Source organism: Actinoallomurus bryophytorum (assembly GCF_006716425.1).
Taxonomy (GTDB): domain Bacteria; phylum Actinomycetota; class Actinomycetes; order Streptosporangiales; family Streptosporangiaceae; genus Actinoallomurus; species Actinoallomurus bryophytorum.
Genome location: NZ_VFOZ01000001.1, coordinates 7,638,646 through 7,695,148, shown reverse-complemented (window position 1 = coordinate 7,695,148; position 56,503 = coordinate 7,638,646). Strand labels below are relative to the sequence as shown.

Annotated in this window: 53 protein-coding genes (2 of these 53 running past the window's edge); 23 read left to right on the top strand and 30 right to left on the bottom strand. The window is 70.5% G+C overall.

The features are described from left to right. Window positions 1-3,434: the 5' portion of a methionine synthase gene (gene metH / locus FB559_RS35640; protein ID WP_141961312.1), read on the bottom strand. 58 nt of this gene lie to the left of the window's left edge; the window shows 3,434 of its 3,492 coding nt (coding positions 1-3,434); it begins with the start codon at window positions 3,432-3,434; the stop codon falls past the left edge of the window. A 162-nt stretch (window positions 3,435-3,596) separates the two neighbouring features. Here metH and FB559_RS35635 point away from each other — a divergent pair, with 162 nt between their 5' ends. Next, window positions 3,597-4,055, top strand: coding sequence for a universal stress protein (locus FB559_RS35635; protein ID WP_141961311.1), 459 nt, complete (start codon window positions 3,597-3,599; stop codon window positions 4,053-4,055). A gap of 102 nt (window positions 4,056-4,157) precedes the next feature. Beyond that, window positions 4,158-5,009: a PAC2 family protein gene (locus FB559_RS35630; protein WP_141961310.1), complete on the top strand. Its 852-nt coding sequence runs from the start codon at window positions 4,158-4,160 to the stop codon at window positions 5,007-5,009. 79 nt (window positions 5,010-5,088) lie between these two features. Here FB559_RS35630 and FB559_RS35625 read toward each other — a convergent pair whose 3' ends face one another. The 9 genes from FB559_RS35625 to FB559_RS35585 all read right to left on the bottom strand — a co-directional run bounded on the left by FB559_RS35625 (window position 5,089) and on the right by FB559_RS35585 (window position 16,853). Beyond that, window positions 5,089-5,505: an NmrA family NAD(P)-binding protein gene (locus FB559_RS35625; protein WP_185792553.1), complete on the bottom strand. Its 417-nt coding sequence runs from the start codon at window positions 5,503-5,505 to the stop codon at window positions 5,089-5,091. A gap of 97 nt (window positions 5,506-5,602) precedes the next feature. Next, entirely contained in the window at window positions 5,603-7,507 is a 1,905-nt protein-coding gene (locus tag FB559_RS35620; RefSeq protein ID WP_141961309.1) for a glycogen debranching N-terminal domain-containing protein, read from the bottom strand. 62 nt (window positions 7,508-7,569) lie between these two features. Further along, window positions 7,570-10,158: a hypothetical protein gene (locus tag FB559_RS35615; RefSeq protein WP_221640335.1), complete on the bottom strand. Its 2,589-nt coding sequence runs from the start codon at window positions 10,156-10,158 to the stop codon at window positions 7,570-7,572. A 39-nt stretch (window positions 10,159-10,197) separates the two neighbouring features. Further along, window positions 10,198-11,826 (bottom strand): glycoside hydrolase family 13 protein, encoded by a 1,629-nt coding sequence (locus FB559_RS35610; protein ID WP_141961308.1) that lies wholly within the window; start codon window positions 11,824-11,826, stop codon window positions 10,198-10,200. A 44-nt stretch (window positions 11,827-11,870) separates the two neighbouring features. Further along, the gene (locus FB559_RS35605; protein ID WP_141961307.1) at window positions 11,871-12,734 is read right to left on the bottom strand and encodes a carbohydrate ABC transporter permease; all 864 of its coding nucleotides are present in this window, start codon (window positions 12,732-12,734) and stop codon (window positions 11,871-11,873) included. Further along, the gene (locus FB559_RS35600; protein WP_141961306.1) at window positions 12,731-13,738 is read right to left on the bottom strand and encodes a carbohydrate ABC transporter permease; all 1,008 of its coding nucleotides are present in this window, start codon (window positions 13,736-13,738) and stop codon (window positions 12,731-12,733) included. Before FB559_RS35600 ends, FB559_RS35605 begins: the two co-directional genes overlap by 4 nt. A 59-nt stretch (window positions 13,739-13,797) precedes the next feature. Continuing rightward, window positions 13,798-15,078, bottom strand: a complete 1,281-nt coding sequence (locus FB559_RS35595) for an ABC transporter substrate-binding protein (protein ID WP_221640334.1) — start codon at window positions 15,076-15,078, stop codon at window positions 13,798-13,800. 28 nt (window positions 15,079-15,106) lie between these two features. Beyond that, window positions 15,107-16,111 (bottom strand): LacI family DNA-binding transcriptional regulator, encoded by a 1,005-nt coding sequence (locus FB559_RS35590; RefSeq protein WP_141961304.1) that lies wholly within the window; start codon window positions 16,109-16,111, stop codon window positions 15,107-15,109. A gap of 322 nt (window positions 16,112-16,433) precedes the next feature. Next, window positions 16,434-16,853, bottom strand: coding sequence for an ester cyclase (locus tag FB559_RS35585; RefSeq protein ID WP_141961303.1), 420 nt, complete (start codon window positions 16,851-16,853; stop codon window positions 16,434-16,436). A 78-nt stretch (window positions 16,854-16,931) separates the two neighbouring features. On the opposite strand from FB559_RS35585, the gene FB559_RS35580 reads away from it, so the two are divergent. Then, window positions 16,932-17,585 (top strand): TetR/AcrR family transcriptional regulator C-terminal domain-containing protein, encoded by a 654-nt coding sequence (locus FB559_RS35580; protein ID WP_141961302.1) that lies wholly within the window; start codon window positions 16,932-16,934, stop codon window positions 17,583-17,585. A gap of 4 nt (window positions 17,586-17,589) precedes the next feature. Here the strand turns inward: FB559_RS35580 and FB559_RS46940 are convergent, their stop codons facing one another. The 4 genes from FB559_RS46940 to mshC all read right to left on the bottom strand — a co-directional run bounded on the left by FB559_RS46940 (window position 17,590) and on the right by mshC (window position 21,730). Beyond that, window positions 17,590-17,685 carry a DUF397 domain-containing protein gene (locus FB559_RS46940; RefSeq protein WP_141961301.1) on the bottom strand — a complete coding sequence of 32 codons (96 nt, stop codon included), beginning with the start codon at window positions 17,683-17,685 and terminating at the stop codon, window positions 17,590-17,592. After that, complete coding sequence (locus FB559_RS35570; RefSeq protein WP_141961300.1) at window positions 17,682-18,491, bottom strand: helix-turn-helix domain-containing protein; 810 nt, start codon at window positions 18,489-18,491, stop codon at window positions 17,682-17,684. Before FB559_RS35570 ends, FB559_RS46940 begins: the two co-directional genes overlap by 4 nt. Window positions 18,492-18,734: 243 nt before the next feature. Continuing rightward, the gene (locus tag FB559_RS35565; RefSeq protein WP_141961299.1) at window positions 18,735-20,372 is read right to left on the bottom strand and encodes a glycoside hydrolase family 13 protein; all 1,638 of its coding nucleotides are present in this window, start codon (window positions 20,370-20,372) and stop codon (window positions 18,735-18,737) included. A 104-nt stretch (window positions 20,373-20,476) separates the two neighbouring features. Continuing rightward, entirely contained in the window at window positions 20,477-21,730 is a 1,254-nt protein-coding gene (mshC, locus tag FB559_RS35560; protein ID WP_141961298.1) for a cysteine--1-D-myo-inosityl 2-amino-2-deoxy-alpha-D-glucopyranoside ligase, read from the bottom strand. 206 nt (window positions 21,731-21,936) lie between these two features. On the opposite strand from mshC, the gene FB559_RS35555 reads away from it, so the two are divergent. Continuing rightward, on the top strand, window positions 21,937-22,875 hold the full coding sequence (locus tag FB559_RS35555; RefSeq protein ID WP_185792552.1) for an alpha/beta hydrolase: 939 nt from the start codon (window positions 21,937-21,939) through the stop codon (window positions 22,873-22,875). A 38-nt stretch (window positions 22,876-22,913) separates the two neighbouring features. Continuing rightward, window positions 22,914-23,798, top strand: a complete 885-nt coding sequence (locus FB559_RS35550; protein ID WP_141961296.1) for a bifunctional helix-turn-helix transcriptional regulator/GNAT family N-acetyltransferase — start codon at window positions 22,914-22,916, stop codon at window positions 23,796-23,798. A gap of 150 nt (window positions 23,799-23,948) precedes the next feature. Here FB559_RS35550 and FB559_RS35545 read toward each other — a convergent pair whose 3' ends face one another. The 5 genes from FB559_RS35545 to FB559_RS35525 are packed head-to-tail and all read right to left on the bottom strand — an operon-like array spanning window position 23,949 to window position 27,229. After that, entirely contained in the window at window positions 23,949-24,431 is a 483-nt protein-coding gene (locus FB559_RS35545) for a macro domain-containing protein (protein ID WP_141961295.1), read from the bottom strand. A 55-nt stretch (window positions 24,432-24,486) separates the two neighbouring features. Then, window positions 24,487-25,212, bottom strand: coding sequence for an NRDE family protein (locus FB559_RS35540; protein ID WP_141961294.1), 726 nt, complete (start codon window positions 25,210-25,212; stop codon window positions 24,487-24,489). 3 nt (window positions 25,213-25,215) lie between these two features. Beyond that, entirely contained in the window at window positions 25,216-25,980 is a 765-nt protein-coding gene (locus tag FB559_RS35535) for an SCO1664 family protein (RefSeq protein WP_141961293.1), read from the bottom strand. Between the two features lie 27 nt (window positions 25,981-26,007). After that, window positions 26,008-26,556: a DUF3090 domain-containing protein gene (locus FB559_RS35530; RefSeq protein WP_141961292.1), complete on the bottom strand. Its 549-nt coding sequence runs from the start codon at window positions 26,554-26,556 to the stop codon at window positions 26,008-26,010. Window positions 26,557-26,566: 10 nt separating this feature from the next. Beyond that, window positions 26,567-27,229 (bottom strand): histidine phosphatase family protein, encoded by a 663-nt coding sequence (locus tag FB559_RS35525; protein WP_141961291.1) that lies wholly within the window; start codon window positions 27,227-27,229, stop codon window positions 26,567-26,569. Between the two features lie 100 nt (window positions 27,230-27,329). Here FB559_RS35525 and corA point away from each other — a divergent pair, with 100 nt between their 5' ends. Continuing rightward, window positions 27,330-28,301, top strand: coding sequence for a magnesium/cobalt transporter CorA (gene corA, locus FB559_RS35520; RefSeq protein WP_141961290.1), 972 nt, complete (start codon window positions 27,330-27,332; stop codon window positions 28,299-28,301). 13 nt (window positions 28,302-28,314) lie between these two features. Here corA and FB559_RS35515 read toward each other — a convergent pair whose 3' ends face one another. Continuing rightward, the gene (locus tag FB559_RS35515; RefSeq protein ID WP_141961289.1) at window positions 28,315-29,133 is read right to left on the bottom strand and encodes an undecaprenyl-diphosphate phosphatase; all 819 of its coding nucleotides are present in this window, start codon (window positions 29,131-29,133) and stop codon (window positions 28,315-28,317) included. 128 nt (window positions 29,134-29,261) lie between these two features. On the opposite strand from FB559_RS35515, the gene FB559_RS35510 reads away from it, so the two are divergent. Together FB559_RS35510 and FB559_RS35505 are read left to right on the top strand one after the other, a co-directional pair. Beyond that, on the top strand, window positions 29,262-30,206 hold the full coding sequence (locus FB559_RS35510; protein ID WP_141961288.1) for an aldo/keto reductase: 945 nt from the start codon (window positions 29,262-29,264) through the stop codon (window positions 30,204-30,206). Window positions 30,207-30,275: 69 nt separating this feature from the next. Next, entirely contained in the window at window positions 30,276-31,880 is a 1,605-nt protein-coding gene (locus FB559_RS35505) for an ATP-dependent DNA helicase (RefSeq protein WP_141961287.1), read from the top strand. Window positions 31,881-31,951: 71 nt separating this feature from the next. Here the strand turns inward: FB559_RS35505 and FB559_RS35500 are convergent, their stop codons facing one another. The 3 genes from FB559_RS35500 to FB559_RS35490 form a co-directional block, all read right to left on the bottom strand. Continuing rightward, entirely contained in the window at window positions 31,952-33,622 is a 1,671-nt protein-coding gene (locus FB559_RS35500; protein WP_185792551.1) for a DUF6119 family protein, read from the bottom strand. Between the two features lie 333 nt (window positions 33,623-33,955). Beyond that, on the bottom strand, window positions 33,956-35,377 hold the full coding sequence (locus tag FB559_RS35495) for a hypothetical protein (protein ID WP_141961285.1): 1,422 nt from the start codon (window positions 35,375-35,377) through the stop codon (window positions 33,956-33,958). After that, window positions 35,374-37,107 (bottom strand): NAD(P)/FAD-dependent oxidoreductase, encoded by a 1,734-nt coding sequence (locus FB559_RS35490; RefSeq protein ID WP_141961284.1) that lies wholly within the window; start codon window positions 37,105-37,107, stop codon window positions 35,374-35,376. The genes FB559_RS35495 and FB559_RS35490 overlap by 4 nt, the downstream gene beginning before the upstream one ends. 152 nt (window positions 37,108-37,259) lie before the next feature. Between FB559_RS35490 and FB559_RS35485 the strand changes: the two genes are divergently transcribed. Further along, window positions 37,260-37,481 carry a hypothetical protein gene (locus FB559_RS35485; RefSeq protein ID WP_141961283.1) on the top strand — a complete coding sequence of 74 codons (222 nt, stop codon included), beginning with the start codon at window positions 37,260-37,262 and terminating at the stop codon, window positions 37,479-37,481. 270 nt (window positions 37,482-37,751) lie between these two features. Here the strand turns inward: FB559_RS35485 and FB559_RS35480 are convergent, their stop codons facing one another. Beyond that, window positions 37,752-38,012, bottom strand: coding sequence for a hypothetical protein (locus FB559_RS35480; RefSeq protein ID WP_141961282.1), 261 nt, complete (start codon window positions 38,010-38,012; stop codon window positions 37,752-37,754). A gap of 170 nt (window positions 38,013-38,182) precedes the next feature. On the opposite strand from FB559_RS35480, the gene FB559_RS35475 reads away from it, so the two are divergent. From FB559_RS35475 to FB559_RS35440, 8 genes are all read left to right on the top strand, one after another. Then, window positions 38,183-38,782, top strand: a complete 600-nt coding sequence (locus tag FB559_RS35475) for a TetR/AcrR family transcriptional regulator (RefSeq protein WP_185792550.1) — start codon at window positions 38,183-38,185, stop codon at window positions 38,780-38,782. Continuing rightward, on the top strand, window positions 38,782-39,453 hold the full coding sequence (locus FB559_RS35470; RefSeq protein ID WP_185792549.1) for a VC0807 family protein: 672 nt from the start codon (window positions 38,782-38,784) through the stop codon (window positions 39,451-39,453). The genes FB559_RS35475 and FB559_RS35470 overlap by 1 nt, the downstream gene beginning before the upstream one ends. Next, window positions 39,446-40,810 carry an FAD-dependent oxidoreductase gene (locus tag FB559_RS35465; RefSeq protein ID WP_141961280.1) on the top strand — a complete coding sequence of 455 codons (1,365 nt, stop codon included), beginning with the start codon at window positions 39,446-39,448 and terminating at the stop codon, window positions 40,808-40,810. The genes FB559_RS35470 and FB559_RS35465 overlap by 8 nt, the downstream gene beginning before the upstream one ends. A 113-nt stretch (window positions 40,811-40,923) precedes the next feature. Continuing rightward, window positions 40,924-41,610: a response regulator transcription factor gene (locus FB559_RS35460; protein WP_141961279.1), complete on the top strand. Its 687-nt coding sequence runs from the start codon at window positions 40,924-40,926 to the stop codon at window positions 41,608-41,610. Window positions 41,611-41,657: 47 nt separating this feature from the next. Next, the gene (locus FB559_RS35455) at window positions 41,658-42,647 is read left to right on the top strand and encodes a HAMP domain-containing sensor histidine kinase (protein WP_141961278.1); all 990 of its coding nucleotides are present in this window, start codon (window positions 41,658-41,660) and stop codon (window positions 42,645-42,647) included. An 89-nt stretch (window positions 42,648-42,736) separates the two neighbouring features. Next, a complete protein-coding gene (locus FB559_RS35450; protein WP_185792548.1) occupies window positions 42,737-44,215 on the top strand; it encodes a DUF4153 domain-containing protein in 1,479 nt (492 codons plus the stop codon). 185 nt (window positions 44,216-44,400) lie between these two features. Continuing rightward, complete coding sequence (locus FB559_RS35445; protein ID WP_141961276.1) at window positions 44,401-45,489, top strand: hypothetical protein; 1,089 nt, start codon at window positions 44,401-44,403, stop codon at window positions 45,487-45,489. Window positions 45,490-45,785: 296 nt separating this feature from the next. Continuing rightward, complete coding sequence (locus FB559_RS35440) at window positions 45,786-46,370, top strand: hypothetical protein (RefSeq protein WP_141961275.1); 585 nt, start codon at window positions 45,786-45,788, stop codon at window positions 46,368-46,370. A gap of 87 nt (window positions 46,371-46,457) precedes the next feature. On the opposite strand, the gene fabI is transcribed toward FB559_RS35440, so the two are convergent. Further along, window positions 46,458-47,219, bottom strand: a complete 762-nt coding sequence (gene fabI / locus FB559_RS35435; protein WP_141961274.1) for an enoyl-ACP reductase FabI — start codon at window positions 47,217-47,219, stop codon at window positions 46,458-46,460. After that, window positions 47,220-47,924, bottom strand: coding sequence for a 3-oxoacyl-[acyl-carrier-protein] reductase (gene fabG / locus FB559_RS35430; RefSeq protein ID WP_141961273.1), 705 nt, complete (start codon window positions 47,922-47,924; stop codon window positions 47,220-47,222). It abuts the gene before it with no gap. A 115-nt stretch (window positions 47,925-48,039) separates the two neighbouring features. Here fabG and FB559_RS35425 point away from each other — a divergent pair, with 115 nt between their 5' ends. From FB559_RS35425 to FB559_RS35415, 3 genes are all read left to right on the top strand, one after another. Further along, a complete protein-coding gene (locus FB559_RS35425) occupies window positions 48,040-49,539 on the top strand; it encodes a TldD/PmbA family protein (RefSeq protein WP_141961272.1) in 1,500 nt (499 codons plus the stop codon). Continuing rightward, complete coding sequence (locus tag FB559_RS35420) at window positions 49,536-50,927, top strand: metallopeptidase TldD-related protein (protein ID WP_141961271.1); 1,392 nt, start codon at window positions 49,536-49,538, stop codon at window positions 50,925-50,927. The genes FB559_RS35425 and FB559_RS35420 overlap by 4 nt, the downstream gene beginning before the upstream one ends. Before the next feature lie 149 nt (window positions 50,928-51,076). After that, window positions 51,077-51,469, top strand: a complete 393-nt coding sequence (locus tag FB559_RS35415; protein ID WP_141961270.1) for a VOC family protein — start codon at window positions 51,077-51,079, stop codon at window positions 51,467-51,469. Window positions 51,470-51,717: 248 nt separating this feature from the next. Here FB559_RS35415 and FB559_RS35410 read toward each other — a convergent pair whose 3' ends face one another. Beyond that, window positions 51,718-52,278, bottom strand: coding sequence for a TetR/AcrR family transcriptional regulator (locus FB559_RS35410; protein ID WP_141961269.1), 561 nt, complete (start codon window positions 52,276-52,278; stop codon window positions 51,718-51,720). 111 nt (window positions 52,279-52,389) lie between these two features. Here FB559_RS35410 and FB559_RS35405 point away from each other — a divergent pair, with 111 nt between their 5' ends. Continuing rightward, on the top strand, window positions 52,390-53,121 hold the full coding sequence (locus FB559_RS35405) for an MBL fold metallo-hydrolase (protein WP_141961268.1): 732 nt from the start codon (window positions 52,390-52,392) through the stop codon (window positions 53,119-53,121). A 12-nt stretch (window positions 53,122-53,133) separates the two neighbouring features. Here FB559_RS35405 and FB559_RS35400 read toward each other — a convergent pair whose 3' ends face one another. Continuing rightward, the gene (locus tag FB559_RS35400) at window positions 53,134-53,346 is read right to left on the bottom strand and encodes a dodecin (RefSeq protein WP_141961267.1); all 213 of its coding nucleotides are present in this window, start codon (window positions 53,344-53,346) and stop codon (window positions 53,134-53,136) included. 98 nt (window positions 53,347-53,444) lie between these two features. On the opposite strand from FB559_RS35400, the gene FB559_RS35395 reads away from it, so the two are divergent. Both FB559_RS35395 and FB559_RS35390 read left to right on the top strand, forming a co-directional pair. Next, on the top strand, window positions 53,445-54,506 hold the full coding sequence (locus FB559_RS35395) for an alpha-hydroxy-acid oxidizing protein (protein ID WP_141961266.1): 1,062 nt from the start codon (window positions 53,445-53,447) through the stop codon (window positions 54,504-54,506). After that, a complete protein-coding gene (locus tag FB559_RS35390; protein ID WP_246122346.1) occupies window positions 54,503-54,850 on the top strand; it encodes a DUF3099 domain-containing protein in 348 nt (115 codons plus the stop codon). The genes FB559_RS35395 and FB559_RS35390 overlap by 4 nt, the downstream gene beginning before the upstream one ends. Window positions 54,851-55,089: 239 nt before the next feature. Here FB559_RS35390 and FB559_RS35385 read toward each other — a convergent pair whose 3' ends face one another. Together FB559_RS35385 and FB559_RS35380 are read right to left on the bottom strand one after the other, a co-directional pair. Continuing rightward, window positions 55,090-55,917 carry an ABC transporter permease gene (locus tag FB559_RS35385; protein WP_141961265.1) on the bottom strand — a complete coding sequence of 276 codons (828 nt, stop codon included), beginning with the start codon at window positions 55,915-55,917 and terminating at the stop codon, window positions 55,090-55,092. Then, window positions 55,914-56,503 carry the 3' portion of an ABC transporter ATP-binding protein gene (locus FB559_RS35380; protein ID WP_141961264.1) on the bottom strand. 397 nt of this gene lie beyond the right edge of the window, so the window shows 590 of its 987 coding nt (coding positions 398-987); the start codon falls outside the window, past its right edge; its stop codon occupies window positions 55,914-55,916. The genes FB559_RS35385 and FB559_RS35380 overlap by 4 nt, the downstream gene beginning before the upstream one ends.

Genomic DNA, 56,503 nt, shown 5'->3' with positions numbered 1-56,503 from the left:
TCGGGAACGAGCTGGAACTCCTCCGAGAGGCGGACGCCGATCCGCTCGGGCTTCAGCAGCTCGACGATCTTGGCGCGGTCCTCCAGGTCGGGGCATGCCCCGTAGCCCAGGGAGAACCTCGCGCCGCGGTAGCCGAGCTTGAAGAACTCCTCGACGTCGTCGGGGTCCTGCCCGCCGAAGCCCAGCTCCGAGCGCACGCGCGTGTGCCAGTGCTCGGCCAGTGCCTCGGCGAGCTGCACGGACAGCCCGTGCAGCTCCAGGTAGTCGCGGTAGGCGTTCCTCTCGAACAGCTCCTGCGTGCTCCCGCCGATCCTGGAGCCGACCGTGACGAGCTGGAAACCGACCACGTCGGTCTCGCCGGACTCGCGGGGGCGGAAGAAGTCGGACAGGCACAGGTGCCGGTCGCGCCGCTGCCGGGGGAAGGTGAACCGGGTCCGCTCGGACCCGTCGTCGTGCAGGACGACCAGGGCGTCACCCTCGCTGACGCACGGGAAGTAGCCGTAGACGACACCCGCCTCGACCAGGCCGCCGGTCTGGATCCGGTCGAGCCACATCCGCAGGCGCGGGCGTCCCTCGGTCTCGACCAGCTCCTCGTACGACGGGCCCTCGCCGCTCCGTGCCGCCTTGAGGCCCCACTGGCCCATGAAGGTGGCGCGTTCGTCCAGGAAGGCGGTGTAGTCGGCCATCGGGATGCCCTTGACGACCCGGTCACCCCAGAACGGCGGGTCGGGCAGCTTGTTGCCGGTCGCCACGTCGGACCTGGCCGGCATCTGCTCGGGCTCGGTGACCTTGAGCCTCGCCCCGGTCCTGACCCGGCGCTCGCGCAGCGGCGGGAGCTCGGCGCCCGCCACACCCCGCTTGACCGCCATGAGGGCGTCCATGAGCCGCAGCCCCTCGAACGCGTCCCTGGCGTAGCGCACCTCGCCGCCGAACAGCCCGGCCAGGTCCTGCTCGACGTACGCGCGGGTCAGCGCGGCGCCGCCGAGCAGCACGGGCCAGCGCCCGGCCAGCCCGCGGGAGTTCAGCTCCTCGAGGTTCTCCTTCATGATCACCGTGGACTTGACCAGCAGCCCGGACATGCCGATGACGTCGGCCCGGTGCTCCTTGGCGGCATCCAGGATGGAGGACATCGGCTGCTTGATGCCGAGGTTGAAGACCTCGTAGCCGTTGTTGGACAGGATGATGTCGACGAGGTTCTTGCCGATGTCGTGGACGTCGCCCTTCACGGTCGCGAGCACGATGCGGCCCTTGCCGCCGTCGTCGGTCTTGTCCATGTGCGGCTCGAGATGGGCCACCGCGGTCTTCATCACCTCGGCCGACTGGAGCACGAACGGCAGCTGCATCTGGCCGGAGCCGAACAGCTCGCCGACGGTCTTCATGCCGTCCAGCAGGACGTCGTTGACGATCTCCAGCGCGGGCCGCTGGGACAGCGCCTCGTCCAGGTCGGCCCGCAGGCCGTTCAGCTCGCCGTCGACGATGCGGCGCTTCAGCCGCTCCCACAGCGGCAGGCCGGCCAGCTCCTCGGCGCGTGCGGCGCGCAGCGACGCGACGTCGACACCCTCGAACAGGTCCAGGAACTCCTGCAGCGGGTCGTAGCCGTCGCGCCTCCGGTCGTAGACGAGGTCGAGCGCGACCTGGCGCTGCTCGTCCGGGATCCGCGCCATCGGGAGGATCTTGGAGGCGTGCACGATGGCCGAGTCGAGCCCCGCGTTGGCGCATTCGTTCAGGAAGACCGAGTTGAGCACGATGCGGGCCGCGGGATTCAGCCCGAACGACACGTTCGACAGGCCCAGCGTCGTCTGGACGTCGGGGAAGCGGCGCTTCAGCCCGCGGATCGCGTCGATCGTCTCGACGGCGTCGCGCCGCGACTCCTCCTGCCCCGTGCCGATGGTGAAGGTGAGGCAGTCGACGATGATGTCCTCGACGCGCATGCCCCAGGTGCCGGTCAGGTCCTCGATCAGCCGGGTCGCGACGCGTACCTTCCAGTCCGCGGTACGCGCCTGACCCTCCTCGTCGATGGTCAGCGCGATCACGGCGGCGCCGTGCTCCTTGACGACCGGCATCAGACGTGCGGTGCGCGACTCCGGGCCGTCGCCGTCCTCGTAGTTGACGGAGTTGATGACGGCGCGTCCGCCGAGCATCTCCAGGCCCGCCTGGATGACCGGGGGCTCGGTGGAGTCCAGCACGATCGGCAGCGTCGCCGCGGTCGCGAAGCGGAACGCCAGCTCCTTCATGTCCGCGACGCCGTCGCGGCCGACGTAGTCGACGCACAGGTCCAGCATGTGGGCGCCGTCACGCGCCTGGTCACGGGCGATCTTGACGCAGTCGTCCCAGCGCTCCTCCAGCATGGCCTCGCGGAAGGCCCTGGAGCCGTTGGCGTTGGTGCGCTCCCCGATCGCCAGGTAGGAGGTGTCCTGCCGGAACGGCACATGCTGGTAGAGGGAGGCGGCGCCGGCCTCGGGGCGCGGCCTGCGGCGGGCGACCTCGCGGCCCGGGCCCTGCGGCGCCGGGCCGACGCGCTCGACCAGCCGGCGGATGTGCTCGGGCGTCGAGCCGCAGCACCCGCCGACCAGCGACAGGCCGAACTCCCGTGTGAAGGTGTCATGGGCGTCGGCCAGCTCGCCCGGGGTCAGCGGGTAGCGCGCGCCGTCGGCGGTGAGCTCGGGCAGTCCGGCGTTGGGCATGCAGGACAGCAGCATGGTCGCGTGCCGGGCGAGGTAGCGCAGGTGCTCGCTCATCTCGGCCGGGCCGGTCGCGCAGTTGAGCCCGATCACGTCCAGCTCGAGCGGCTCCAGCGCGGTCAGCGCCGCGCCGATCTCCGAGCCGAGCAGCATGGCGCCGTTCTGCTCGATCGTGACCTGGCCGATGAGGACGGTGCCGGTGCCCGCGGCGGCGATCGCGCGCTTGGCGCCGATGATGGCGGCCTTGGCCTGCAGCAGGTCCTGGCAGGTCTCGACGATCAGGCCGTGGGCGCCGCCCGCGATCAGGCCGGCGGCGTTGCGCTCGTAGGCGTCACGCAGGTCGGCGAAGGGCACGTGGCCCAGGGTCGGCAGCTTGGTGCCCGGCCCCATCGACCCCAGGACCCAGCGGGGACGCTCGGGCGTGGTCAGCCCGGCGGCGACCTCGGCGGCGATCCGCGCCCCGGCCTCCGACAGCTCCTCGATGCGCTCGGTGATGCCGTATTCGCCAAGATTTGCGAGGTTCGCGCCGAACGTGTTGGTCTCGACGCAGTCCGAACCCACCGCGAAATATTCCTCGTGCACCCCGCGCACGATGTCCGGCCGGGTCACGTTGAGGACCTCGTTGCAGCCCTCGTGTCCCTCGAAGTCCTCCAGCGACGGCGAGGCCGCCTGGAGCATCGTCCCCATGCCCCCATCAGCCACGATGACACGATCACGAAGAGCCTGACGCAATGTCTCAGGAGTCGCGCTCATGGTTGTCCAGCCTATCCGCGCCCCCATCGGGCCCGGATTTCGATGATCGTCATCGACCGGTGACCGAAGTCACCGCCCACACGCGTTCCGTAACCGTTACCGTCCTGTTCCGTTGCTACTACTGACATGTTCTCCAACAACGGCCGCCTCTAAGGAGCATCCGTGGCTTCGTACCGCAAGGTCCTCGTCGGCACCGACGGTTCCGACTCCTCGTTCCGCGCCGTCGACCGGGCGGGGCGGGTCGCCGCCGATTCCGGGGCGAAACTCATCCTGGTCTGCGCCTACGAGCCGATGCCGGACCGCGAGCGTGCCCGCGCGGGCGACCAGCTCGGCGACCTGGCCTACAAGGTCGAGGGCTCGACCCCCGCCGACGACGTGCTGAGGGCCGCACGCGAGCGCGCCTTCGCCGGCGGTGCCAAGGATGTCGATGAGGTCGCCGTGGCCGGTGATGCGGTGGACACGCTGCTCGAACTGGCCCGTGACCGCGAGGTGGACCTCGTCGTCGTCGGCAACCGGGGGCTGAACACCCTCGCCGGACGGCTGCTGGGCTCGGTCCCGGCCAACCTCTCCCATCGGGCGCGCTGCGACGTACTCATCGTTCACACCACCGAGGGCAAATAGCCGTCCGCCCGCCAGGAGCCCGATCACCGGTGGGCGCCGGGCGGCTTACAGGACATAGGCTTGAGATGTCGTGTAACGGACGCACCGATGAGGAGGCAGCGCGTGGTCGAGCTCGACGATGTGCCCGAGCTCGTCGAGCCGGTGGTGATCGCCGCCTTCGAGGGGTGGAACGACGCCGGTGAGGCGGCGAGCGGCGTGATCCAGCATCTGGAGGAGAGTTGGGGCGCCACCCCACTGGCCGCGCTCGACCCCGATGACTACTACGACTTCCAGGTGACGCGCCCCACGGTCGAGATGGTCGACGGCCAGACGCGGCGCATCAGCTGGCCGACGACCCGGATGTCCCTGGCCAAGATGCCCGGCTCCGACCGCGACGTCGTCCTCGTCCACGGCATCGAGCCGAACATGCGCTGGCGCTCGTTCTGCCAGGACATCGTGGGCATCATGCTGGAGCTCGGCGTGGAGACGGCCGTGCTCCTCGGCGCGCTGCTGGCGGACGCGCCGCACACCCGGCCGGTACCCGTGACGGCCGCCTCCTCCGACGACGGCCTGACCACGCGGCTCCAGCTCGAACCGGCCCGCTACGAGGGACCGACGGGCGTGCTCGGCGTGCTGCAGGACGCGTTCGCGACGGCCGGGCTGGAGACCGTGTCCCTGTGGGCCGCGGTCCCCCACTACGTCGCCCAGCCCCCCTCCCCCAAGGCCACGCTGGCGCTGCTGCGCTGGGTCGAGGACCTGCTGGACGTCTCGGTCCCCATGGGCGACCTGCCCGAGCAGGCACGCGCCTGGGAGCGCGGGGTCAACGAGCTCGCCGAGCAGGACACCGAGGTCGCCGAGTACGTACGGGCCCTGGAGGAGCAGAAGGACGCCACGGAGCTGCCGGAGGCCAGCGGCGACGCGATCGCGCGGGAGTTCGAGCGTTATCTACGGCGCCGCGGCGGCGATCCCGACTAGGACGACCGGCCCTGGGACCAGCTCGCCGACCTCATCCGGGCACCGAGGTCACTGGCCGCGCCCCGCCACGACGCGGTTGTCACCGCACTGTGGCCGGGAGCGTCCAGCCGCTGGGGCGTAGCCACGCGGGCAGGTCCCACGCACCCTGCTCGATCGCCTTCACCGCCTCGATGTCGGCCTGGTAGGCGGGCGTCTCGGCGAACCAGCGGAACATCGCCTGCGTGTCCGGGTCGTCCCCGAGCACCTGCACGGGCAGAGCCTCGTACCGTGCCGGAAGACCGGCGTGCTCGCCGAACGCGGCGGCGATCCGGCTGCCGGTGCGCTCGTCGCCGGCGATCTCGATGGCACCGCCGGGTGCCTCCGCGGCCCCGAGAAGGAACGAGGCGCTGATCTGCCCGATGTCCCGCACGGCGATCAGTTCGTCGGCGCGCTCTACGCCGACGTCGCCGAACGCATGCCCGACATCACCAGCGCACTGCCTTCCGACGAGCGACACCGGCTCGCCGGCTCCATCGCCCGGATCACCGCCTCCGCCCACCTGACGGTGGCCGGCGAGGCACGGCCGGCCGCCGGCAGTGCCGGTGGCTCCGCCGTCATGGAAGGTCGATCGTGAAGGCCGACGGCGCCTCGCCGACGCGTACGCCGGTGATCCGCATCTCGCCGAAGCCCGGCAGGGGCGCGACCGTCGTACGCCCGGCGGGCACGTCCGGGTCGAGGCCGAGCAGGACGGTGACCAGCGCCGGGGACACGGCCGCGCTCCACGCCTGCGGACGGCAGGCCGCCGGATAGGGCACGGGCACTCCCCCGGCGTCCTGGCCGCCGAACAGCTCGGGCAGCCGGTATCCGAACGCGGCCCCGGCGGCGATCAGTCCGCGCGCGAGTGTCGCGGCGTGTTCGGTGTGGCCCGAACGGCTCAGGCCGAGCATCGCGATCACGGTGTCGTGCGGCCAGACCGAGCCGAGGTGGTACGAGACCGGGTCATACCCGGCGGCCCGGTCGGTCAGCGTCCGCAGCCCCCAGCCGGAGTGCAGCTCCATCAGCCGATCCGCGACGCGGTCCTCCTCCTCCGGAGTGAGCAGGCCGGTGCCCAGCAGGTGCCCGGCGTTCGAGGCGAGGCCGTCGACGGGCCTGCCCATCCCGTCGATCGCGATCGCCGGGTAGCCGTCGTCCAGCCAGAACCGTTCACGGAAGCGGGCCGCCAGCCCCTCCGCCCACCGCCGGTGGCCGTCCCCGCCGGTGCCGTACACGTCGAGCAGGTCCGCGCCGAGCGTGGCCGCCTGGTAGGCGTACGCCTGCACCTCCGCCAGCGCGATCGGCGAGGCGGCGAGCGTGCCGTCCTCGTGCTGGACGCCGTCCACCGAATCCTTCCACCCCTGGTTCGCCAGCCGGTCGGCCGAGCCGCGGTACGACACGAACTCCCCGAACGACCGGAGCCAGCCCAGGGCCTTCTCGGCGGCGGGCAGGAGGGCACGGACCTCGGTGGCGGGCATCCCCCAGCGCCACGCCTCGGCCAGGGTGATGACGAACAGCGCGGTGGCGTCGACCGACCCGTAGTAGACCGGCGGCAGCGATCCGGGGGCGTGGGCGGGCCGCAGCTCGTGCGGGATCTTGCCGGGCTCCTCCTCGGTGACCGGGTCGTGGCCGGCGCCCTGGTGACGGGCCAGCGCACGCAGGGTGCCGGCCGCGAGCTCGTGGCCGAGCGGAAGGGCGAGCCGCGCGGTCCACAGGGCGTCGCGGCCGAACAGCGTGAGGTACCAGGGGCTGCCGGCCCCGCAGTAGAGGTCTCCCTCGTCGGCGAGGAGCAGGGCGCCGAGGTCGGCGATCCCCTGGGTCACCAGCGCGCCGATCCGGTCGTCGGCCGAGCGTACGGTCAGGGGCGCCCGTGCCCAGGGCGGCGGACCGTCCGGCGGCGCTGGGCGGAAGCCGGGGCCGGGTGGCGGCGTGGCACGTACGGCGAGGGTCGTGGTGACGTGCTCGCCCGGCGCCAGGGTGAGCTCCACGTCCACGGGGCCGTCCAGGCGCACCTCATAGCCGCCGGGACCGGCGACCACGCCGCCGCGCAGTACGGTCTCCAGCGGTGGCGGATCGCCCGCCTTCACGGCGCTGATCGGGGCGAAGTCGGCCGCCGCCGTGATCGCGAGCCTCGCCGTGACGGGGCTCGCGCCGTCGTTGCGGACGGTGATCCGCTCGGTCCCGCCGTCGTGGCGCACGGTACGCAGGCGTTCGACCGTCAGGGTGCCACGAGTGGCGGTGAACCGTGCGCTGTCCGCGCCGCGCAGGACCGCCTCCCGCGGCTCGGGTTCGGCGCCGTCGAGGGTCACCAGGAGACGCGACAGCACGCGGCGGTCGGAGACGTACAGGCCGTCGGCGCCCCCGGTGAGCTGTGCGCCGGGCGGGGACAGCCACGTCGCGGGCGCGGCGACGCAGCTCAGGTGCTCGTGGAGTGAGGGCTGATGCCTGGGCGTCTCGCCGGGAGGTCCGGGGGGTCCTTCGGGCACGTGTCTCCTCCGTCTTCGGGCGGTGCGGCCCGGTCGCCCCGCCGGGCGACCGGGCCGGACGGTCAACGCAGGGTGATGACCAGATCGGACCGGCCGCCGCGCGAACCCGCGTCGGCCACGACCTCGCTGCCGCGCGCGGTCCGCCGTACCTGGTAGGCGGCACGCTTCCCGTCCAGGGCCACCGACGCGACCTCGGCGCCGGCGGGCAGCACCTGGCCGATGAGCAGGCGCGTACCCGGCACCCGTGAGGTGACCCGCGTACGCAGCGACTTCGCCGACGCCGCGGCGGAGACGTCCACCGCTCCCCGGCCGAGCCGGATGTCGCGGCCCGCCACACTGGGCTGGCCGGGCGGCACCTGCGGGACGACCTCCAGCCGCCCGCGCCCCAGGTCCGGGGCCACGCCGAGCTGCTGGCTGACGACCGGCCACAGGTTTCCGTACGCGCCCCAGGCCTGCAGGACCATGGAGCGCTCGGTCTCCTTGCGGTCGATGTTCGGCGGGTCGAAGTCCGGGCTCGGCACGATCTCCGGCATCGCCCCGGGCATCTCGTACAGCGACGGGTCGAGCTGCTGACGTGCGTTGTCGTCGGTGTAGCGCCTCTGCTGCGCCAGCCGCCCGAAGTTGCCCTCGGCGACCGCCATGATGCCGGTGTTGATGGTGAAGGCCTCACGGTCGCTCTGCACGCTCGACACGGCGCTGTCGCACGCCGGGCCCTTGTTGCCGCCCTCGGCCGAGGTCGGCCCGGTGCCCGTGTGGAACAGCCCGTTCTCGCCCGTGTAGCAGGGCTTCTCGCGCTGGTCCAGGACCTCCTTGGCGTGGGCGTCGGTGGCGAGCGGGCGGGCGAGCCTGCCCTCGCGTACGAGCTCGGCGTCCAGCGGCGTCAGGCCGATCCAGTGCCGCTGGAAGATCTTCGTGTTGTCGTTGGCGGGGTTGTCCGGGTCGTCCAGGGAGTCGGCGAACTGGTGCGTGTCGCCGCCGTTCCACCATGCCTGGTCGAACGCCCTGGTCATCGCGTCGCCGTGCGACGTGGCCCACGTGGCGGTGGCCGCGTCGCCCTTGGCCCGCGCGAGGTCGGCCAGGTCGTACAGGCCGCGCACGGTGTAGACGGTGTTGTCGAGCTTCTCCACGCCCATGCCGGGCCGTTCGACGTTGCCGAGCCCCTCCGGCCAGCCGTCGCCGTCGGCGTCCAGCTTGTCGACGACGTAGTGCATGTTGCGCACGGAGAAGCCGTAGACGTCGTTCAGGAAGGAACGGTCGCCGGTCCAGCGCCACACGAGCGCGGCCGCGCTGGGGTACTTGGCGGTCTCGTCGGTGTTGCCCTTCTCGTCGTTCGCGCCGAAGTAGACCGAGCCGTCCGAGACGACCTCGTGCACCACCTTGCCGCTCCGGTCGTTGACCACGTCGCTGACGTCGCGGAGCGTACGGAGGTGGTCCTCGATCGCGCCGAACTGTCCCGCCGCGACGGTCGCGAACGCGGTGAACTCCCCGTCCGTGCCGAAGATCCACGGATAGTCCGGCCAGCCCGCGCCGATCCACCGGGCCTTGGCGAGGGTGCCCTTGACCGGCGGGTACTGCTTGCCCTCCTCGGTCGCCCGCAGGTGCAGGTCATCGGCCTGCTGTACGGAGTCGGCGAGGTTCTGCTTGCTCCATTCGACGCTCTGCTGCAGCAACCGGTCGCCGGGCAGGTCGACCACCGTGCTGGCGGCGACGGCCCGGCGGGCGGCCGTCTTGCGGGCGAGCAGCCCGGCCGGGTCGCGCAGCGCCGTGCTCAGCGCGGAGTGCGCCTCGGCCGTGCCGTGGTCGGACCCGGCGACGGCGAGCCAGACCGTGGTGCCGTGCCCGGCCGGCAGCTTCACGTCATAGGACAGCCGTCCGCCGGTCCCCTTGCCGAACTCGGTGTCGTCGCACTTCTGCGGCGTGGTGCCGGTCGCGGGGCAGATCACCGGCGGGTCCTGCGGCCCGCGGTGGTCCTTGCCCAGCTCGTGCGCGACGGGCGTACGGTCCGCGGCGACCATGGCCGCGAAGTCGTGCGCGCTCGCGTTCGGCACATCGGGCGTGCCCTGCTCGCGGAAGACCAGCGCGCCACCCTCGTACGCGCCGGTGTCCGGGAGGTTGAACGCCTTCTGGTCCGGTGTCGTCGACCCCCACGGGAAGGCCGTCGTCAGCTCCGAGTGCGCGTCGACGTCCAGGCGCACCGTACGCGCCGTGGACGAGGTGAGCTTGAGGCCGATGAGCCCCGCGCGTACGCCGTCGGGTGACACGTCGGTGCGCTCGACCTGCACGCCGCCGGTGTCGTAGGCGATCCGCGTGTACCCGTGCCCGGCGGTGAAGCTCTCGGCCTTCGCCTGCTCGCCCAGCCACCGGCCGCCCAGGCCGAACCACACGCCGTCGAGCAGCTTCAGCGGAGGCGTCCAGAACCCGCCCATCTCGCCGAGGGTGTGCCAGCCGGTCGCCGGGTAGAGCCCGTCCTCGGTCGACACCGAGTAGAAACGGTCGCCGCTGACGACCGAGCGGCGGTCGGGCAGCCGCGTCCTCGTGGTCAGCTCCGCCGACGCCGGCGGGCCGGACGCGTTGCCCGGCACGGCGGTGACCGCGCCGCCTCCGGCGGTGAGGACGAACGTGACCGCGAACGCTACGGCGCGTCTTCGCATGGGGTACCTCCCATTGATGTCCCCCGAGGTTCGGACGGGTCAGACGGCGAGCCACACGGCGGTGTCGTGCGGGAGCACGTCACCGTCGAGCGGGCCGCTGGCGAGCAGGACGCCGGTGTGCGCGGGCAACTCGAAGGGTGTCGCGGACAGGTTCACCGCGCACGCGAAGCCGGGCGTACGGGAGAACAGCAGCACCCCCGGCACCGTCTCGTGCCAGCGAAGGTCGCCCTCGCCGAGTGCCGGGAGCTCACGCCGCAGGCGCAACGCCGCCCGGTACAGCTCGAGCATCGAGCCCGGGTCGTTCTCCTGGGTCTCGGCGGTGAGGTCCTTCCACGACTCCGGCTGGGGCAGCCAGGTGGCCGCGCCGTCCGGGCCGAAGCCGAACGGCGGGGCGTCGCCGGACCACGGGAGCGGCACGCGGCAGCCGTCACGGCCGCGCGTGGTGTGCCCGGACCGTTCCCACACGGGGTCCTGAAGCAGGTCCTCGGGGATGTCCTCGACCTCGGGCAGCCCGAGCTCCTCACCCTGGTAGACGTACGCTCCGCCGGGCAGCGCGAGCATGAGCAGCGCCGCCGCACGCGCCCGGCGTGTGCCCATGGCGAGGTCGAGGGGCTCGCTGACGTCCGCGCGTGGTCCGCGGCCCTCGGTGTTCGCGCGGCCGTAGCGGGTGACGTGGCGTACGACGTCGTGGTTGGACAGCACCCAGGTCGCGGGCGCGCCGACCGAGCCCAGCGCGTCCAGGCTCTTGTCGATCACGGCGCGCAGCCGTTCCGCGTCCCACGGGGCGCGCAGGTAGTCGAAGTTGAACGCGGTCTGCAGCTCGCCGGGGCGTACGTAGCGGGCGAGACGCTTCGGGCCGCTGACCCACGCCTCGGCGGTGAACGTACGGTCGCCGTCATAGCGGTCGGCGACCTTGCGCCACTCACGGAAGATCTCGTGCACACCGTCGCGGTCCCAGTGCGGGTGGTCCTCGCGCTCGGTCGGCTGGAGAACGTCGCCGGCCTCCCCGGCGTCGGGCAGGCCCTCCTGCTTGATCAGGCCGTGGGCGACGTCGATCCGGAACCCGTCGACGCCGCGGTCGAACCAGAACGCCAGCACCTTCTCGAAGTCGCGACGGACCTCGGCGTTGTTCCAGTTCAGGTCCGGCTGCGCCTCGGCGAACAGGTGGAGGTACCACTCACCGTCCGGCACCCGGGTCCACGCGCTGCCGCCGAACGTGCTCCGCCAGTCGTTGGGCGGCAGCCCGCCGTCGTCGCCCCTGCCGGGCCGGAAGACGTACCGGTCGCGTTCCGGGCCGCCCGGCCCCGCCGCCAGTGCCGCCTCGAACCACGCGTGCCGGTCCGAGGTGTGGTTCGGGACGATGTCGAGGATCACGCGCAGGCCGTGGCCGTGCGCGTCGGCGATCAAGGCCTCCGCGCCGCCGACCGTGCCGAACCTGCGGTCGATGCCGGTGTAGTCGGCGACGTCGTAGCCCGCGTCCACCATCGGCGAGGGGTACCACGGCGTGATCCACACGGCGTCGACGCCGAGGCCGCGCAGGTAGGCCAGCCTCGACCGGATGCCTTCGATGTCACCGACACCGTCGCCGTCGCCGTCGGCGAAGCTGCGGATGTAGACCTGGTAGATGACCGCACTGCGCCACCAGGGCGCGGAGTCCTTCGCGTGCACGTCGTCCTTTCGGTGCCGGGCCTGGCACTTCGGGGGATTTCGGGCTACTTCACGCCGCCGGCGGTCAGTCCCGCGATGATGCGGCGCTGGAAGACCAGCACGACGATGACGAGCGGGACCGTCACGATCACGCCGGCCGCCATCTGCGTGCCGAACGGCTGGTCGAAGCCGTACGCGCCGGTGAACTTGGAGATGGACACCGTGGCGGTCTGCATCTCCTTCTTGTTCACCATGCTGAGCGCGATGATGAACTCGTTCCACGCCGCGATGAACGTGATGATCGCCGTGGTGAAGACGCCGGGAGCGGACAGCGGGATGATGATCTTGCGGAACGCCTCACCCCGCGTGCAGCCGTCGACCATCGCGGCCTGTTCCAGCTCGAACGGCATCTGGCGGAAGAACGCCGTGAGGTTCCAGACCGCCAGCGGCAGCGCGAACGACAGCGTCGGCAGGATCATCGCCTGGTAGGTGTTGATCCACTTGATGTCGCTGAACAGCTTCAGCAGCGGGATGATCAGCGAGATGCCGGGGAACATCGACGTCGCGATGATCACGCCCAGGACGGCGTTCTTGAACCGGAAGTTCAGCCGCGCCAGCGCGTACGCGGTGAACGTGCCGACCAGCAGTGTGATCAGCGTGGTCAACCCGGCCACGACGAGACTGTTCAGCAGCGCGCGCCCGAAGCCGACGCCCGGCTTGAAGACCGCCGAGAAGTTCTTCACCGACCAGGGCGCGGGAAGCACGGAGTTCTCGAACTGGTCCTCCGGGCGGCGGAACGCCGAGACGAACATCCAGTAGAACGGCACCAGGCAGTAGATCACCACGACAGCCATGCCGACGTACGGCAGGACCTGGCGCGTGCGGGACTTCCCGCGCGCCCGCGGCGCGGACGCAGCGACTGCGGTCATGTCGTCACCTCGCGGGGAACGGTCAGTGGCTTGCGTTTCGGCCGTACGGGCCTGGCCGCCCGCGGCTGCCGCATCTCACCGATGATGTCGGCGCCGAGCAGCCGGACGAAGGTGTAGGCGACGACCGCGACGTAGACGAACAGGACCGTGGCGTACGCCGCGGCGGGGCCGTACCTGAGGTTGGTCGCCTCGTCGTAGGCGGTCATGGTCAGCGTCTCGACCGAGTCCTTGTGCAGGCCGATCAGCACGACCGGCAGGTCGAACATCCGCAGCACGTCGAGCAGGCGGAACAGCACGGCGACCAGCAGCACCGGCTTGACCATCGGCAGCGTGATCCGCCAGAACGTCTGCCAGGCGCCCGCGCCGTCGACACGGGCCGCCTCGTACACGTCGCGCGGGATCACCTGGAGCCCGGCGAGCACGAGCAGGCCGACGAACGGTGCGGTCTTCCACGTGTCGGCGATGATGACGGCGAGCTTGGCGTGGAAGCCCTCGGTGGTCCACAGGACCTGCCTGCCGATGATCGCGTTGGCGATGCCGTCGGCCTGGAAGACCCAGCGCCAGAGCAGGCCGGAGACCACGGTGGGGATGGCCCACGGGACGAGGATGCTGGCCCGTACGAACCCGCGGCCGCGGAAGGCCCGGCTCATGATGAGGGCCATCGCCACGCCGAGGACGGTCTCGATGACGACGGTGACGACCGTGAAGAAGGTGGTGTTGCCGAAAGCGTTCCAGAACGCGTGGGAGTTCGGGCCGGTGAAGATGTCGGTGTAGTTCCTCAGGCCGACGAACTTGTCGCCCTGGACGACGAAGCCGTTCGCGTCCAGGCCCTGTCCACGCTGGTAGAGCGACTCGCGCAGCGCCGCGACGACGGGATAGCCGACGACGAGCGCGAGGACGATGAAGGTCGGGGACAGCAGCGTGACGGCCAGGCGGCCCGACCCCTGGACATCGCCGCGACGCCGCTTGCGGGCCGCGGCCGGCCCGGCGGTTGTAGTGGTCATGAACCCTCCTTGGGGCCCGTGGCGGGACGCGGGGGGGCGTCCCGCCACGGGGCGCGCCGCTACTGCGCGGTCAGCGGTCCGAGCTTGGACTGCAGGTCGGCGAGTGCCTGGTCCGTGGTGGTCTTACCGGTCAGCGCCGAGTAGACCGCTTCCTGGATGGCCGTCGTCACGTCGTTGTAGCGGACGGCCTTCGGGCGGGGCTTGGCGTTGAGGAGGGAGGCCTTGAGCGTCGGCAGGTAGGGGAACTTCTGCTGGAGCGCCGGCTCGTCGTACAGCGAGGCGAGCGTCGGGGCCTCGGAGCTGGCGACCAGGTTGAGCCGCTCGGTGTCCTCGCTGGTGAGGTACTTGATGAAGTCCAGCGCGGTGGCCTTGTTCTTGGCGAAGGAGGAGATCGCCAGGTTGTGGCCGCCGAGGGTCGGGGCGCCGGGGCCGTTCAGGCCCGGCAGGGGCGCCACGTCGAACTTGCCCTTGGTCTTGGGCGCCTTGCTGGACAGCGCCCACTGGTAGGGCCACTGGCGCAGGAAGAGGAGGTTGCCCTTCTCGAACGCCCGCCGGGCGTCCTCCTCCTCGTACGTAATGGCCTCCTTGGGGATCATCCCGCTCTTGAAGCCCTGCACGAGGAAGTTCAGACCCTGCTTGGCCTGCGGGGTGTTGACGTTCGGCTTGCCCTGGTCGTCCACGACCTGGCCGCCGGCGCTGTCCACGGCCTCGGAGAAGTTACAGGTCAGGCCCTCGTACTTGTCGAACTGTCCCGCGTAGCAGTCGACGCCCTTGACCTTGCCGCAGTCGGACTGCAGCTCGGCCCAGGTCTTCGGCGGCGCGCTGATCCCGGCCTTCTGCAGCAGGTCCTTGCGGTAGTAGAGGAGACCGGCGTCGGTCTTCCACGGCGCGGCGTACATGTTGTCGCGGTAGGTACCGGTCTGCACCGCCGAGGGCAGGAACTTCGCCAGGTCGAACTGGTCCTTCGGCAGCTGGGTCACCCAGCGGTTGGCCGCGAACTCCGCGGTCCACACCACGTCGAGGTTGAGCACGGTGTACGCGTCGGACTTCGTCTGGGCGTTCTGCACCATCTGCTGGCGCTGCTGGTCGGCGCTCTCCGGCAGCTCGACGAGCCGCACGGTCTCCTTCGGATGCGCCTTGTTCCACGTGTTGATCTGGTTCTGGACGTTGCCCGAGGTGTCCTTGCCCTGGGCCAGCGTGATCGGCCCGCGCCCGGTCAGCTGTCCCGACGCGGCGCCGGACCCGCCGGTCTTCGGCGAGCCACTACTGCACGCGGCCGCGAGCGTCACCGTCGCCACGACGGCCACCACTCCACGCGCGATTGTCGCTATCGATGCCACTTTCACTTTCCTTCCTGAAAATCGCATTTCAGTGAACGGGCTCGGGCCCCCGCCACTCCCGTGTGACCAGCTCTGGGCGCAGCATCACCCCCTCGGCGACGTCGTCCACTCCACCCAGTTGGTCGATGAGCGCGGCCACGACGCACCGCGCGACCTCATCGAGCGGCTGCCGCACGCTCGACATCGGCGGTGACATCAGCGTCGCGGCGGCCGAGTCGTCGAAGCCGACAACCTCGACGTTCGGCCGCCCGCTCGCGCCGGTCCCGCCCGCGAGCCGCGCCCCGATCGCGAAGGTGTCGCTACCGCAGGCGAACGCGGTCGGCGGCTCCGGGCGGCTCAGCAGCCGAGCGGCCGCCGAAGCCGCCGCGGTGACGGTCTCGGCGCTGGTGGCGGTGAGGTGGCCGACGTCCAGCCCGTGGCGCCGCGCCGCCTCCGCCCAGCCGGCGCGCCTCTCGTCGCCGAACCCGGTGCCCTCCGGCCAGCCGAGATAGGCGATCCGGCGATGGCCGAGCGAGACCAGGTGGTCGACCGCCCGCGCGACGCCGTACGCGCCGTCGACGTCCACCCAGCGGAAGCGCTCGTGCCTCTGCCCGCGCGGCCGGCCGAAGCACACGAACGGGATGCCGCGCCGGGCGAACCAAGGCGGGCGCGGGTCGCCCACCTCGACGTCGAATAGGACGAATCCGTCGACGGTGCCCGTACGGATGAGGTCCTCGTACGTCCCGAGCTCCTCGTCCACGGCGGCGAACAGGAGGATGTGGTATCCGGCGGCCCCGGCGGCCTCGGTGAGCGCGTGCAGGAACCGGTCGAGCAGGTTGCTGACGCCGGGCGGGGAGACCATCTTCAGGCCGATGCAGCGGCTCGCGCGCTGGCGGAGGTTCTGCGCCGCGCGGTTCGGCCGGTAACCCAGGTCGTCGATCGCCCGCCGCACCCGGGCCGCGGTGTCGGCCGCGACCCGCTCGGGCGCCTTCAGGACGTTGGACACCGTCTGGCGCGAGACCCCGGCGGCGGCGGCGACTTCGGAGATCGTCACCCGCTCGGGTCGCCGCTCATGGGCACTCCTCTACGCAGACGTCCGAAGATCGCCGGTTTTGATCGTTCAAATTGACATCGCCGAAGTGGTATGTCAAGGACAGATCATCATTTGTTTCGCGGACGTTACGCCGAGGGTGCTCACGGAACGGATACGGCGGCCCCGCGAGCGAAGGTCCGGCGGCGCCGGCCCGGATCCCCCTGATGCGAGGGCCCTCGTGCGGGGGTCCGCGGCCCTCAGGACTCGTCGCGGCGCCGTGGCCCTCGGCGACGTCGCGGTCCGGGAGGCACGCCGAACCGTTGCCCCGGCCGCCTTCACGGGTCTAGTCGGCGGTGGGCCAGTCCCAGCCGAGCTGGAGGAACAGGCCCAGCCGGTCGCTGACGGCGCGGATCTCGGTGACCTTCCCGTCCGCGACGGTCAGGATGAAGATCGCCTCGTTCTCGAACCGGCCGTCGGTGGGCTGGGGCATCCGGATGTGGGTGCCCGAGTGGACGCCGGACATGGTGATGCGGGCGACGACGCGGTCCCCCTCGGCGATCAGTTCCTCGATGTGCATCAGGAACGGGTCGAAGGCCTCCAGCTGCATCCGGATGCCCTCGAACGCCGCGCCCGCCTCGTCCGGCTCGCCGTGAATGACCTTGTTGTGGTCGATGACGTCCGCGGCCATGTACTCCGGCAGGTCCTGGAGGCGCCGGTCGTTGACCGCGTCGAACAGCCGCCGCACCACGGTCTTGTTGTCCATGTCATCCCTCTCTTACGCCGTAAGATACCGGTTGACGACTACAGTCCTCTTACGCCGTAAGAGAGTCAAGGGGTGCGCATGGACGAACACCGCCGGACGTCGCGGGACCGGGCCGGGCTGTCGCGGGAGAAGGTCCTGGACGCGGCGCTGGACCTGGTCGACCAGGTCGGGGCGGAGGGCCTGTCCATGCGCAAGCTGGGTGCCGCGCTCGGCGTCGAGGCGATGACGGTGTACTACTACGTACCCAGCAAGGACGCCCTGCTCGCCGGCCTGGTCGAACGCGTCACCACGCGGACGTTCACGGTCGATCCGAAGGCGGGCTGGGAGGAGACGCTGCGGGACTACGCGTGCTCGTTCCGGCGGGAGCTGCTACGGCATCCCGGGGTCGCTCCCCTGGTCGCCACCCATCCGGTCACCACCCCGGACGCGCTGCGCATGCTCGAGGCGGCGGCGGGGTTGCTGCGGGCCTCGGGGTTCGGCCTGCGGGAGGCGTTTCATGTGATCAACACGGTGGGGACGTTCACGACGGGTCACTGCCTGGCCGAGATCGACCCGCCCGGCGGCACTCCGCCCGAACTCCCCGACCTCGACCCTGCCACCGTCCTGAACGTGACCGAGGCCGTCCAGGACGGCCTCGGCACACCACAGGACCACCAGGCCCGCTTCGACTTCGCCCTGGAAGCCCTCATCAACGGCTTCACCCAGGCGTTGGCCGGAAGGTCGGCGGAATAAGTGGCTACACCTTATTGCCGGTTTCAGTCACGGCAACCTCGACACAGTCGCCTTCCTGGACTCCGCTGCGACTGCTCTTGCGCCATACGGGGGTGCTCACTCTGTCGCCTCCATAACCTTCTTGATCAGGTCGCGGGACAAGTCCTCAGGCAACGCTTTCTGCCCGATACGGTCATATCGTAAGACATAGGACTGCGCTTCGGCCGCCGACGGGACCAATCTTCCTCCGCCAGGGGATTCGGTGTAGGCGACGTCCCCGGAGGGCCCTGTCATGATCTTGAAGCTGCCATCTAGTCCGTAATAGGCCCTCGCGGATCTGGGAACGACACGAATCCCGACATTCGGCCGCTCCGACACTTCCAGCAGATAGGCGAGTTGCTTTCGCATCACGTCCGCATCGCCGACGGGCCAATCGAGCACACTCTCGGTGAGCAGGACCCAGAGCACCGGTGGGTCCTCTCTGGCCAAAATCGCTTGACGGGCCATGCGTCTTTCCAGTACTTCATCGATATCCGGCCTGCCACCTGCGGCGATCAGCTCGTAGGCATACTCGGGCGTCTGGAGCAGGCCGGGAACTACGAGCGCCTCGAAGACCTTGATCACAGATGCGCCGGCCTCGATATCGAGGTGTTGCTTGATCCAATTCGGATCATGGCCGAGGCGGGCGTACCAGAGGATGGTGCCGAAGTGGCCGCCGGTCTGCCAGCGCTCGTCGAGCGCAGCGGCCTGGCCCTCGTCGAGCTTTGCCTCGCCGTTCTCCAGGCGGGAAAGACTTGATCTTGCGCAGTTGATCAATTTGGCGACCGAATCGCCCGATAAGCCGCGTTGGTGACGATAGAAGCGCAGGTCATGGGCGAGCCATGCCCACATCGATGACTTCGGGTCCGGTGATGGCTTGGGGAGCACGGCGAAAGATTAGCGCGGTGCAAAGATTGTTAGACGCCGTTTCCATCGAAAAGGCGAAATCCAGGAAGCATAAAGCCTTGCGACCGATATAAAGGATATTCCGGGATGCCGGGCGTCGGAGGGGGCGCCCGGCTCCCATCAGTTCGATGACGGCAGGCGCCTCGGCGGCAGGCGCCTGCGAAGCAGCGGCCGCGGAGCAGCGCCATCGGCGACACTCCGCGGACACTCCCGGAGAAGGGCCTCTCAGCCCTCGACGGCCAGCCAGACGGCGGTGTCGTCCGGCAGCGTGTCGCCGTCGAGCGGACCGCTGGCGAGCAGGACGCCCGCGTGGGCGGGCAGCGGGTACGGCTCACCGGACAGGTTGACCGCACACGTGAAGCCCGGCGTACGGGAGAACACCAGAACGCCCTCCGGCGTCTCGTGCCAGCGAAGGTCGCCCTCGCCGAGAGCCGGGTGGCCGTGCCGCAGGCGCAGTGCCGCGCGGTACAGCTCGAGCATCGAGCCCGGGTCGCCGGCCTGGGTCTCGGCGGTGAGCTCCTTCCACGACTCCGGCTGCGGCAGCCAGGTCGTCACGCCGTCCGGGCTGAAACCGAACGGCGGGGCGTCGCCGGACCACGGGAGCGGCACGCGGCAGCCGTCACGACCCCGCGTGGTGTGCCCGGAACGCTCCCACACCGGGTCCTGAAGGAACTCCTCCGGAATGTCCTCCACCTCGGCCAGCCCGAGCTCCTCGCCCTGGTAGACGTACGCTCCGCCGGGCAGCGCGAGCATGAGCAGCGCCGCCGCACGCGCCCGGCGTGTGCCCAGGGCCAGGTCGACGGGCTCGGTGGTGTCGGTACGCGGCCCGCTGCCCTCGGTGTTCGTACGGCCGTAGCGGGTGACGTGGCGTACGACGTCGTGGTTGGACAGAACCCACGTCGCGGGGGCGCCGACGGCGCCGAGGGCCTCCAGGCTCGCGTCGATCACCTCGCGGAGCCGTGCGGCCTCCCACGGGGCGCGCAGGTAGTCGAAGTTGAACGCGGTCTGCAGCTCGCCGGGGCGTACGTAGCGGGCGAGACGCTTCGGGCCGCTGACCCACGCCTCGGCGGTGAACGTACGGTCGCCGTCGTAGCGGTCGGCGACCTTGCGCCACTCACGGAAGATCTCGTGCACACCGTCGCGGTCCCAGTGGGGATGGTCCTCGCGCTTGGTCGGCTCGAGCACGTCACCGATCTCGCCGACGTCGGGTAGGCCCTCCTGCTTGATCAGGCCGTGGGCGACGTCGATCCGGAACCCGTCGACGCCGCGGTCGAACCAGAACGCCAGCACCTTCTCGAAGTCCTGGCGTACGCCGGGGTTCTCCCAGTTGAGGTCGGGCTGTGCCTCGGCGAACAGGTGGAGGTACCACTCACCGTCCGGCACGCGGGTCCACGCGCTGCCGCCGAACATGCCGACCCAGTCGTTGGGTGGCAGCTCGCCGCCCGCCGCTCCCTTGCCCGTACGGAAGATGTACCGGTCGCGTTCCGGGCTGCCCGGTCCGGCCGCCAGCGCCGCCTCGAACCACGCGTGCCGGTCCGAGGTGTGGTTCGGGACGATGTCCAGCACGACGCGCAGGCCGTGGTCGTGCGCCTCGCTGATGAGCGCCTCGCCGTCCTCGACGGTCCCGAACACCGGGTCGATGCCGGTGTAGTCGGCGACGTCGTAGCCCGCGTCCACCATCGGCGAGGGGTACCACGGCGTGATCCAGATCGCGTCGACGCCGAGCGCGCGCAGGTACGGCAGCCGGGATCGGATGCCGGCGATGTCACCGACACCGTCGCCGTTCAGATCGGCGAAGCTGCGGATGTAGATCTGGTAGATGACCGCGCTGCGCCACCAGGGCGCGGAGTCCTTCGCGTGCACGTCGTCCTCTCCATGCCGGGGCCCGGCGGTCGGTCGGGCCGACCGGCTCCGGAGTCATTGTGCCTCGCCATGGCAAACGGCCACAGCCGGTGGGCGGGCCGCGATCAGAGAGCGATGCCGAGGAGGGCGTCGACGGTGAGGCCGAACACCTCCGGGGCCGAGCCTTCGCCCTCGCGGTCCTCGGCGACGACGCTCAGGGCGTGGTCCACCCAGCGGTCGAGCGCGGCGAGCGCCGACGGGGCGTCCAGGTCGTTCGCCAGGTGGCGGCGTACCTCGGCGACGACCTCTTCCACGGGCGGGCCGCCGGCCAGCAGCGCGGCCTCGCGCCAGCGCGCCAGGCGTACCTCGGCACGGGCCAGGTCGTCGGGGGTCCACTCCCAGTCCGACCGGTAGTGGTGCGCCAGCAGTGCCAGCCGGATCGCCATCGGGTCGGCGCCGTCGCCGCGCAGGCCCGACACGAAGACCAGGTTGCCGCGCGACTTGGACATCTTCTCGCCGTCGAAGGCGACCATGCCGGCGTGGACGTACGCCTGGGCGTGCGGCCTCTCACCGGTGGCGACCTCGGCGTGCGAGGCGCCCATCTCGTGGTGCGGGAACACCAGGTCCGAGCCGCCGCCCTCGACGTCGAAGGACATGCCGAGGTTGTGCACCGAGATGGCGGCGCACTCGACGTGCCAGCCGGGACGGCCCGGTCCGAACGGAGACTCCCAGGACGGCTCCCCCGGCCGCTCGGCCTGCCACAGCAGGGCGTCCAGCGGGTCCTTCTTGCCCTTGCGGTCCGGGTCGCCGCCGCGCTCGGCGAACAGCGGCATCATCTGTGCCGGGCTCAGGCCGCTCACCGAGCCGAAGCCCGCGTCGGCGGAGACCGGGAAGTACAGGTCGCCGTCGACGTCGTACGTCGCGCCGCGCGACCTCAGCAGCTCGATGAACTCGATGATCAGGGGGATCGACTCGACGGCGCCGGCGTACTCGCGCGGCGGCAGGACACGCAGCGCGGTCATGTCGTCGCGGTACAGCTCGATCTCCCGCGCCGCGAGAGCGCGCCAGTCCTCACCGGTCGCCGTGGCGCGTTCGAGGAGGGGGTCGTCGACGTCCGTGGTGTTCTGGACGTAGTGGACCTCGCGCCCCTGGTCGAGCCACACGCGGCCGACCAGGTCGAACGCCAGGTAGGTCGCGGCATGACCGAGGTGGGTGGCGTCATAGGGGGTGATGCCGCAGACGTACATCCTCGCGACCGGACCGGGGGTCACCGGGCGCAGGGCGCCCGTGGCGGAGTCGTGCAGGTTCAACTGAGGTTCCACGGGCGGCAGGCCGTGTTCGGCCAGGCTGGGGACCTCGGGGGCGGGCCACGATCGCATACCCCGCAGCCTATCCACGACACGCAGCACAACGGACAAGGCATCCTGCCCGTACGGTCGGCCGGCGGTCGTCGATCATCGGGAGGGCGGCAGTCGGTAAAGACTTTCCCTGCCCGGCGGTTGAGACGGGCGTGGCCCGCAGGGTGTGTGCGAGTCTGTTCGCGCTCGCCCCAACCCCGAATGACCGCCGGGATTCTGCCTGCATCGTGTCGAGACATCGCAAAGCCCACCGCAGCCGCCCGCCCTTCGCGGGTCTTGTGCTGTGGGCGGGTTCGCTGGCGGCCGCGCTCGGCACGGCGTACGTCACGGTCAACGTCCGCGTGCACCACGGCTCGGCCGACACCCAGGTGGAGAGCGTACGTGACACGCCCGGCCCGGCACGGCCAGGGCTGAGCCGGATCCAGGTCAGCGACCCGGCCGACCACAAGGAGTACGGCGTCTACGTGTGGCGGCCCGACGTCCCGGAGACGCGTACGCTGCCGGTGCTCTACTTCCTGCACGGGGTGCCCAGTGATCCCAAGACCGTCGTGGAGTACGAGGGGCTCGCCAAGCAGGTGCGGTCCTACGTCGCCGACGGCGGCAGGCCGTTCGTGCTGGCGGTCCCCGACGGGAACGGCAGCCACCATGACGACACCGAATGGGCGGACGCGGCCGATGGTTCGGACCGGGTCGAGGACCGCCTCATCGACGAGGTCATCCCCGCGGTCGAGGGCGGCCACCGGCGCGACGCCGGACACCGGGCGATCGGCGGCTTCTCCATGGGCGGCTACGGCTCGATGAACCTCGCGCTGCGGCATCCGGCGGTGTTCGGCTCGGTCGCCTCCATCTCCGGCTACTTCCACGTCGACGATCCCTCGCACATGTTCGGCGACCGTGAGGACCTGATCGCCGCGAACCGGCCGGACGAGAACCTCGGTGCCGCCCGCCGGGTCAAGATCTTCCTGGCCGCCGCCGCGAACGAGACCAACCCGGTGGTCAAGGGCGAGCCGGAGCGCTTCAAGAAGCTCCTGGACGCGGCGGGGATCCCCGCCGTGCTCGACATACGCCCCGGCGGCCACGACTGGGACTACGTGCGCAGCGTGCTCCCCGACGCCTTCGCCTTCCTCTCCCGTGCCTGGACGGATGCGGGCAAGGACCGGCGCTGAGCCTTGGCGCGGGTTGATTCTCTGACTAAAGTCAGAGAATGGAGCAGATGCTCATCGACGGGGTACGCCGGTTCAACCGGACCGTCACCCAGCGGATCGGGGCCCTGAACGACGCCTACCTCTCGCGTGCGCGCCCGCTCGGCCAGGCACGCCTGCTGTGGGAGATCGGTCCGGACGGATGCGAGGTGCGCGCCCTTCGGAAGCGCCTCGAACTCGACTCCGGGTACCTGAGCCGGCTGCTGCGCTCCCTCGAGACCGACGGTCTGGTCAAGGTCGAGACGGACGAGGGCGACGGGCGCGTGCGCACCGCGCACCTGACCGCCCCGGGCCGGGCCGAGCGCTCGGTACTCGACCAGGGCTCGGACGAGCTCGCGTCCTCTCTCCTCGCCCCGCTCACCGACCGGCAGCGTGAACGACTGGTCACCGCCATGGCGCAGGTCGAACGCCTGCTCAGCTCGTCCCAGGTCGAGATCGGCGCCACCGACCCGCGCACCGCCGAGGCCCGCCACTGCCTGGGCGCCTACTTCGCCGAACTGGCCGAACGCTTCGACGCCGGCTTCGATCCCCTGGCGGGCATCTCCGCGCACGACGCCGAGCTCACCCCACCCGCGGGAGTCCTGCTCGTCGCCACCCTGCACGACGAGCCGATCGGCTGCGGCGCCCTCAAGCTCCACGCCGGCGACGACATCGCCGAGATCAAGCGCATGTGGATCTCACGCGACGCGCGCGGCCTCGGTCTCGGGCGCAGGCTGCTGACCGAACTGGAGACCCACGCCGCGCACCATGGCGCCCGCACCTTCCGGCTGGAGACCAACCGGAGCCTCGGCGAGGCGATCGCCCTGTACCGGTCCTGCGGCTACCGCGAGGTCGACCCCTTCAACGACGAGCCCTACGCCCACCACTGGTTCGAGAAGACGCTGTGACCTCGTCTTCGCCGAGGATCACCGGCACGGATCAGGACGACGTACGCAGCGGCTCCCCTGACGCCTTCCCCTTCCCTGCCTGGACATCAACCGATTCACCGCGCCGAGCGCCTGGGACATCGCCCCCGGCCGACTCGGCGACGGCGATGCCTAGTCCGCAAGGTCGTAGACGCTGACGGAGACGCCGCAGTCGATGAGCCGCCTGATGATCAGGGGTTCGATGTGGTCCCATCGTCCGCCGGCCAGGCCGCAGCCGATGCGGGGCATGTGGACGGTCGCGTCAAGCTCGGCGGCTCGCGCGGCCAGGCCGCGCAGACACGGATCGACCGCCTCGTAGCGGATGGGCGGCGCGGAGCTTCGGACGGTCTTGATGCCATGCTGGCCGATCATGTTGGCGACCCATTTGTCGGAGGCGACCTGGACGAGCTGGGTCGCGCCCAGCCCGAAGTCGTTGTCCGCGCGGTCACGGTGCCAGTTGCGGTAGGCCGCCTCAGGCCCTGGCCAGCGTCGCGACAGCGACTCCACGAAACCCCTGCCCCATCTGCCCTGGTCATTGCAGATGTGCGCGACGACCTTGGGCCCTTGGGCCGGCGGGTTGGTCGCGTCGCCCCGCAGGTAGTCGATCCGCGCCATGATCGTGACGCTATCCGGACCTGCTGACAGTCCCGCCGGTCGCGCCGTGGTCCGGTCAGGACGTGGGGACCGGCTGCCAGGCCGCAGGGGTGCCGGGCTCGGCGGTGAAGTCATAGGAGACCCCGTCCGGGCCGAACGTCGTCAGTGAGATCGACGTCGTGCCCCAGAGCCGGCCGTCGCCCAGGTCGCGGCGGACGATCAGCGCCCGGTCGTCGGACGGGTCCAGGCCGTCGCCGTCCAGGAGGTGACGCCATGCCTCGCGCTCGTGGCCGGCCGCCTCGAACAGCGGGCGGAAGTGGGCGACGCGGGCGGACATGTAGTCGTCGCCGCCGCGCGAGCCCGCCTCGGCCAGGCCGCTGTTGACCACCATGTGCAGGCCGGGTTCGAGCTTGCGTCCGGTGAGGCGCTCGCCGTCCCAGCTCCACAGGCGTACGCTCCCCGGCTCCGCGCCGATGAGGTGGAACGGGTCGAAACCGTGCGGGTCGCCGTCGAGCGTGCCGGTCTCGGCCAGCGCCAGCGGCAGTCCGCCGCGTGACCGCCGAACCGACTCGGGCGCGGCGGTGCCGACGCCGTTGAGAACGCACGCCACCCTGGGCGCGGCCGGGTCGAGGGCCAGCCAGGTGCCTCCCGCGAGCTCGTCGCGTCCGCCGACCAGACCGGGGTGGTCCGGCCAGTGCCGGGCGGGCGGACGCCAGGCGCGGGCCACCAGCTCGTCTCGCACGCCGGCGAGGAGCAGCGGCACCCGTGCGCCGGGGTCGTACCCGACGATCGCCGTGCACATGGGCTACACGGGCGGCCAGGGGATGGCGGGCCAGTCCTCTGGGGGGTAGGGGTGGATGCGGTGCTTGAGCATGAGCTCGACGCGGCCCACCGTGGCCTGGACCTCTTCGGCGTTGAGCAGGCCGGTCAGCCTCGACGTGAGGCCGTCGCGCCCGAAGGCGTGGCGGAGTCGCTGCAGCCCTTCGACCGCCTCGTCGGTGAGGTCCTTGCCGCGCCACTGCCACAGCACGGTGCGGAGCTTGTACTCGTCCGAGAAGCAGACACCGTGGTCGCAGCCGTACACGTGACCCGAGGTGGTCGGCAGCAGGTGCCCGATCTTGCGATCGGCGTTGTTGACCACGGCGTCGAAGACGGCCATGCGGCGTACGGCGGGGTCGTCTCCGCGGGAGAGGGCCAGCAGGTCGACGTCGGTGTCGTGGTCGATCCACAGCTGGACCATGCCGGGCCCGAACGGGCCGTCGCGGTGGACCGTGGGCGGCACGACGCCCCAGCCCATCTGCTCGGAGATGACGTACGCGGAGACCTCGCGGCCGGCCAGCGTGCCGTCCGGGAAGTCCCACAGCGGGCGTTCGCCGGAGATGGGTTTGTAGACGCAGTTCGCCTGGATGCCGTCGAGCGAGATCCCGCAGTACAGCGTCGCGTTGCTCGCCTGGACGAGCCGCCCCTCGATGCTGATCTCACCATGCTGCAGCAGGCTGATGGCGGTCTCGGTGTCGGCCGGGCCGACCGAACCGTCACCACCGACGCCGTACCGGGAGGGCTGACTCATGGCTCTAGTGTCCGTGCGATCGACATTTCAGCCAAGGTGGCCGTTCTGACGGGGGCAGACGTGGCCCTGGGCGTCCAAGGGGAGCCCGCACAGCGGGCAGGGCGGGCGACCGGCCGCGACGATCTTCAGCGCTCGTTCGGCGAAGGCGCGGGCCTGGCCGGCGGTGATCCGTACGCGGAGCACCACGACGGCGGGATCCTCGCTGCCGATCTCGGCTTCGTCGTCCTCACCCTCCGTGACCTCCTGGGCCTCGATAACGACCCGTTCGTCCTCGGGATCCCAGGCGAGCGCCATCGTGCCGACGCGAAACTCCTCCTCGATCGGCTGTTCGAGGGGCTCGTCGTCGTGCAGCTCCACCGGCGCGACCGCCGGGACCGCGGCGGCGCCGCCTTGGCGCAACACCTCGTCGAGCAGCTCCTCAAGACGCTCTGCCAGCAGCGTGACCTGGAACTTCTCCAGGCCCACACTCGTGACGCGGCGTCCCGCCCGAGCCTGCAGAAAGAAGGTGCGGTCGCCAGGCTGGCCAACGGTGCCCGCCACAAACCTTTCGGGCATGTCGTATGCGATGACCGGCATGAGGACGACCCTACGCTCCGCCACCGACCGGCGCGTCACTGTCCTGGCCGGACTTCGCAAGAAGATCGTCGACTTTCCCGCCGTTGTCGTTCAGGCGGACCACGAAGGGACGCATCTCGGTGTAACGGATCACGGTGACGGACGCCGGATCGGCCTGGATGCGCTGGAACTGGTCCAGGTGCAACCCCAGGGCGTCGGCGACGATCGACTTGATGATGTCGCCGTGGCTGCACACGAGGAACGTCGCGTCCGGTTTGAGGCCGTCGTTCCACTCGCGTACGGCGGTCACGGCGCGGTGCTGGGCGTCGGCCATCGCCTCGCCGCCGGGGAAGCGGACCGCGCTGGGATGGGCCTGGACGACCTTCCAGAGGTCCTCCTTGGCCAGCTCTTCGAGGGGACGGCCGGTCCAGTCGCCGTACCTGACCTCGCCGAACCGGTCATCGGTCTGCACCTGGAGGCCGTCGCGCCCGGCCACCACGGCCTGCGCGGTCTCCTGGCAGCGGTCCAGGGGGCTCGCCACGACCAGGTCCAGCGGGACCGGCGCGAGCCGTGCCGCGAGCTCGGCGGCCTGCGTACGGCCGCGCTCGTTCAGGTGCACTTCGGGTGTCCAGCCGGCCAGCACCGGTCCGGTCATCTCGGTCAACCCGTGACGCACCAAGAGGAGAGTTGCCACGTCGTGAACTGTAGCCGGACATCCGCCGGTGATTGACGCCGAAGGTCACGGGTAGGTCATGTTGGATCCCCGTCAGCCCCTCACCCGGGACAATGTCCTCATGATCATGGATTGCGCCATCTATCGGAAAGGCGTCCGCGACGACGTCCAGGGCGACCTGAGCGACGCCCTGGACTCGGCACGCGAGGTCGGCGACGCCTTCATGTGGATCGGCCTGCACGAGCCGACCACCGAGGAGTTCGACCAGGTCGCCGGCGAGCTGCAGCTGCACCCCCTGGCGATCGAGGACGCGGTCAACGCCCATCAGCGCCCGAAGCTGGAGCGCTACGGCGACACGCTCTTCGTGGTGGTCAAGACCCTGAACTACGTCGACGCGAGCTCCGACATCGAGGTCGGCGAGATCATGCTGTTCGTCGGCAAGGACTTCGTCATCACCGTCCGGCACGGCGAGGGCGCGCCGCTCAAGGCCGTACGCCAGCGTTTGGAGGCCGACAAGGAGCTGCTCCACCACGGGCCCAGCGCGGTCCTCTACACGGTCCTGGACGAGATCGTGGACCGGTACGGCGCGATCGCCCACGAGGTCGAGATCGACATCATCGAGCTGGAGCGCCGGGTCTTCTCCACCCAGCGGACCACGGTCACCGAGAACATCTACGAGCTCAAGCGCGAGGTGCTGGAGTTCCGCGGCGCCGAGGACCCGCTCGTCCCGGTGCTGCAGGACATCGTGAAGGGCCGGGTCAGCGTCGCCCCCGGCACGACGGAGTACTTCCGCGACGTCCTGGACCATCTGCTGCGCGTCGACGAGCAGGTCGACTCCCACAACGAGCTCCTGACGAACGTGCTGAACGCGCACCTCGCCCAGGTCGGCATGCAGCAGAACGAGGACATGCGCAAGATCTCCGCCTGGGCGGCGATCCTGGCCGTGCCCACGTTGGTCACCGGCGCGTACGGCATGAACTTCACGCACATGCCCGGACTGACGGAGTGGTGGGGCTACCCGGCCGCGGTGGTGGCCATCGTCGGCATCTGCGCCACGCTGTACCGCTGGTTCCGCAAGAGCGGCTGGCTGTAGGTCCTCCGGGGCGTCAGGTGGCGGCGATGGCGCCCGCGGCGAGCAGGCCGAACAGGATGCCGCCCAGCGCGACCCGGTAGTAGACGAACACCAGGGTCGAGTGGCGGACGAGAAACTTCAGCAGCCAGGCGATCGAGGCGTACCCGACGACGAACGAGACAACGGTGGCGACGGCCGTGCCCGCGATCGGCATCGAGCCGTCGCCGACCTTGCGCAGCTCGAACAGGCCGGACAGGACGACGGCCGGGATCGACAGGAGGAAGGAGTAACGCGCGGCCGCCTCACGGGTGTAGCCGAGGAAGAGGCCACCGGTGATCGTCGAGCCGGACCGCGACGAGCCCGGGATCAGGGCGAGGCACTGGAAGCCGCCGATGATCAGGCCGTCGCGCATGTTGAGGTCGCCGATCTCGCGCTTCTGCCGGGCCGCCCACTCGGCGATCAGCAGCACGATGCCCATCACGATCAGCGAGCCCGCGTTGATCCACAGGTTGCGGGCCGGGCCCTCGATGGCGTGGTTGAAGACCAGGCCGACCACGGAGACCGGGATCGTGCCCAGGCCGACGTACCAGCCCATCCGTGCGTCGAGGTGGTGGCGGAGCTCCTTGTCGAACAGGCTGCGGAACCATGTCGAGACGATGCGGACGATGTCGCGCCAGAAGTAGATGAGGACCGCGAGCATGGTGCCCAGCTGGATCACCGCCGTGAAGGCCGCGCCCGGGTCCTTCCACTTGAGCAGTCGCGGCACGATCAGGAGATGGGCCGAGCTCGAGATCGGCAGGAACTCCGTGAGTCCCTGGACGACTCCGAGCACGGTCGCTTGCACGAAGTTCACGGGTGCGGAATCTCCTTCGATCGCCTCGTGACCGGGCGATGTTTCGCTGTTCGAGTGACCCAGGCAGCCTAGCGAGCCGGATGGGTGCATGAGGACGAACCACTCCGCGCCCGATACGCTCCGCAGGCATGGAACAGCGTCACCTCGGCCGGAGCGGCCTCTCCGTTTCCCGCATCGGCCTGGGCACGATGACGTGGGGCGGCGACACCGACGCCGAGGACGCCGCCGACCAGCTCGCCACGTTCGTGGGGGCCGGCGGCAATCTACTGGACACCGCGGACGTCTACTGCGGGGGCGACAGCGAGCGCGTGATCGGAGACCTGGTCCGCGACGTGGTCGACCGCGAAGATGTGGTGATCGCCACAAAGGCGGTGCTGACCGCCGAGGGCGCACGCGACGCGTCACGCCGCCACCTCCTGCGCGCGCTCGACGCCTCACTCGAGCGGCTCGGCGTGGACCACGTCGACCTGTGGCAGCTGCACGCGTACGACCCCGGTACGCCGCTGGAGGAGACGCTGTCGGCCCTGGACGAGGCGGTCACATCGGGCCGCGCGCGTTACGTAGGGGTGTCGAACTACGCCGCGTGGCAGCTCGCCACGGCGGCCACCTGGCAGCGCGCCTGGCCGGGCCGTACCCCGATCGTGTCCACGCAGGTGGAGTACTCCCTGCTGCGGCGCGACGTGGAGGACGACGTGGTGCCGGCGGCGCAGGAGCTGGGAGTGGGGATACTCCCCTGGTCTCCGCTGGGCCGCGGGGTCCTTACCGGCAAGTACCGTACGGGCATCCCGGCCGACTCGCGCGCGGCCGCCCCGCACTACGCCGACTTCGTACAGCCCTACCTCAACGAACGCGGCGGGCGGATCGTGGAGTCGGTCTCGACGGCGGCCGAGGGCCTCGGCGTGTCGCCGCTGGCGGTCGCGCTGAGCTGGGTACGCGACCAGCCCGGCGTGGTGGCGCCGATCGTCGGGGCGCGTACGGCGGGGCAGCTCGCCGTCATCCTCCAGGCCGAGGAGATCACGCTGCCGGACGAGATCCGCGACGCCCTGGACGACGTGTCCACCGAGGACGACTGACGTCCGATCTTCGGCCGCCTGGCATGGTCTTGAGCGCGCGGTACGGGTGACGTCATAGGGTGACCGTCGATGAATGACACATCCTTCGGTCTTCCTTCGGACCTGGTCGAGTTGTTCGCGTCCGCCGAGGTTCCGCTGCGACTCGCCCATGACGTGCTCGCGCGTCTCGGCGCGGGTGCCGCCAGGGAGCTGCGCGACAATCCGTGGCGGCTCCTGAGCGTGCCCGGCGTACGGCCCGAGCAGGCCGACTTCTTCGCGCGCCGGCTGCTCGGCCCCGACGCGGGGCCACAGGACCCGCGCCGCGCCGGAGCGCTGGCCGGGCACGTCCTGCTGCGCGCCGCCGGCGACGGTCACACCGTGACGCCCGCCAAGACGCTGCTGGCGGCCCTGGAGGCCTACGACCCGGGCGACGCCGTCGAGGCGGTACGCGGCGCGATCGGCGCCGGGGAGATCGTCGCCATCATGGACGAGGAGTCCGAGACCGAGCTGCTCGGCCTGGCCGGCCTGACGACCGCCGAGGACACCGTCGCCGAGGGCCTGGCGCGCCTGACCGCGACCGCCGACCCGCTGCCTCCCGCCGAGGGCGTGCCCGCCACGGTGTTCGAGCACGGCGTGTCCCTGCTCACCGGTCCCCTGGAGGCGGTCGAGGAGACCGTACGGGCGCTGGCGGGCGGCGCGGCCGTCATCGTGACCGCGGCCACCGACCGGGCGGCGCGCGCCGCGGGTGGTTCCCTGTCGGTGCACCGCCTGCTCGAGCCGGGTGCGGACGGATACGGCCGCGGCGTCGAGCAGCCGCTGGAGGCCGACATCGTCGTCGTCACCGAGGCCAACTTCCTGGACGTCGAACGCGCCGCCGCCCTGGTAGACGCCTGCATGGACGGCACCCACCTGGTGCTGGCCGGCGACCCGGCGGCACCGTCACCGCGTACGCCGGGCCGCGTGTTCGGCGACGTGATCGCCTCCGGCGTGATCCCCGTCGCCGACCTCGAGCGCTCCCCAGGCGGCGCGATCGAGCGCGTCGCCGCCGCGGCACGCTCGGGCGAACTCCTGCGCGTGGACCCGTCGGACCGCACGGTGGTGATCGTGCCGGCCGGCGAGGCACGCGAGGCGGCGCACCGCGCCGTGCAGCTCGTCACGGACTCGATCCCCCGTGCCCTCGGTATCCCGGCCGAGGAGACCTTGGTGGTCACGCCCGCCCAGCGCGGCGAGGCCGGCGTGAACGCGCTGAACCTGGCACTCAAGGAACGCCTGAACGCGGGTCCGGGCCCGTACGACCCGGGCGACCGCGTGGTGGCGGTGACCGACCTGCCGCAGGCGGCGGCCGGAGAGTTCGGGACGGTCGTCGCGGCGAAGCCGGACTCGGATGCCGTCGAGGTCACTTTTCCCTCCGGTACGGCATCGGTGCCGGCGGTGGCGCTGCGGCACGGCTGGGCGGTGACCGTACACCGAGCCCAGGGCACACGCTGGGCCGCGGTCGTCGCCGTCCTGCCCGGCGAGGCGGCAGGCTCCCTGACGCGCCCGCTGGTCGTCGGCGCGTTCACGAGGGCGAGCCGCCATCTGTCGATCGTCCATGCCGCGGGACCGGAACTCGCCCAAGCCGTACGCGACCGCCCGGAACCCTCACGCCGCACCCGGCTCGCCGACCTCCTCCGCGAGAACCTCACCGACCTGTAGCCGCAGGCCGCCATCGCACCGTCACGCGGGAGGTCACTCCCCCGTCCCCAGCCGCTGTTCGGCCCGGCCGGTCATTCGATCAGGTCCTCAGAATCGCCGATCTCGACGATCTCAAGGTCCATGTCAAGCTCACCGATCCGCTGAGCGCATCGAGCGAGGGTAACCTGCGAGAACGTCATTAGTGCACGTGGCGTGGCCTCACGTTCGGCGAATGCCAGCACAACCTTTCGTGGCCGGAAGTCTTCGGGCAGATCTCGTGCTCCATTACTGACCTCCCGCACCCGTGCACGGAAGCTCTCCTGGGCGTCTGCCTGTCGGCGTAGCGCTTCAGCGGATACCGTCGCCTGATTGAATAGATGGCTGGCCGAAACGGAGTCACCCAATCGCTTTACATGGATCAGCTCGTTGTCGGGGCCTAGGAGATCACAAGCCTCGATGCCACGATCATGCTGTTCAGTCCGAATGAGTTTTCGATCAAGACACAGCAAAGAGTCATTCTGCGCCGACGCGTACTCGTTGTATCGACGTTCGATTACAGGACCAACGCCGTTCTTCTTTTGTGTCTTCGGCCAGGCCGGAAGCTCAAGCATGGACCGTTGCGCGAAGATCCGCGATATCTTGCCGCGGAGCATATCGAGATAAGCACTGCCAATGTTGAACCAGCGTCCTTGGTGAAAGACGTATCGCTGCCCGTGCAGGTCGTCCTCAAAAGTGATCCACTTATCGCCGGAGATCGCCCTGCTGACGGCACCACCGTTGGCATCGAGAGCCTGAATCTTGATTCGCTTGAGCGCCGCGAGACGCGTTTCGGACGACCGTTCGGCGAGCGCACCTAAGAGGTGCTCCAGCTCCAGCGTGTCGGGCCGGTCGTCCCATCCCCGTCCGAGTCCGGCCAGGAAATAGCCGTCAGCTTCGCCGTAGTCTTCTTCCCACTCCGCAGGCCAGCTCAGCGCGATACGTTGCGCGCCGGGTATCAGCGCCTCTGCGAGACGCTCCTTCAAGGTTTCGACCGCAGGATCTCCCGAGCGGAGGGGCTTGGTCTGCTCGAAGTGCTCAAGGCCGGCGATAGGAGACTCGTGTTCCACGACGGTGTGCAGGAACCGGAGGTCAGCGAGCAACCCTTCGGCCTCACGGCCTAGGGGGATGCTGAGTCCATCGGCGCCGCGAATGGTCACGGCGTCGTTGCCGCTGCCACGAGCTGCCGTGAGTCCTGCGGAAGAGACACGGCCGACCAACCGGCTGACGATCTCGCCGATCTCCTCCATGCCGAAGGCGTCCAGCGTCGCACCACCCGGGACCGTCGTGCGTGCGGTGCGGGCGAGCGTGTCCATGGTGTGAACGGTAAGCGCCCGCACTTGTTCAGGATTGGCTCTGCGTAGCGCGAAACGCAGACCAAATCCTGGATCGATATCGCCTGGCTCGACGATCAAATGGCCGAATCCCCACGATAGGGTGTAGACGTATCTCTCATATGGCACCAGCAGAACCGCTGCAGAAGTATTGTTGGACAGATCCGGGGAAAGGTCCACCAACGACTGTACGTGCGACAGCCATTTAGGCGATGAACTCGCGATCACCCCAGCAACCAAGAGTCCATCCACCCCGGCGACGAGGACATCCCATGCGCGAAACTCCTCTGCATCGAGATACTTGGACTGAATGTGGGATCTAAGCTCATCATCCTGACGCGAATCCAGCCGATAGAGCGATACTTTACGAGACATAGACGGTCGTCGCGGCATGAGCATTCCTCCCCGGTCATTCACCTATCCGATCGATAAGGCCATGATTCAACATCCGACACCGCAGCTCCATCCCCGGAATCAGGGGTCGGCAAGAAGCGGCCGAGTCATAGCAAGATCGACAATGTGACGATCGTTCGTTGGGCAGTCTGTGCCACTCATCCGCGTATGCCTGCGTATCTGCTCGGCGGGCTTGGCTCGAAAAGCGACAGCGTGGGGAACGGCTCCTCCGGCTGATTGCCGAGCACCCTAAGGCCGACCGCACGGCCTGTTCAGCGTGCTGATGAGGTCGAACCCGGCTCCGAGGCCGTGAGCGTGACAGAATCGTCGCGGTCAGTTGCCGGCGACCAGCACCGGGATCGTGAGGGCGATGAGGACGGTCAGGGTCCAGAGCGCGGGGGCCGAGCCGAGGACCTGTTCCCGGCGGGCGGTGGCGCGGACGGCTTCCGTATGGCTGCGCGCCACCCACCAGGGGTTCTCCCGATGCTCCAGCCACGCATAGGCCGCCCCCAGGGCGCCGCCATAGGCGAGATGGCCGACAAGGCCGGGAAAGGCCGCGGCGATGGCCACGGCGCTCCACCTCGGCGGCTGGCCGAGCAGCACCGGCAGCAGGGTCAGGGCGCCGAACACCCACCAGAAGAAGCCGTACGACAGTCCCCACCCCAGCCCCGACGTCAGGTCGTAGCTGCGTCCGCGGAACAGCACCGCGTACGAGACGCCGATGAGCTGGGCGATGACCAGGTGCACGATCCAGCCGGCGACGGCGCCGCGGGCTCCCACCAGGCGGGCCACGGTGGGGAGTACGTCCACGGTTCCCCACACGAAGCCGAAGACGACCCCGCCGACCAGCCCGGACAGTGCGCCGTAGCCGACGGCGCGCAGGCCGCGGGTGCCGGCCTCGTGGTGGAGGAGCCGCACGTCGTCCACGAACAGGCTGCGGGCGAGTGAGCCGAGCCAGCCGAACACCGCTGCGGTTCCGGCGCCCGCCAGCAGGTACGGCGGCAGCCTGGTCGTGGCCGCCGCCACGGCGGGCTGGGACCAGTCGAGGCGGCCGTGATCGAACAGCGGGGCGAGGGTGAGGCCGACCACGACCCACCACAGGAAGCCGTACGCGGTTCCGCGTACGAGAGCGGGCCCGGTGCCCTCGGCCCGGCCGGTGAACACGAGCGGATAGCCGATCCCCATGCAGACCGCGATGGCGGGGAGCCACCCCAGGCGCCCGGCGCCGAAGGCGAGAACGAGGAAGCCGCCGGCGACCACGGCGGCGAGCAGACCGCGGAGCAGCGTTTTCGGCCTCAGATGATCTTTGACCTCCGCCTCGCCGCCTCCGCGGGACAGGAAGGCGAAGACGACGGCGGTGACCACACCGTAGTAGAGGTGGCCGAGCAGGCTGGGTACGGTCGCCTGCGCCGTCCGCAGGCTCCAGGTCACCGGGGTTCCGGCCAGCAGCGGCAGCAGGGTCAGGGCGCCCAGGAACCACCAGAACACGCCGTACGCCAGGCCCCAGAACACCAGCTCGTACGACCGGATCCGCTGGTGCACGGCGAGCAGCCCGAACCCGGCGCCGACCAGGGCCGCGATCACCATGTGCAGCGCGAAGCCGAGCACGGGAGAGCCGGACCGGGCGAGCGCGGCCACGGACGAGAGCAGGCCGAGGGAGCGCATCGCCGCCCCGAAGACCAGGCCCCCGGCCAGCCCCGCGAGCATGCCCGGCAGCGCGCCCTGGGGAAGCGCGGCCGTACGGGCGGGCGTCACTGGACACCCCGCGCGGGAACCGGAGGTTCGGCGGGGGGACCGGTGACGACGATGTCGCGGGGGAAGACCAGGTCCAGGCTCCAGTCGAGCAGGACGCGGAGGCGGCGTTCGAGGCCGGGCAGTTTGGCCAGGTAGATGCCGCGCCAGAGGAGCCAGGCGCTCAGGCCTGAGAAGGGGTGGCCGCGGATCTCTCCGGCGGCGGTGCGGTGGCCGAGCGCGACGAAGATTCCGATGGTGGTGAAGCGGAACGGTTTGGGGCGGCGCCCTTTCAGGACGGCGGCGATGTTGTCGGCGACGGCCTTGCCCTCGCGCATCGCGTGCTGGGCGGTCGGTGGGTACGGGGTGCCGTCGGCGGCGGGGATCTGGGCGCAGTCGCCGATCGCCCAGACGTCCTCCAGCTCGAAGGTGCGCAGCATGCGATCGACGACGACCGAGCCGCCACGGCCGTGTTCGCCGGGCAGGGTCTTCAGCAGGGGGCTGGGCCGGTTGCCCGCGGTCCAGACGAAGGTCGCCGTCGGGATCACCGCTCCGTCGCCCAGCCGTACGTCGCGGTCGGTGACGCCGCTCGCGCGTACGCCGAGACGGAACTCGATCCCGCGGGCCTCGAGCTTGCCGAGCGCGTACTCGCCGAGGCGCTCCGACAGCTCGGGCAGGATCCGCCTGCCGGAGTGGATCAGGACGAAGCGCGGCTCGTCCGGGTGGATGCCGGGGTAGAAATGGAGCACGTCGTGGGTGAGGTCGTACAGCTCGGCGACCGCCTCGGTCCCCGCGAACCCGCCGCCCGCCACGACGAAGGTCAGCAGCCGGGACCGCGAGGCGGGATCGGTCTCCTGGTCGGCGCGCTCCAGCAGGGTCAGCACCCGGTCGCGCAGCCGCGCGGCGTCGCCGAGCGACTTGAGCGTGAAGGCGTGCTCGGCCATGCCCGGCAGGTCCAGGAAGTGCGGGACGGAGCCGACGGCCAGCACGAGGTGGTCGTAGGGGACGACGGCTCCCGTCCCGAGGCGGACCAGGCGTTGTACGACGTCGACCTCGACGACGCGGCCGTGCCGGAATCTGGTGTGGGCGACGGCCGCACGTACCGGTGTGCTGATGTGCTGGGCCTCCAGGCCACCGGAGGCGACCTCGGCGAGCATCGGCGTGAACAGCAGGAAGTTGGAGTCGCTGATCAGCGTCACCTCGACGCGGTGGCCCCGCAGGCTCAGCCGTTCGAACCGGCGCGCGGCACTGACGCCGCCGAACCCGCCGCCGACGATGACGACGCGCGGTACGCGTGCCGGGGGTTCGGCGGGGCGGCGGCCCGCGCGTTCGTTGAAGCGGGTCACGGACAGGTGGAAGAGCGTGCCGGCGAGGGCGCCCTGGAGCAGTGAGCCGACGAGTTCCGGATAGGCGGCCGTGGCGGCCGCGATCGACCAGGTCGGGGTGGTGCCGCGCAGCAGCGGGTCCACGGTCAGCCACCAGACCACCCAGCCGAGCAGGCCGAGCAGCAGGCCGCCCGACGCGGACACCGCCGGGCCGAAGGGCCGCCGCCCGACGATCGCGCCGAGCAGAGCGCCCGTGACCGCCGCGTACGCCGCGAAGGCGGCCCAGCCGTACGTGCCGTGGGACGCGAGTAAGTGCTGCCAGGTCATCAACGCGCCGAACACCAGCCCCGACACCAGGCCGCTGCCCATCCCGATGACCAGCCTGGCGCTGCCCCCGGGCGCCGTAGGTCCGTACTCCTGCAGCCGCATGCCGCTTCACCGTCCCGCGCCGTGAGCGGCCCCGCCCACTCGTCCCAGGCCGTGCTCGCCCCAGCGTCGCACGAACAGCCCGGGTTGTCCCGCCTGTGCCTTGCCCGCCTCTGTCCCGTTTGGTGCGGACGCAGCCGGGAGATACTGGACTCATGCTTTCGATCGGGTTAACACTCCTCGGAGTGATCGTCGGGCTCGTGGTGATCGCCGCCGTCTCGGATCTGCGCCGCCGCCGCAGGAACGAGGCCATCAAGGATCCCAACCGCATCTGGCTGCCGATACGTGAGACCCGCCGCGACGTCCAGGCATACCGCGCGCTCTCACGAGGCAGCGGAGGGCCGGGCACGGGCTGGATGGACGACCGCCGCAGGTAGGCACCGAGGGGTCGTTCACAAGGTGTAGCAGGAGATCTCATTCTCCGCGGCTGCTGACCCCAGGGCGATCCAGCCCTTCCCCACGCCTGCCTGTGACCAACCACCACAGCGCGCGACCGCTCGCGGTGTCCAGCATCACTGCGCGTCCGTACCGGAAGCCGAAGGCCTCGACCCGCCATCGCGAACCGCCGCCATGAGCGTCGAACCCCCGCAACGTGGTCCGGCAGTCACCGTCGTCGCCGACGCCGACGATGACGGTCCGCGCGGTCGTCAACGCGGCCTGCCCGCCGTACGCACCGTCCAGCGGGCCTGCCCGGTCCGCGGATGGCGGCGGGTGACCGCGCACCCTCCGGAGCCCGTACACGCGGCGGCGTAGGTCGCGTCCCGGAAGACCGTGGCGCCGCCCCGCTGCCCGAAATCCCGGTGCCACAGCTCCCGTCCGGTGGCCGGATCGAGAACGTCCACCCGCGCGGTGACATGGTCGTCAGAGCTCTGCCCGTACGCCATCGCCACGACATCGGTGCTCACCATGACGACAGGAGCCGCCCCGTCGTAGGTGTCGGCCTGGCGCGTCCACCGCCGTTTCCCACCAGGTCGGCCGAACACCGTCCGGCCGCACCATGTTCGGCATCCTTTCTCCGGTCGCGGGTCCCCGGGCCGTACGGCTTGCGCGATTTGCTTGAGCGAGCTAAATTTTGCTCATGCGAGCAAGAACCTTCACCGAGTCCGGCCGGCGAGCCCAGATCGTGACGGCGGCGATCGAGGTGATCGCCGAGGACGGCTACGCCAAGGCGTCGTTCAGCCGGATCGCCAAACACGCCGGACTGTCGAGCACCGGCATGATCAGCTACCACTTCGCAGGCAAGGACGACCTGCTCGCGGCGTGTGTCGCCGAGATCGAGGAGGTCACCGGGGCGTTCATGCAGCCGTACCTCGACGCCGCCGTCGGCCACGTCGCGCAGCTGCGCGCCTACGTCGAGTCGAACGTCGCGCTCGTCGGCGAGCATCCCGCCGCCGTCCGGGCGCTGATCGACATCGTGAAGAACGGCGCCGCGCAGAGTGCCGGCGTCAACGGACGTCTCGCCCTGTTCGAGGAGCACTTCCGCACCGGGCAGGCGGCGGGCGTCTTCTGTCCCTTTGACACGCGGACCGTGGCGACCGCCCTCACCAGTGGCCTCGACGCCGTCGTCGTCGCCGCGGTCGCCGACGCGCCCGGACCCACCGAGCTCGCCCGCCTCGGCCGCGAGCTCGCCGACCTGTACGTGCGGGCGACCGCATTCGACGAGAGAGGATCCGCGTGATGATCGACGTGAGGCCCGAGGTGAAAACCGAACCCGACGTGGGTCTGCGCCGCTTGATCCGCGCCAACGTGGTGACCGTCGTGTTCGAGGTGGTCGTACCGATGGTGCTGTTCTACGGTCTGCGCGCCGCCGGTGTGAGTCAGTGGTGGGCGCTGATGGCCGGCGTCCTGGTGGCCGCGCCGTACGTGCTGTGGACGATCGTGCGTGACCGGCGGGTCGACCTCATCGCCATGGTCACCCTCAGCGTCCTGGTGCTCTCCGTCGTGCTCGGCCTGCTGTCGGACAACCCCCGCACCCTCGCGATCCGGGAGGGATGGACCGCCGCGCTGGGCGGGCTGTTCGGCGCGTGGATGCTGGTCACGGTCTTCGTCGGCAGGCCCGCCCAGCTGACGATGGGCCGTGCGATCGCGGAGGTCAAACGCGGCGCCGAAGGGGCGGCCGCATGGGCGGCCCGCTGGGATACCGACCCCCGGTTCCGCCGCGGGCTGCGCGTCAACACAGCCGTCTGGGGCGCCGTGCTGCTCGCCAGCGCGGTCGTGCACGTCGCACTCGTCTACACGCTGCCGATCGACCTCATCTCCGGGGTCACCACCGCGGTGTGGTTCGCCACGCTGGCCTGCCTGGTCTGCTGGCACGTCTGGTACCTCCGCAAGGAGGACCTCGATGCCTGACGTCCTGGTGGCGGGCGGGGGCCCGACCGGCCTGCTGGCCGCGTACGAGCTGGAGCGTGCCGGGCTCGACGTGCTGGTCCTCGAACGCGACGCCCGGCCGGCCACGCAGTCGAAGGCACTCGCCCTGCAGCCCCGGTCGATCGAGGTTCTGGAGGACCGGGGCCTGCTCGCCGCGCTCGAGCCGTACGTCGAGGCGCGGCTGCCCGCCGGGCACTTCTCGGGCATCCCGATCGACTACACCGACCTGCCGACACGCTTCCCGTACCAGCTCGGCATCGAGCAGGCGCACGTGGCGGCGGCGATCGAGGCGCGGCTGCGTACGCCGGTGCTGCGCGGCGCGGCCGTCACCGCCGTCGAGCAGGACGCCACGGGCGTCACGGTCACCGCGGGTGGTCGCGTCCACCGGGCGGGGTGGCTCGTCGCGGCCGACGGCGGGCACAGCACGGTCCGTACGCTGCTGGGGGCCGCGTTCCCCGGCACCTCGGCCCGGATCTCGCTCGTCGTCGCCGACCTCACGCTCGCGAGGAAGCCCGCCGGGCTCGCTGACGAGTGGCGGCTGCCGTCGGTCGCGTCGGGGTTCCTGCTGCCGCTCTCCGGCGGCCGTTACCGCGTGGTCGTCGGTGGCGAGGAGCAGCAACGGCTCGACCGCGACGCGCCCGTCACGGCCGGCGAGGTGCAGCGGGCGCTGACCGCCGCACACGGGCCGGAGATCGAGGTGGGCGAGGTGCTCTGGGCCTCGCGGTTCGGCGACGCGGCGCGGCAGCTGGAGCGGTATCGCCACGGCCGCGTGCTGTTCGCCGGCGACGCCGCGCACATCCACCTCCCGGTCGGCGGCCAGGGGCTCAACCTGGGCCTGCAGGACGCGGTGAACCTCGGCTGGAAGCTGGCCGCGCAGGTCCGCGGGCACGCCCCCGGCGGGCTGCTCGACAGCTACCACGACGAGCGCCACCCGGTCGCCGCCCGTGTGCTGGTCAGCACCCGGGCGCAGGGGGTGCTCGGCGTACCCCACCCCGACGCGTCGGCGGTCCGGGAGATCGTCACCGGGCTGCTCGCCGCGCCCGACGCACGCCGCGGCGTCGCGTCGGAGCTGTCGGGCGTCGGGATCATCTACCCCGGCACCACCGGCCGCGCCACCGACGTCCCGGCCGCACCCGACGGCCGCGCCGTACTCGTCGGCGCGTCACTGCCGGCGGGCTGGTCCGACCGCGTCGAGACCCGCGACGGCACGGAGCCGCTGCTCGTGCGCCCCGACGGCTACGTGGCATGGGCCGGCGGACCGGGCCTGGACGCGACGCTGCGGCGGTGGTTCGGCCCCCGGGCACCGGCCCACTCGGACAGAACGTCGGTATCGGCATAGCAGCGGTGGCGCCGGGCACCTCCGCGGCCGCCCGGTTGCAGCAACCGCGATCTTCACAGAATCCCCACAGATCGTCCGCGTGATCTCCGCGGCGGGCTTCTAGCGTCGCGGACATGCAACGGATCCTTGTGGTCGAGGACGAGCCCACGATCGCGCAGGCGGTCGCCGCGCGGCTGGGCGCCGAAGGCTTCGAGGTACGGGTGGTGGGCGACGGGCCGACGGCGGTCGAAGGGTTCCGGGCCTACGTTCCCGATCTGGTGGTGCTCGATCTCATGCTGCCCGGCATGGACGGGCTGGAGGTCTGCCGCCGGATCCAGGCCGAACGGCCGGCTCCGGTCCTGATGCTGACCGCGCGGGACGACGAGACGGATCTGCTCGTCGGGCTGGCGGTGGGAGCCGACGACTACCTGACCAAGCCGTTCAGCATGCGCGAGCTGACGGCCCGGGTCAGGACGCTCCTGCGCCGGGTGGAGCACGCCGCCGCGCTGGCCGCCGCGGCACCCGTACGTGACGTCGTACGGCTCGGTCCACTGGAGATCGACCGGGCCGCCCGCAAGGTCTCGGTGGACGGGGCGCCCGTGCACCTCACGCCCATCGAGTACGAGCTGCTCAACAGCCTGGCCCGTACGCCGGGCACGGTACTGACCCGGGCGGTCCTGCTCGAACAGGTGTGGGACTGGTCCGACGGCGCGGGGACCCGGGTGGTCGACAGCCACGTCAAGGCGCTGCGCCGCAAGCTCGGCGCGGACCTCATCCGTACGGTGCACAGCGTCGGCTACGCCTTGGAGATCACTCCGTGAACCTCCTCCGGCGGTTGTGGACGGCGTTGCCGCGACCCCTGGACCCGATGCGATCCATCAAGGTCAAGCTCGGTCTCCTGGCCGTCTGCAACGCCTGCGCCGGCGGGCTGATGCTGGTGTGGGGGTACGGCCTGGGCGTACGGGGCCGGATCACTCTCCCCGTCGCGCTGCTGATCTCCGTCGTGATGACCCAGATCCTGGCGCACGGCATGACCTCACCGTTGCGCGAGATGACGGCCGCGGCGCGGGTGATGGCACGCGGCGACTACCGTCGCCGGGTCCGGGTGACCTCCAGGGACGAGGTCGGCGAGCTGGGCCGGGCCTTCAACCGGATGGCCGCCGATCTCGCCGAGGTGGAACAGCAACGCCGGGAGTTCGTCGCCAACGTGTCCCACGAGCTCCGTACTCCCATCACCGCGCTGCGGGCGGTCCTGGAGAACGTCGCGGACGGGGTCACCCCGGCCACCTCCGAGGTGATCGAAGGCGCCGTGGCGCAGACCGAACGCCTCGGCCGCCTGATCACCCAGCTACTCGACCTGTCACGCGTCGAGGCCGGCGCGGTCTCCCTGGACCTGGCGAGCTTCGAGATCGGCCCGTTCCTGCGTGCCGCCGTCGCGGAGGCCCGGGTCGGCCATCCCGACCCGGTCTTCACGGTACGGGCCGAATCCGGCCTCACCGTCCGCGCCGACCGCGACCGCCTGCACCAGGTCGTCGCCAACCTCCTCGACAACGCGGCCCGGCACAGTCCGCCCGGCGGCACGGTCACGGTGACCGCCGGGCCGCAGGCCGGCGCGCTCTCCCTTCAGGTCCAGGACGAGGGCACGGGGATCCCGGCCGGCGAACGCGCCCAGGTTTTCGAACGCTTCTCCCGGGGCTCCGCCTCGCACGTCGGCTCCCCCGGCGGCGGCACCGGCCTGGGCCTCGCCATCGCGCGCTGGGTGGTGGACCTGCACGGCGGACAGATCGCCGTGGCCGACTCCGCGGCCGGTTGCCTCATCCGCGTCCTGCTTCCACAACCCATCGAAGGAACGTCATGACCGATCTTCCCCAGCCTCCCGGGCCACATCTCCCGCCCCACCTCGCGGAACCGGAACGGAGACAGCCCGTCCAGGCCCCCTCCCCGCCCATGCCGTCCGGGGTGGCCTGGTCGGGTTCGGCCGAGGTCGCCGGGGCGACGCGGAGCGAGCCGCTGCTGGTGGTGTGGCCGCAGGCGCCGCGGCCGGTCTCCTCGGTGCTGGTGGCCGGGGCGGCGGTGGCAGGTCTGCTCGCCGCGACCTTCTTCCCTGGTCGCCTGGGGCTGAACGTCCTGGTCGTCGGGGTGGCCGTACCGGCCGCACTGTTCCCGGTGGCCCGCCGCGACCGCACGTCGCTGGTGTTCGCCGCGCTCGCGGTGGCGCTGCTGGCGCTGCCCGCTCTGGTGGACGCCGGCTGGATCACCGCCCTGGCGATCACGCTGGCCGTACCGCTCGGGTCGTACGCCCTGACCGGCGGTCGCTCCTGGATCGACCTGCTCGGCGGCGGGCTCTCGCTCCTGCCGGCCGCCTGGCACTCCGTGCCCTGGGCGGGCCGCGGCCTGGCCACGGGCGCCCGGTCCATGAGCGGCCCGACGAGGCGAATGGCCGGTTCGCTGCTCGTCGCCGGCGTGCTGCTGGGGGTGTTCGGCGCACTGTTCGCCACCGCGGACGCCGCGTTCGGCCGGGCCGTCTCCGGGCTGGTCCCCGATCTCTCGGTGGGGCCGCTGATCCTTCGGATCGTCATCTTCGGCTGTACCGCCACCCTCGTCCTAACCGGAGCGTTCCTAGCCGTCGCCACGCCTCGCTTCAACCGGCCGCCCGCGGCCTCCCCCGTCGGCCGTACTCCCTGGATCATCCCGATCGCCGCGCTCGACCTGCTGTTCCTGGCGTTCGTCGCGGTCCAGGCCGACGTGCTGCTGGCCTCCGACAAGGATCGCCTGCTGCGCTCCACCGGCCTGTCGTACGCGCAGTACGCCCGGCAGGGCTTCTGGCAGTTGCTGATCGTCACCGGCCTGGTCCTGATGGTCGTGGCCGTCGCCGTCCGCTACGCCCCGACCGGCAACCGGCCGGACCGCGCCACCGTCCGCACCCTCCTCGGCCTGCTGTGCGCCCTGACCCTGGTGGTCGTCGCCGTGGCACTGCGCCGGCTGTACCTCTACGAGGATTCCTACGGCTGGACGAGGCTGCGGCTCTGGGTGCACGCCTTCGAACTCTGGATGGGCCTGCTCATCGTGCTCATCGCCATCGCCGGCATCCGCCTCAAGGCGGCCTGGCTACCTCGCGCATTCGCGGCGAGCGGAGCGGTCGGCCTGCTGGCCCTCGGCCTGCTCAACCCGGACGGCTTCATCGCCGCCCGCAACGTCGACCATTTCCGGCACACCGGCAAAGCCGATCTCACGTACCTGTCCTGGCTGTCCGCCGACGCGGTCCCCGCCCTCGACCGCCTCCCCGAGCCACAGCGCTCCTGCGCCCTGCGCCATCTCGACGACGCCCTCCGGCACGGCGACTCGTGGACCAGCCTCAACCTCTCCCGCACCCGGGCCCGCGCCCTGCTTCGGCGCCACCCGATCCAGCGGTCGCCTACGTGCTGAGCCGTCCAGATGCGCCGGTCCCATGGCCGGAACCAGCCTCCGACGCTTGATCCCGACCCGAGCAGGCCGAACGACATATGGGCGCATACCCCGGACTCGGGGGTAGCCGAAAGCTGAGGTTGATCTGACAATCGAATCCTCAGCGCCGAGGTTCGGGGGCGAAATGGCACAAAAACGGCAGACCTATGCAGCCGCCGTATAGTGTTTACAGCCTTACATATACCGACGAGGACACGACCGGAATAAACTTCGCCACCATCAGCCAGGAAACCGGCTGGATACTGCCACCCGAAGCGTATACGAGAAAATCATGGTGGGAAGCCGCAGATCAGGGCGGCTACGGTGTTGCCTGGCGGAGCGTGGGATGGCGACTCGAATGGGTGGATCTCGACCGCCGGATCGCCTACTTCTCTCGCGCCAGAAGGCGCTGGAAATTTGTCACCATCGGCACCACGGCGGCACTGACGGTATTAATCAACCTATTAACAAACGAGGCGACCAGCGCCAAAAGCACGGTCAGTGCAACCATAGTGTTCAGCATCGCGGTTCTGATAACCATGCTTCTCCTTCTCTTCGGTCAAGGCGAGAGCAACAGCCGAACCGGGAAGAAAAAACGCAAGAGACAGGACGCTATTGGCGCAGGCGCGATCACTACTCTAATCTTACTGGGGTTACTCATCCTGTATTGGCCGTCTCGTTCGGACGGCTGGGATGTCCTCTATCAGGGGAACTTTCACGACGCATCCCAGGGATGGACAGTAGGCAAGAGCGGTAGCGGCGAAGAGCGCTACACCTCCGGTGCATACCAGATGGATGCGGCACGAGGGAAGGCTGAATGGTCACCCGCGCCGATAGTCAGAATGGGCGCCAATGTTCGCCTCACGGCCGTAGCGCGAATGATCTCCGGAAACGGAGGATGGGGCGCCTGGTGCCGCGGCACCCCCAATAATGACTCGCGTTACGAGTTCAGCATCACCCATGCCGGATACGCTTATATTAGAACACCGAACCGGACAACGGCCGCCACAGCAATACCCCATTTCGACGCATTCAGGGACAATCGGATTGTAGCCGAATGCAACGACGCTCCCCACACGAGCGGAGTTCGACTCACCCTGAAAGTAAACGGCAAACAAATTGCATCGTACCTCGAGGCCGGATCGCCACTACTGGGCCCTGGTGCGATGGGAATTCACACGTTCACCTTTGTGGACGTCGAAGGGGCTCCCGCGGCCGTGAGATTCAGCTACTTCAAGATCGAACAACGACAATGAATGCCACGCCCGCGCAAGACGGTCCCGCATGAACGAACGCGCCCGCGGGCGGCAGCGACTCATATGTAGCCGCCTCGAGCCCTCCGCCAGGCCCGAGCCCGTTTGCCGGAGGAACCACCGGGTATTCGGCCTCGACGGTATCCGGGTTCGACACGCAGGACTGGCATTGGCGCTGACCACACGCCGTTTTCGCTCACCGGTAGCGACCACGGCGTCGCTGCGCGTCTGGTAAGTAAGTACTGACTGGCCAGCTCCTTGGACGTGATGTTCAATAGGGTCCGTTGAAGGGGAGCGATATGGCATTGAAACGAGACTGGCGACGCGTCGGCGCGGCGTCGGCGACGTTGTCCGCCGGGGCGCTCGTGTTCTTCGCCGCGGGGACCGGTACGGCGTCGGCGGAGACACCGACGGCCGTGACCGGCGTCGACGAATGCAAGCTCGGCAAGCTGCTCTGCGGCCTTCTCGGCGCAGGGAAGGGCACACCCGCGGCGCCGCCGAAGGCGTCCACGAGCGCGCCCGCGAAACCCAAGCCCGCCGCGAAACCCAAACCGAAGCCCAAGCCGAAACCCGCGTCGAAGCCCGCGCCTCCCGGCGGCGGCGACTCGGTCGGCGTGCCGCCCCCGCTTCCGGTGGGCGGCGGCGCCAGCGTGCCCGTACCCGAGTCATCTCAGGCGGCGCCCGCGCTGCCCGAGATCGCACCGCAGGATCCGCTCGTCGTTCCCGAGTCGGCGCCCACCGGTCAGGTACCGGCACAGCTCGTCGCGGAGTCGGCGCCGGCCGGTGACACGGTGCCGCCTGCGCTGGTCGCGACCGCCTCGGGCCTGATCGGCGCGGTGGCCGCGCTCAACCTGAGCGTGCTGCGCCGGCGGCGGGAGGACTGACTCCCCGGCGAGAACGCCGGCCGCCACGCAGGAGACCGTACGGCGGCATCCGCCGTACGGTCTCCATCGCAGCGTTCCGGTGCGGGGTCAGCCGACGGCGTGGACTCCGCCGTCGACGTGCACGATCTCGCCCGTCGTGGCCGGGAACCAGTCCGACAGCAGGGCCACGCAGGCCTTCGCGGTGGGTACGGCGTCGGAGACGTCCCAGCCGAGCGGCGCACGCTCCGGCCACACGTCGGTGAACTCACCGAAGCCCGGGATGCTCTTGGCCGCCATCGTCTTGAGCGGGCCCGCCGCGACCAGGTTGACGCGGACGCCCTCCGGGCCGAGGTACTTGGCCAGGTAGCGTGCGGTCGACTCCAGGCCCGCCTTGGCCACGCCCATCCAGTCGTAGACCGGCCACGCGATGGTGGCGTCGAAGTCGAGCCCGACCACCGAGCCGCCGGTCTTCATCAGCGGCAGGCAGGCCGCCGTGAGCGACTTGAGGGAGTACGCCGAGATCTGCACGGCGGTCGCGACGTCGTCCCACGACGTGCTCATGAAGTTGCCGCCCATGGCGGTCTGCGGCGCGAACCCGATCGAGTGCACCACGCCGTCGATCCCGTCGACGTGCGCGCGTACCTGGTCGGCCAGGCCGTCGAGCTGTTCCTGGTCGGTCACGTCCAGCTCGATCACCGGCGCGGACGCCGGGAGGCGCTTGGCGATGCGCTCCACGAGCGACATGCGGCCGAAGCCGGTGAGCACCAGCGTGGCGCCCTCCTGCTGTGCCAGCTTCGCGATGTGGAAGCCGATGGAGGCGTCGGTGAGGACGCCCGTGACGAGGATCCGCTTACCGTCGAGAATGCCCATTCAGTGCCCCATTCCAAGTCCGCCGTCGACCGGGATGACGGCCCCGGTGATGTAGGCGGCGTCGTCGCCGGCGAGGAACCGTACCGCTTTGGCGATCTCTGTGGGTTCGGCGATCCGGCCGAGCGGGATCTGCTTCTTGATCTCGGCCTGCCGGTCCTCGCCCAGAGCCGCGGTCATGTCCGTGTCCACGAAACCCGGCGCGACGACGTTGACGGTGATGTTGCGCGAGCCCAGCTCGCGGGCGAGTGACCGGGCGAAGCCGACGAGTCCGGCCTTGGACGCCGCGTAGTTGGTCTGGCCGCCCGAGCCGAGCAGGCCGACCACCGACGAGACCAGGATGATGCGGCCCCTGCGCTTGCGCATCATCCCGCGTACGGCGCGCTTGGAGACGCGGTACGCACCGGTCAGGTTGGTGTCGACCACCGAGGTGAACTCCTCCTCGCTCATCAGGGCGAGCAGGTTGTCCCTCGTGATGCCGGCGTTGGCCACCAGCACCTCGACCGGGCCCTGCTCGGCCTCGACCTTGCCGAACGCCGCGTCGACGTCCTCGGCGCTGGTGATGTCGCAGCGTACGCCGAAGAGATCTTCGGGTGGCTCGCCGGAACGGTAGGTCACGGCGACGGCGTCTCCCGAGCTCTTGAGCTCGTGGGCGATGGCCAGCCCGATTCCCCGGTTTCCACCGGTGATGAGGACTGAGCGAGTCATTCGGAAACCTCCAGGTTCGATCGTGGCGAGCCTATTGGGCTACCACCGGGTAGCACGAGCGCGGCACCGCCAAGGGTGACCTGCCGGTATTTGTAGGACGCGATAGGTTGCACCGGTGCGAGAGATCGATCCAGACTTTGCCGCCCTTCCGCTGCGCGCGCTCGCCGACGCCGCGCTCTCGCGGGCCCGTGACCTCGGCGCCGAGCACGTCGACTTCCGCCTCGAGCGCATCAGGCGGCAGACCCTCCGACTGTCCGACGGCCAGCTGGAGACCGCGGCCGACGCCGACGACCTCGGTTTCGCCGTACGCGTCGTCAAGGACGGCACGTGGGGGTTCGCGGCCGGTATCGACCTGACGACCGACGCCGCCGCCCGGGTGGCCGAACAGGCGGTCGAGGTCTCCAAGGTGGCCTCCGCCATCAACCGCGAGCGCATCGAGCTCGCGGCCGAGCCGTCCTACGGCGAGCGCACCTGGGTCTCCTCCTACGAGGTCGACCCGTTCTCGGTGCCGATGAGCGACAAGGTCGCGCTGCTGGCCGACTGGAGCCGCCGGCTGCTGGCCGATGACCGGGTCGCCCACACCGACGCCTCGCTGCTCCAGGTCAAGGAGAACAAGTTCTACGCCGACGCCGCGGGCACGGTGACCACCCAGCAGCGCGTACGCGTGACGCCGGTCGTCAACGCCGTCGGCCTGTACGAGGGCGGCTTCGACACGATGCGCAGCCTGGCCCCGCCGGTCGGGCGGGGCTATGAGTACCTCACCGGCACGGCATGGGACTGGGACGCCGAGCTGGCCCGCATCCCCGAATACCTCGCCGAGAAGCTGGCCGCGCCGTCGGTCGAGGCCGGCGTGTACGACCTGGTCATCGACCCGTCCAACCTGTGGCTGACGATCCACGAGTCGATCGGGCACGCCACCGAGCTGGACCGGGCGCTGGGCTACGAGGCGGCGTACGCCGGCACCTCGTTCGCCACGCCGGAAAAGCTGAACAACCTGCAGTACGGCTCCAAGGTCATGAACATCGTGGGCGACCGCACGGCCGAGCACGGCCTGTCGACGATCGGCTACGACGACGAGGGCGTCGAGACGCAGAGCTGGGACATCGTCCGCGACGGGCGGTTCGTCGGCTACCAGACCGACCGGCGCATCGCGCACCTGACCGGGCGGGAGCGCTCGAACGGCTGCGCGTTCGCCGACTCTCCCTCCAGCATGCCGCTGCAGCGCATGGCGAACGTCTCCCTGCAGCCGGCGCCGGGCGGCCCCTCCACCGAGGAGCTGATCTCCGGCGTGGACCGCGGCATCTACATCCTCGGCGACAAGAGCTGGTCGATCGACATGCAGCGGTACAACTTCCAGTTCACGGGCCAGCGCTTCTACCGGATCGAGAACGGCCGGCTGGCGGGGCAGCTACGGGACGCGGCGTACCAGGCGGTCACCACCGACTTCTGGAACTCCATGGAGGCCGTGGGCGGCCCGGAGACCTACGTCCTCGGCGGCGCGTTCAACTGCGGCAAGGGCCAGCCCGGCCAGGTCGCGCCGGTCAGCCACGGCGCGCCCTCGGCACTGTTCCGCGGCGTCAACATCCTCAACGCGGTCAAGGAGGCCGGTCAGTGAGCAGCACGGGGAGCACCCCGCAGGAGACGGTCGAGCGGGCACTGGCGCTCTCGCGTACGGACGGCTGCGTCGTGATCGCGGACGAGTCCAGCGGGGCCAACCTGCGCTGGGCCGGCAACACGCTCACCACCAACGGCGTCACGCGCTCGCGCCGCCTCACCGTCATCGCCATCGCGGGCGACTCGACCGGCATGGTGTCGCGGGCCGGTGTCACTCCGGACCAGGTCGAGGACCTCGTACGCGCGGCGGAGCGTGCCGCGGAGGAGAGCGGCCCGGCCGAGGACGCCGCGCCGCTCATCGACGCCGCTCAGGCAGGCTCGGGCGGCGCCTGGGACGACCCGGCGGCCGAGACGTCGGTCGGGGTGTTCGAGGGATTCGCGCCGGCGCTCGGCGAGGCGTTCGCCGCGGCGCAGGACGACTCGCACCTGCTGTACGGCTTCGCGATCCACGAGATGAACTCCACCTTCGTGGGCACGTCGGCGGGGTTGCGGCTGCGATCGGACGAGCCGACGGGCAAGTTCGAGCTGAACGCCAAGACCTCCGACATGGGCCGGTCCGCGTGGGCCGGCACCGGCACCCCGGACTTCCGCGACGTCGACGTCGCGGCCATGTCCGCCGGTCTGGCCAAGCGGCTGAAGTGGGGCGAACGCCGGGTCGGCCTGCCCGCGGGCCGCTACGAGACGCTGCTGCCTCCCGGCGCGGTGTCGGACCTGATGATGTACATGTACTGGTCGGCGGGCGCGCGCGACGCCCAGGACGGCCGTACGGTCTTCAGCCGTCCGGGCGGCGGCACGCGCGTCGGCGACACCCTGTCGAACCTGCCGCTGCGGCTCCACAGCGACCCGAGGGCACCGGGCCTGGAGTGCACGCCTTTCGTCGTCGCCCACGCGTCCGGCCGCGAGTCCTCGATCTTCGACAACGGCCTCGCGCTGAACCCCGTCGACTGGATCTCCGAGGGAAGGCTCGCCGCGCTGCCCCAGACGCGCCAGTCGGCCGCGCTGACCGGCCTGCCGCTCACCCCGGGGGTGGACAACCTCCTCATGGAGGTCCCGGGCGCCACGGCGACGCTGGACGAGATGGTGGCGAGCACGCGCCGTGGGCTGCTGCTCACCTGCCTGTGGTACATCCGTGAGGTCGACCCGCAGTCGCTGCTGCTGACCGGCCTCACGCGCGACGGGGTCTACCTCGTGGAGGACGGCGAGGTCGTGGGCGAGGTGAACAACTTCCGCTTCAACGAGAGCCCGGTGGGCCTGCTGTCACGGCTGAAGGAAGCCGGCCGTACCGAACGCTGCCTCAGCCGGGAGTGGTCGGACTACTTCACCCGCACGGCGATGCCGTCGCTGCGCGTCGCCGACTTCAACATGTCGACGGTGAGCAAGGCCAACTGAGGCGCTCTTCCCGCGACGCGCGCCGGCGCGCGCGTCGCGGTGACGTCTCTGCACGGTGGTTAGGATCGCGGGACGGCATCGCGTGTCGGTCACCGTCCGGGTGAGGCATGGAGGTGCCCGTGAGGTTGCCTTACGGAGGCACTCCACACATGTCAGCCGAGTTGAATCACACCATCGTCCACGCACGGGACAACCGGGAGTCCGCCGAGTTCCTCGCCCACATCCTGGACCTTTCCGTCGGCGCCACATGGGGCCCGTTCGTTCCGGTCGCCACCGGCAACGGGGTCACCCTGGATTTCGCCGCCGTCCCACTCGAGTCGATCACCGTGCAGCACTACGCGTTCCTCGTCTCCGATGAGGAGTTCGACACGGCGTTCGCGAGGATCGAGCGGGCCGGGATCGCCTACTACGCCGATCCGCACCTGAAGCAGCCCGGCGAGATCAACCACAACCACGGCGGCCGTGGCCTGTACTTCATGGACCCGGCCGGACATGGCATGGAGATCATCACCCGCCCGTACGGGAGCCATTCGCCCTCGTGAGGCGCCGGTAGGTTCGGTCGCGGCTCGGCCCGTACGAACGACAACGAGGTCCGGGGCGTGGCCCGCCGTTCCCGGCGGGCCACGCCCCGGCGACGTCGAAAGCGCGCCGGCCACCTCGTCCCGCCGGGTCAGGAGTCCTCCGGTACGTCCGGGAGGTCGACCCGCAGTCGCTGCCGCTGACCGGCCTCACGGCCAACTGAGACCGCGCTTCGCCGCGACGCGCACCGCCGTGCGCGTCGCGGTGGCGTTCACGCCTTCGCGAGCGAGTCGACGAGCCGGGCGATCCCGTACTCGAAGGCGCGGTCGATGTCCCCGCCCAGGTTGAACGCGCCCGCCAGCTCCATGCTGACGAAGCCGTACAGCCAGGCCGTGACCATGCGGGCGGCCTCGAGCGCCTCCCCCGGCCCGGCAAGCTCCCCGGCGATCCGCAGCAGGGAGCGCACCGCCCTGGCGAGCGAGCCGGCGTCCGGCCTGCTCTCCTCGGACCCCGCGGCGAAGATGAGGCGGTAGCCGGCCGGATGCGCGTGCGCGAACGCACGGAACGCACGGCACAGCCTCCCCAGGTCATCGCGTGCGTCTCCGCCGGCCGTCACCGCGTCCAGCCGCTCGCCCAGGTCGCGGACGATGGACTCCACGACCAGTCGTACGAGGTCGTCGCGGTTGCGTACCCGCTTGTAGAGCGAGGGCGCCCGCACGCCGACGCGAACGGCGACCGCCTGCATGGTCAGGTCCGCGAGCCCCTCCTTCTCCACGATGTCCCGTGCCGCTTCGACGATCTCCGCGAGCGAGGTCCGTTCAGGCGTCGGCATCCGTGCTCCTCCGGCCGGCGGTGGTGTCAGGTCGATTATAGCTATTGCCCATAGCTATGATGGCTATGTATCGTAGCCATCAGCACCACTCCCCGAAGGAAAGGCACAGCCGTGAAGCTCGGCGACCACCTGCACCGCATCGGCAACGACATCGTCGCGGTCCACCTGATCGTGACCGACGAGGGCATCACCGTCATCGACGCCGGGCTCTCCGGCCACTGGCGCGAACTGACCGCCGAACTGGCCGCACTTGGCCGTCCGGTCGGCGACATCCGCGGCGTCGTCCTCACCCACGGCGACACCGACCACATCGGCTTCGCCGAACGCCTCCGCCGCGACCACGGCGTCCCGACCTACGTCCACGCCGCCGACGCCGCCCGCTCACGCGGCGAGGACAAACCGAAGGCCACCTGGGGTCCGATGAAGCTCGGCGCGACGGCACGCTTCATGGGGCACGCGGCCCGCAAGGGTGGCCTGAGCACCGACTACCTCACCGAGGTGACGGAGGTGGCGGACGGCGACACCCTCGACCTCCCCGGCGCGCCCCGCATCATCGCCATGCCCGGCCACTCCCCCGGCAGTGTCGCCGTCCACGTCCCCGCCGCCGACGCCGTCTTCGCGGGTGACGCCCTCACCACCCGCCACGTCCTGACCGGCCGGCGCGGCCCCCAGCCGGCGCCGTTCACCGACGACCCGGACCAGGCCCTCGCCTCCCTCGGCCGCCTGGACGGCATCGAGGCGGCCTGGCTGCTGCCGGGCCACGGCACCCCCTGGAGCGAGGGCGTCGACGAGGCGGTCCGTCAGATCAGGGCTGCGGCCGCCGCCGGCCCGAAGGCCCGGTGAACCGGGTCCAGGTCAGGAGTCCTCGAGGCGGAAGCCGACCTTGAGACCCACCTGGTAGTGCGCGACCTCGCCGTCCACGATCTGGCCGCGTACCTCGGTCACCTCGAACCAGTCCAGGTGGCGCAGTGTCTCGCTCGCGCGCCGGACGGCGTTCCTGATGGCCGCGTCGACGGTCTCGGGCGAGGTTCCGACGATCTCGGTGACGCGGTAGGTGCGCTCGGACATGGTTTCTCCTGTGCCGTGATAATGAGCAGGTGATCATCGTCCTTCCCGCCGACCCCCGTGGCCATGCGGCGCCGCGGGCCCGTACGGGCTGAGCGCTCGTGTTCGCCGGCCACGCGGACTACGCGCGGCTCGAGGAGCGCGCGCGGCGGGCTCTGGAGCCGGCCGTGTTCGACTTCTACGCGGGCGGTTCGGGGGATGAGACCACTCTCGCCGCCAGCGCCGAGGCGTGGCGGCGCGTCTCCCTGCGCCCGCACGTGCTCCGCGACGTCTCCTCCGTCGACACACGCGTACGCCTGCTCGGCCGTGAGGTGCCCGCTCCGGTGTGCGTGGCCCCGATGGGCTACCAGACCCTCGCGCACCCCGAGGGAGAGCTGGCCATGGCCCGTGGCGCCCGCCGGGCCGGTGCGCTGTTCACGATGTCCTCACGTAGCTCGCGGCGGATCGAGGAGGTGGCGGCCGAGGCGGGGCCCTGGTGGTTCCAGGCGTACGTGATGCGCGACCGCGGGCTGACCCGCGACCTCGTACGGCGCGCGGCCGACGCGGGAGCGGCGGCGCTGGTGCTCACCGGCGACACCCCGTACCTCGGACGGCGGCGGCGCGACCGCGACCCGGGCCTGATCCCCGACGACATGTTCGGCGTGAACCTCGGGCCCGGCTTCGACCGGGCCTCGGCCGAGCAGGCCGCCGACGTCACCTACGACGACATCGCGTGGCTGCGGGAGATCTCCGGGCTGCCGCTCGTGGTGAAGGGGGTGCTGCGCGGCGACGACGCGCGCGCCTGCGCCGCCGCCGGGGCGGCCGGGGTGTGGGTGTCCAACCACGGCGGCCGGCAGCTCGACGGGGCCGTGACGACCGCGGAGGCCCTGCCGGAGGTGGCCGGCGCCGTACGCGACGACGCCGTCGAGGTGTACGCCGACGGCGGCATCCGTACGGGCGTGGACGTGCTCCGTGCACTGGCGCTCGGCGCGCGTGCCGTGTTCGTGGGCCGGCCGGCTTTGTGGTGCCTCGCCACCGGCGGCGAGGACGCGGTCGCGGACGGACTGGCGGAGCTGTGCGGGGGCCTCGCGCACGCGATGGGACTGGCGGGGGTGACTTCCGTCACCCGGATCGACCGGGGCCTGTGTGCTTTCGAAAACACACGGCATAACGTGGAGACGTGAAGCGCATCTTCCGGCGGCGCCACGTCGAGGCCGTCTACACGCTGACCGACGCCCACCGGCCCATGTCGGAGGACATCGGCTATCGCGAGCGGCGCTATCTCATCACGATGGGCATCCGCGCCCTGTGTTTCCTGCTCAGCATCCTGTTCGCCGTGACCCTGCACGGATCCGGGCGGTGGCTGGCGATCGTGGCGCTGATCGGCGCGGTGGTGCTCCCGTACATTGCAGTGATCTTCGCCAACGGCGGCCGCGAGCCCGACAGCTCTGCCCGTTTTGCGCCGTATGAGCCGGAATCCCAGAGCCAAAAGCCAATTTCCGGGCCTCGGGATCAAATCGGCTCGTGACAATGTCTTGACTAACTCAGGGGGGGTTCGGTGTACGATTTGTACCGGCGCTCTGGTCCCCCGTCGGGGCGCCCTTGCCGGTGTTCCGGGCCCCCGTCGGAACACCGATGAACGCGACGCCGGGAGGATTGCCCCCGTATCCTCCCGGCGTCGCCCATCTTCTGGGTCGATGCGCTGACCTGCTGAAAACACTGCGGGCCCGGTCAGCCGACCGGGCCCGCAGTGTTGGTTCGCGTCGCTCAGGCGTCGCGGCGTTTCAGCAGTATCCCCGCCACCACCAGCAGGGCGGCGGTCCAGATGGCGAAGACCCCGTAGCCCTGCCAGGGCGTGAGCAGGTCGTTGGGGCCCTGGCGCGCATGGCCGATGAGCTGGCCGGCTTCGGACGGCAGGTACGCGTGGATGTGGTCGCCGAGCTTGCCGGGAAGCAGGGCGGCCAGCGGGGCGAGTACGAGCACGAACCCGATGACGCCCGTGATGCCCGCCGCGGTGTGCCGGATGATGGCGCCGAGCGACAGGGCGAACAGGCCGAGCATCGCCAGGTACAGCCCGCCGCCGATGACCGCGCGCAGGACGCCGGGGTCACCGAGCGCGACCGGGGCCTTGGAGTGCAGGATCGCGGCGCCGATGAAGAACGACGCGAACGAGACCGCGGTGCCGAGCACGAGGATCAGCACGGCGAAGACCACGGACTTGGCGGCGAGCATCGGCACCCGCTTCGGCACCGCCAGGAGACTGGCCCGGATCATGCCGGTGGAGTACTCCGAGGCGACGACCATCACGCCGAGTACACAGACCGTCAACTGACTGAGAAAGAACCCACTGCCCAGAATCGTGCTCGCGGGGTCGGCCACGACCGATGCCCGGTCGCCGCGATCCGCGTTGCTCCACTGCGAAACGGTCAGGCTCGTCAGCAGAGCGGTGAAGCCCAGATCCAAGACGATCAGCAGGATGAGGGACCAGACGGTCGATCGCACCGAGCGGATCTTGGTCCACTCGGCGAGCATGAGCCTGCCGAAACCCGCCTTTCGGATGTCGGGGGCGGCGGCGTCCGCGGTGGTCGTCGTCATCGGGGGTCCTCCTGCGGCTCCGCGGCCGGCATCTCCGGCATGGGTGTCCCGGGCTCCACCTGGGGCGCCTCCGGTGCCGTGCCTCCACCGCCGTACTCGACGCTGTCGCGCGTCAGCTCCATGAATGCCTCTTCCAGTGACCCGCGCTTCGGCGTGAGCTCGTGCAGGACGAGCCCGCCGGCGGCGGCGAGCTCGCCGATGCGGGCCGCCTCCATCTCCCGTACGGACAGCAGGCCGTCGTCGCCCAGCTCGGCCTTGCCGCCGTCCTCACCGATCGCGGCGGCGAGCCGCTCGGCGTCGGGGCTGCGCACGGCCACGATCTCTTCCGTGCTGCGCTCGATGAACTCCTCGGTGGAGCAGTCGGCGATCAGCTTGCCCTTGCCGATGACGATGAGATGGTCGGCGGTGACGGCCATCTCGTTCATGAGGTGGCTCGACACGAAGACGGTCCGGCCGTCCGCGGCCAGCCGCTTCATCAGCGTGCGGATCCAGACGATGCCCTCGGGGTCGAGGCCGTTGACCGGCTCGTCGAGGATGAGGACGTCGGGGTCGCCCAGGAGCGCGACCGCGATGCCCAGCCGCTGTC

What these genes read in the sequence shown, in the direction of transcription:
- FB559_RS35615 (WP_221640335.1), bottom strand. Translation starts at nt 10,158, where the DNA reads ATGCGAAGACGCGCCGTAGCGTTCGCGGTCACGTTCGTCCTCACCGCC.
- FB559_RS35605 (WP_141961307.1), bottom strand. Translation starts at nt 12,734, where the DNA reads ATGACCGCAGTCGCTGCGTCCGCGCCGCGGGCGCGCGGGAAGTCCCGC.
- FB559_RS35600 (WP_141961306.1), bottom strand. Translation starts at nt 13,738, where the DNA reads ATGACCACTACAACCGCCGGGCCGGCCGCGGCCCGCAAGCGGCGTCGC.
- FB559_RS35585 (WP_141961303.1), bottom strand. Translation starts at nt 16,853, where the DNA reads ATGGACAACAAGACCGTGGTGCGGCGGCTGTTCGACGCGGTCAACGAC.
- FB559_RS35580 (WP_141961302.1), top strand. Translation starts at nt 16,932, where the DNA reads ATGGACGAACACCGCCGGACGTCGCGGGACCGGGCCGGGCTGTCGCGG.
- mshC (WP_141961298.1), bottom strand. Translation starts at nt 21,730, where the DNA reads ATGCGATCGTGGCCCGCCCCCGAGGTCCCCAGCCTGGCCGAACACGGC.
- FB559_RS35550 (WP_141961296.1), top strand. Translation starts at nt 22,914, where the DNA reads ATGGAGCAGATGCTCATCGACGGGGTACGCCGGTTCAACCGGACCGTC.
- FB559_RS35545 (WP_141961295.1), bottom strand. Translation starts at nt 24,431, where the DNA reads ATGGCGCGGATCGACTACCTGCGGGGCGACGCGACCAACCCGCCGGCC.
- FB559_RS35540 (WP_141961294.1), bottom strand. Translation starts at nt 25,212, where the DNA reads ATGTGCACGGCGATCGTCGGGTACGACCCCGGCGCACGGGTGCCGCTG.
- FB559_RS35535 (WP_141961293.1), bottom strand. Translation starts at nt 25,980, where the DNA reads ATGAGTCAGCCCTCCCGGTACGGCGTCGGTGGTGACGGTTCGGTCGGC.
- FB559_RS35530 (WP_141961292.1), bottom strand. Translation starts at nt 26,556, where the DNA reads ATGCCGGTCATCGCATACGACATGCCCGAAAGGTTTGTGGCGGGCACC.
- corA (WP_141961290.1), top strand. Translation starts at nt 27,330, where the DNA reads ATGATCATGGATTGCGCCATCTATCGGAAAGGCGTCCGCGACGACGTC.
- FB559_RS35510 (WP_141961288.1), top strand. Translation starts at nt 29,262, where the DNA reads ATGGAACAGCGTCACCTCGGCCGGAGCGGCCTCTCCGTTTCCCGCATC.
- FB559_RS35505 (WP_141961287.1), top strand. Translation starts at nt 30,276, where the DNA reads ATGAATGACACATCCTTCGGTCTTCCTTCGGACCTGGTCGAGTTGTTC.
- FB559_RS35500 (WP_185792551.1), bottom strand. Translation starts at nt 33,622, where the DNA reads ATGCCGCGACGACCGTCTATGTCTCGTAAAGTATCGCTCTATCGGCTG.
- FB559_RS35490 (WP_141961284.1), bottom strand. Translation starts at nt 37,107, where the DNA reads ATGCGGCTGCAGGAGTACGGACCTACGGCGCCCGGGGGCAGCGCCAGG.
- FB559_RS35485 (WP_141961283.1), top strand. Translation starts at nt 37,260, where the DNA reads ATGCTTTCGATCGGGTTAACACTCCTCGGAGTGATCGTCGGGCTCGTG.
- FB559_RS35480 (WP_141961282.1), bottom strand. Translation starts at nt 38,012, where the DNA reads ATGGTGAGCACCGATGTCGTGGCGATGGCGTACGGGCAGAGCTCTGAC.
- FB559_RS35475 (WP_185792550.1), top strand. Translation starts at nt 38,183, where the DNA reads ATGCGAGCAAGAACCTTCACCGAGTCCGGCCGGCGAGCCCAGATCGTG.
- FB559_RS35470 (WP_185792549.1), top strand. Translation starts at nt 38,782, where the DNA reads ATGATCGACGTGAGGCCCGAGGTGAAAACCGAACCCGACGTGGGTCTG.
- FB559_RS35465 (WP_141961280.1), top strand. Translation starts at nt 39,446, where the DNA reads ATGCCTGACGTCCTGGTGGCGGGCGGGGGCCCGACCGGCCTGCTGGCC.
- FB559_RS35460 (WP_141961279.1), top strand. Translation starts at nt 40,924, where the DNA reads ATGCAACGGATCCTTGTGGTCGAGGACGAGCCCACGATCGCGCAGGCG.
- FB559_RS35455 (WP_141961278.1), top strand. Translation starts at nt 41,658, where the DNA reads ATGCGATCCATCAAGGTCAAGCTCGGTCTCCTGGCCGTCTGCAACGCC.
- FB559_RS35450 (WP_185792548.1), top strand. Translation starts at nt 42,737, where the DNA reads ATGCCGTCCGGGGTGGCCTGGTCGGGTTCGGCCGAGGTCGCCGGGGCG.
- FB559_RS35445 (WP_141961276.1), top strand. Translation starts at nt 44,401, where the DNA reads ATGCAGCCGCCGTATAGTGTTTACAGCCTTACATATACCGACGAGGAC.
- FB559_RS35440 (WP_141961275.1), top strand. Translation starts at nt 45,786, where the DNA reads ATGGCATTGAAACGAGACTGGCGACGCGTCGGCGCGGCGTCGGCGACG.
- fabI (WP_141961274.1), bottom strand. Translation starts at nt 47,219, where the DNA reads ATGGGCATTCTCGACGGTAAGCGGATCCTCGTCACGGGCGTCCTCACC.
- fabG (WP_141961273.1), bottom strand. Translation starts at nt 47,924, where the DNA reads ATGACTCGCTCAGTCCTCATCACCGGTGGAAACCGGGGAATCGGGCTG.
- FB559_RS35415 (WP_141961270.1), top strand. Translation starts at nt 51,077, where the DNA reads ATGTCAGCCGAGTTGAATCACACCATCGTCCACGCACGGGACAACCGG.
- FB559_RS35410 (WP_141961269.1), bottom strand. Translation starts at nt 52,278, where the DNA reads ATGCCGACGCCTGAACGGACCTCGCTCGCGGAGATCGTCGAAGCGGCA.
- FB559_RS35400 (WP_141961267.1), bottom strand. Translation starts at nt 53,346, where the DNA reads ATGTCCGAGCGCACCTACCGCGTCACCGAGATCGTCGGAACCTCGCCC.
- FB559_RS35385 (WP_141961265.1), bottom strand. Translation starts at nt 55,917, where the DNA reads ATGACGACGACCACCGCGGACGCCGCCGCCCCCGACATCCGAAAGGCG.